Below are 53,238 nucleotides of genomic sequence, written 5' to 3' on the forward strand. Positions count from 1 at the left end.
TCTTTCGCAGCGTATGAAAGATCTCCGAGCCCCAGCGCACGCCGTCGCGCAGCGTCGGCGCGCCGATCGGCAGGATCATGAATTCCTGGAAATCGATCGGGTTGTCGGCATGCGCGCCGCCATTGATGATGTTCATCATAGGCACCGGCAGCACATGGGCCTTGGTGCCGCCGACATAACGATAGAGCGGCAGGTCGGCCGCTTCGGCTGCGGCCTTGGCCACAGCCAGCGACACGCCGAGGATGGCATTGGCGCCGAGCCGGCTCTTGTTGGGCGTACCATCGAGCTCGATCATGGTCTGGTCGATATGGATCTGATTCTCTGCCTCCATGCCGCCGATCGCCTCGAACAGCTCGCCGTTCACCGCCTCGACCGCCGTGAGCACGCCCTTGCCGAGATAGCGGGGGCCGCCATCGCGCAGTTCGACCGCCTCATGCGCGCCGGTCGAGGCGCCGGACGGCACCGCGGCGCGACCCATCGAGCCGTCTTCAAGCACGACGTCGACCTCGACGGTCGGATTTCCGCGGCTGTCCAGGATTTCACGCCCGACAATGTCGATGATGGCCGTCATTGCGATGTCCCCGATTGATCGATTGAAGCGTCGCGCACCTCTTAGCCAAAGCGCCGCAAAACGCAATCGGGGCACTTGCAAATATTGCCCGTGCGCTACGGGATTCACGAAGCACGAAGCGCTGTCATCATTTGTCATACGCGGCATGCCGGTTTCTGATTTATGGCTGTTGTCGCGCGGGGCGAAACAGGAGGAGTTTCGCCATGTCCCAGTTGAGCGGTATTGTGAGTTTGTTCCTGATCGCGGCTGCGTTCCTGACGTCGTGCGACAATCAGCAACCCCCGCAGGGATCGTCGCCTTTGCCGGCCCTGCAGATTGCGCAGTAGCATCCCGCCACATCGAAAGGCCCCCGATTTCCAGGGGGCCTTTTTGATTCCAGGAGACTTAGTCAGTGCCAGTAAGGTCAGTGCCAGTAAGGCTCGACCTTGTAGTAGTTGTATGAGGCGTCACGCGCGGCCTCGCCGTCGGCGCCGGTCAGCTCGTTGATCGAATAGGAAGGAGCGGCCATCAGCTGGTCTTTGGTGAACGGCACGACATAGCCGCCTTTGTTCTCATCGTAGTCAAGGCTCGCCCACGGAATGGCGTGGTATTTCTCGCCGATGCCGAGAAATCCGCCAAAACCGATCACGGCAAACATGATTCCGTTCGACAGTTTGTCGAGCATGACGTCCTCGATGTCGCCGATATGAGTGCCTTCAGTATTGTAGACCGATGTGCCGATAACCCGCGAAGCGGCGATGGCTTCGGTGTGTCCCGTCTGGGTCGTCATGGTGTGCTCCTCGTCGTCGTTGACATTAGATTTTGACAATGAGGGCCGCGGGCTAAGGTTCCAGGCGGGTTCGAAATTCTTCAAAGTTTTCTTGGCCGCGCTGCTGTGGCGCAACTGCTGGTTCAACCCACGCTTTTGGCAATGCGATCGAACGCCATCAGCCGTTCAAGCAATGCGGGAAGATCCTTTAGCGGCACCATGTTGGGACCGTCGGAAGGCGCGTTGTCGGGGTCCTGGTGCGTCTCGATGAAGACGCCGGCGACGCCAACCGCGACGGCCGCGCGCGCCAGCGTCTCGACAAAGCGCCGGTCGCCTCCAGACGAACCGCCCTGCCCACCCGGCTGCTGCACGGAATGGGTGGCATCGAAAATCACCGGCGCGCCGATCTCGGCCATGATCGGCAGCGCCCGCATGTCGGACACCAGGGTGTTGTAACCAAAGGATGCGCCGCGCTCGGTGACCAAGACATTGGCGTTGCCGGAGCCGATGATTTTGGCGACGACGTTCTTCATGTCCCACGGCGCGAGGAATTGCCCCTTCTTCACATTGACCACCTTGCCGGTTCTTGCCGCAGCAATCAGCAAATCGGTCTGGCGGCTGAGGAAGGCAGGAATCTGCAGGATATCGGCATGCAGAGCGACGATCGCGCATTGTTCCTCAGTGTGGACGTCGGTCAGGATCGGCAGCGAAAAGTTCTTGCGCAAGTCGTCGAAGATCGGCATTGCCGCTTCAAGTCCCGCACCGCGCGTGCCGCCGAGCGAGGTGCGATTGGCCTTGTCGTAGCTGGTCTTGTAGACGAGTCCGATGCCGAGCCTTTCAGTCAATTCCTTTAGCGCACCAGCCATGTCGAAAGCGTGCTGCCGCGATTCCAGCTGGCATGGACCGGCGATCAGCGATAGGGGCGCGCTGTTGCCGAAAATGACCTTGCCGATCGCAATGGAAGAATTTGGCATCAGAGGATTGAGCTTGTTCATGCGATCTCCCGGAAAATGAAGGCTGCGCCCTGCCCTGGCGCCGGCGGCACGATGGTATCACCGCCGCGCATGTGGTGTTCGACGGAATTGGCTGCAAGCAGCTTGGCGACGGCATCGCCGTGCCTAATCGAAAAGACGATCCCAGCAAAGCGGAGTTCAGATGGTGCGCCGGCAGGAATGCCGAAGCGTGCCGAATAGGCTGCGGGATCCAGAACGGTCACGACGGCATTCGGCAGCTCATAGACAGTGCCGCCGCCCTGCGCCTCGATTCCGGCTGCGATCGAAATCAAACGGCCTTGTTCGAAAGGTTCGCCAGTGACTGCCACGACTTCGACAATGCCGGTTGCGCCATTAGCGTGGGCCTGCAGCGCAGTGCGGTCGACGTTCGGCGCATTGATCCGCTCGCAGGCGAAGAGAAAAGCGTCCGTTGCCTTGCCTGTAGCCGCGAAGGCCAGTTTGAACGATGCGGTGTCGCTCTTTCCCGTCGCATCGGTGAAGGCGCGCGAAAAGCTTAGCGCGTCTCCCGCCGACAGACCGGCTTCCATGTAGCGCGCGTGGTCCGCGGCGGCGCTTTCGGTGCCCAGCGCCACGGCAGAAAATCCTTCATCGCCGTTTTCTTCGCGATACGTGCGATCACGCACGACAAAGACATTGCGGTTCGCGATCGCCGTCGCCGCGGCCTGCCGGTCAGCGACCGCGAGCGGCTCGAGATAGGTGCCGTCGGTGAGAAAGACACAGCAGTTTTCCGTTCCGAAGGGATGGATACCCGTCGGCGCAACGGTAAAGCCGAGCAAGGTCAAGCGCGCCCGCGCAACATCGAGGCTCGCGGTCGGCAACACCAGGTGATCGAGCGGATGAGGGCTTGCGGAGGTGTTCTCGGTCATGTCCCGCGCGGTGTGCCTCATTCCTTAAAATCGTTCAAGGGCTTGGCCGGCGCCTCAGCGGAAAGACCACATCAGCGCGTAGGAGACGGCGGGTCGTCAACTTGCCACGATATCGGCCGAATAACGCAATTCGCGCAGCGGTTTTACCCGGCTGGTGGTCTCTGCATAGAGCGGATGCGCCTTGTAGGCGGCGAGCGCTGCCTTGTCCTCGAACTCGGCATAGACGACCACATCGATTTCATCCGAGAGTGGGTCGACCTTGGTGTTGAGCATCACCTCGAAATGGCGCGAGTGGGGTATCTCGCCGAGCGCCAGCAGACCCGTACGCACTGCCTCGACGTCCGCTTTACGCCGCGCGCTGAAGAAAACGATATGCCGGATCAACCCAGCCTCCTGGACCGTTGGACCGGCGTTCTTTTGTGTCAGCGGGAGCGTGCCGTCAATCGGCAGGATGTCGCGTCGCGAACCGTGACGAAGAAGAGAAACTACACCATGCTGGTTACATAGTGCACGACGCGGGTCACCTCCCTGATGGTCCTGTCGAGATAGCGGCCTTGGTTGTAAATGCCGTCCCAGATCAGGAAAAAGGTGACGGTCGTGATGATGATGACATAACGCATGGCTAAAACTAGCGTATATGGATGCTTGCAACCATAGTGATTCCGGCCCTGCTGGGACCCTCCCCGAATTTTAACGGCCTTTGGTCTGTCCGCTGCGATGCTTGCTGGCCAGAATGGCGCTACCGCTGCAGGGCGCCTTGGAAAGATAACCCCGCTCGGCTTCGACGACCGCTTCCCGCCTCGATCGACCAACTGCCACACGATTATTCCGGTGGGATTTCGACGGACGCGCTGGATCTGGTCATGCCGCCGTCAAGCGGCGTTTCGCACCACCTGCTTGAAGAGGCCCCCTGTCTCAAACGGATTGGCCGTATCGGGACAGTATCTTAACGCTGAGACAGTTTCGAGCCGACGCTCAAATCCTTGCCTCAAAGCGTGATGCGGTATTTTGCAAAGCCCGCTTCGCCCTCGCCCGCCGGCTCGATCTTCAGCGACTTCACTTGCGCAATAAACTCCTTCGCCTTGGCGCCGGTCTCGAATACGACGCTGGTTCCCGGTAGTGGCGCAAACGACCAGTTGGCGTCCGCCGACGGGTTGATGGTGCCTTTGCTGACGATATAGCGCACGATCACGTCGCGGTTGGTGTCGGGCGCTTCGTAGATGACTTTCGAGGCATTGATCTCCGGGAAATTGCCGCCGCCGCCGGCTCGGTAGTTGTTGGTGGCGACGACGAATTTCCGCATGGGACCAATTGGTTTGCCGTCGAACATCAAGTCAATGATGCGGGTCGAGCCGGTGTTCACCAGCCCGCCCTTCGAATCATATTTCGGTGGCTGCGACAGATCGATCTTGTATGTGACGCCGTCGATCACGTCGAAATTATAGGATGGGAAGTCAGTGTTGATGAGCGCCTGGTCGGCTTTGCCCGGTTCGATCCGGTTGAAGATGCCGGCCGACATTTCCAGCCATTCCTTCACCTCTGCCCCGGTGATTTCGACGGCGCGCACCGTGTTTGGATAGAGGTAGAGGTCGGCGACGTTCTTGATGGCGATATCGCCCACCGGCACGTCGGTGTAATAGTCGGCGCCGTTGCGCCCGCCCGCCTTGAACGGTGCCGCCGCCGACAACAGCGGCATATCCTTCCACTCTGTGTTCTTCAGGATGTCCTTCAAGTACCAGGTCTGCGCCTGGCTGACGATCTGCACCGATGGATCGTCGGCGACCAGCGCAAAATAGGAATAGAGCGGCGCCGAGGTTTTGCCGACCGGCCGGCGCACATAGGCAAGCGTCGCCTCGTGGTCCTGTTTGAGCGCGTCGACGATGCGCTGGTCGTCCGCGACGGTCGGCTTGTTCGTCTTGTCGACCCGCTCAAAGATCGGCCTGGCCTCAGAGGTCGTCGAAACGATTTTCCACGTTGATCCGTCGCGCTCCAGCAACAGATCGATCAGCCCCATGTGCGAGCCCCAGAAGCCGGCCATGACGGCGGGCTTGCCTTGCAACGTGCCTTTCGCCGTATCGACGGCGTCCAGCGACTGAAAGTCCTTCTTGCCGGGGAAGACCAGATGCTGGTGGCCGGTGAACACCGCATCGATACCTTCGACACCGGCAACGAAGAAGGAGGCGTTCTCCTTCATGTCGCTTTGCTTCACGTCGATGCCGGAATGGGAGAGCGCAATGACGATGTCGGCGCCTTCTTCCTTCATTTGCGGCACCCACGCCTTGGCCGCCTCGACGATGTCGCGCGTCTTGACGCTGCCCTCGAGATTTTTCAGGTCCCAGACCATGATCTGCGGCGGCACGAAGCCGATGATGCCGATCCTGATCGGTTGCTCGGCGCCCGACCCGTCTTTGATCTTCCTGTCGAGGATGACGAAAGGCTTGAGATAAAGCTTGTCGTCGCGCGGGTTCGCGGCGAACTCCGTGCCGCGGATCAAATTCGCGCAGACAAACGGGAAATTGGCACCGGCCAGCACCTTGTCCATGAACGACAGGCCATAGTTGAACTCGTGGTTGCCGAGCGTCGAGCATTCGTAGCCGAGCAGGTTCATGCCCTTCATGACCGGATGCAGATCGCCATCCTTCATCCCCCTCTCGTAGGCGATGTAGTCGCCCATCGGGTTGCCTTGCAGAAGGTCGCCATTATCGATCAGCATCGCGTTGGTTGCTTCCTTGCGCACGGCTTCAATCAACGATGCCGTTCGCGACAGCCCCATCGTGTCGTTAGCTTTGTCGGCGTAGTAGTCGTAAGGCAGCACATTCACGTGGATGTCGGTCGTCTCCATAATCCTCAGATGCGCCTGATTGGTTTGAGCCCGGGCGGAGAACGGGTGCAGCATGATCAGCGCTCCGCTGGCGGCAAAGCCGGCGAGGAAATCGCGGCGTGAGACGAGGTGGCGCAATTGGGACATTCGTTTTCTCTTTCTTCCACGACGTGACAAGTCCTGCCCGAAGCAAAGCTTCGCGCCGAAATCCAGCCGAGTCCAGAAGCCGATTCCATCAAGAGGAGGTGACGCGCCGATGAATGTCCGGCAGCGAACAATCAGCCCTTATCGTCGTCGCCCTGCGTGATCAGCCGCGCGCTGCGCTGACCGGTGAAGTAGATCCATAGCCAACTCAGGGAAACCGCAAGCCGGTTACGAAAGCCGATCAGGAAGTAAATATGCGCCAAGCCCCACAGCCACCAGGCAAGCCGGCCGGTAAGCTTGATCCAGCCGAAATCGATGGCCGCCGCGCGCTTGCCTATCGTCGCCAAATCGCCGTCATGCCTGTAGCTGAAAGGACGCGGTGTCGCGTCACCGGCAAGCCTTGCCTTGATCGCCGTGGCGACGTGCCGTCCCTGCTGCTTGGCGGCGGGCGCGACGCCCGGCACCAGCCGGCCATCCGGTCGCAGGACGTGCGCTGCGTCACCGATGACGAAAATCTCCGGGTTTCCCGGCACACTCAAGTCGGGCTCGACAAGCACCCTGCCCGCGCGGTCCGCTGCCGCGCCGAGCCATTCGGCGGCCGGCGAAGCGGCGACGCCCGCCGCCCACAGGATTGTCCTGGCCGGCAAATGCCTGTCGCCGAAGACGACACCCTCGGCATCGCAGCGCGTAACCGCCCGGCCGAGTTCGACGGTCACGCCGAGCCGTTCGAGCGCCTTCATTGCATAATCGGAGAGTTCCGGCGCGAAATTCGCAAGAACGCGGTCGCCGGCCTCAATCAGCACCACACGCGTCTGCCGCGTGTCGATGTTGCGGAACTCGCCGCGCAGCGTGTCATGCGCCAGTTCGGCAATGGTGCCGGCCAATTCCACGCCGGTCGGCCCGCCGCCGACGATCGCCAGCGTCAGCAATGCCTGGCGCTGGGCGGGATCGGTTTCCCGCTCGGCCTGCTCGAAAGCCAAAAGAATACGCCGTCGAATGGTGGTGGCGTCCTCCAGTGTCTTCAGGCCCGGCGCGAACGGCTCCCATTCGTCATGGCCGAAATAGGCGTGCCGCGCACCGGTGGCCAACAGCAACGTGTCGTAGGCGACCGCTCCGCCGTCCTGCAGCAGCACGCGCTTGCCGGTGCGGTCGATGCTAGTCACAGTGGCAAGCAGCGTCGTCACATCCTTGCGTTTGCGCAGGAGATGGCGGATCGGCCAGGCGACTTCGGAGGTTGCCAGCGCCGTCGTCGCCACCTGGTAGAGCAGCGGCTGAAAGAGGTGATGATTGCGCCTATCGATCATGGTGATGCGCACCGGCGCGCTGGTAAGTGCGCGGGTGAATTCGAGGCCGCCGAAACCGGCGCCTACGACGACGACGTGATGGTTGGCTGTATTCATCTCACTCATCCCTCTCGCCAAGGGTGATGTAAGTATCCTTGTGCAGTGCAGCAATGCCTGCGCTGCAACTGCGTGGGAGTCGTCGCTTGATGTCGTGAATACGCATGCTGCAGACTCATTCCCGGATATAGCCTACGTCCCGGATATGGTTTGGTCGGAACAGTATATTGCAGGTGAAGCATGGCTAAGAATGAAGACGAAAGCTCAGCGCAATACGCCTCGCCGCCTTGTTTTATGCACGAGCTCGATCCGGAGTTCCAAGCGCCGCTATCCGACTGGACCGACGTAAGGCGCTGGCGCAAGGCCGAGCGCGAGCGGTTGATCGTATCCCGCCTTGCCGTTTCGGCCGACACGCGCGCAGCCATGTCGCAGCGCATTGCCGAAGGGCTCGACGCGGTGATCGGCGACATCGCCGGCCGCATGGTCAGCCTCTATTGGCCGTTTCGCGGCGAGCCGGACCTGCGCCCGTGGATGGAAACCGTTAACGCGCGGGGCGGGCGCACGGCGTTGCCCGTCGTTGTCGAGAAAGACCGGCCGCTTGTCTTTCGCGCCTATACCCACGGAGACCGGCTGGAGAAGGGCGTCTGGAATATCCCGATACCGGCCGAGGGTGATCCGGTGTTGCCCGACATCGTCATTTCGCCGATTGTCGGCATCGATCCTGGGCAGTTTCGCCTGGGTTATGGCGGCGGCTTCTTCGATCGCACGCTTGCCGCGATGCCCTTCAAACCGCTGGTCATCGGCGTCGGCTACGAACTGCAGCGCATCGTCACCATCTACCCGCAGCCGCACGACATTCCGATGGACCGTGTGGTGACCGAGGCAGTCAACACCTAGGCGAGTTCGGGCCTAGGCGAGTTCAGGCTTCATTCCCACGGCCGTGCGATCGACGATTTCGCGCAAGGCAAAAGACGAATTGATCTTCGTCACATGCGGCATTGCCGACAGCCACTCCTTGTGGATACGTTCGTAGTCGACGAGATCCTTTGCCGCTATGCGCAGGATGTAGTCATATTCGCCCGACATCAAATGGCAGGATAGGACGTTCGGGCAGCGCTTTATCGCTGCCTCGAAATCCGACAACGTCTTCTCGAATTGCCCGGACAGCGATATATGCACGATCGCCGTCATCTGGTGCCCAAGTGCAGCGTTGGACAGCCGTGCGTGATAGCCGCGGATGGTTCCGGATTTCTCCAGATTGTCCAGCCGCCGCGAACAGGCCGACTGCGACAGGCCAACCTTCTCGGCGAGCGCTGCGTTGGGTATCCGCCCGTCTTTCTGCAGCGTCTCGAGAATGGCGATATCAATCCTGTCGAGCGGCATTTTTGCGGGTTCCTGCGATAATTCTAATGTTTTGCGCAACGATTATCGAACAGTGGCCTCTCTGGCAAGCGCATTCGCAAACACTTACCGAACGATTCGTGGTTCACTATCTCTAGACAGGGAACGAGCCCCAAAGGGCCGGATCAGGAGAAAACAATGCGCGTCGGTTGCCCCCGGGAAATCAAGAACCATGAATACCGCGTCGGCCTGACACCGGGTTCGGTCCGTGAATATGTCGCGCATGGCCATGAAGTGCTGATCGAGACCGGCGCCGGCGCCGGCATCGGCGCCGATGACAACGCGTATCGCGCCGCCGGCGCCACGATTGCCAAAACGGCCGCCGACGTTTTTGCCAAGTCTGACATGATCGTGAAGGTCAAGGAGCCGCAGCCCAACGAATGGGTTCAGCTCCGCGACGGCCAGATCCTCTATACCTATCTGCATCTTGCCCCGGATCCGGAGCAGACCAAGGGCCTGCTGGCCTCCGGCGTGACCGCAATAGCCTACGAGACCGTCACCGACGAGCGCGGCGGTCTGCCGCTGCTAGCACCGATGTCGGAAGTCGCCGGCCGCCTGTCGATCCAGGCGGGCGCAACGGCGCTGCAAAAGGCCAATGGTGGCCGCGGCGTGCTACTTGGCGGCGTGCCCGGCGTGCTCCCCGGCAAGGTAACCGTGCTCGGCGGCGGCGTCGTCGGCCTGCATGCTGCACGGATGGCCGCCGGCCTTGGCGCCGACGTCACCATCATTGACCGCTCGATCCCGCGCCTGCGTCAGCTCGACGACATCTTTGGCGGCCGCGTCCACACCCGCTACTCGACCGTAGAGGCGCTGGAGGAAGAATGTTTTTCGGCTGACATCGTCGTCGGCGCCGTGCTGATCCCGGGGGCAGCAGCGCCCAAGCTGGTGACGCGCGAAATGCTGTCGGGCATGAAGAAAGGCGCCGTGCTGGTCGACGTCGCCATCGACCAGGGCGGCTGCTTCGAGACCTCGCACGCCACCACCCATGCCGAGCCGACCTATGAGGTCGACGGCGTCATCCACTATTGCGTCGCCAACATGCCGGGTGCGGTGCCGGTCACCTCGGCCCACGCGCTCAATAATGCGACGCTGCATTATGGCCTGCAGCTCGCCGACAAGGGCATAAAGGCGCTGGTAGACGACCACCATCTGCGCAACGGGCTGAACGTCCACAAGGGCAAGATCACGAATCGCGCAGTGGCCGAAGCGCTCGGTTACGACCTGGTCGAGCCGAAGGCCGTTCTCGCCGCCTGAGCTGTCCGAATCTGCCTCTCCAGTGCCCGTCGGATTCGTCCGACGGGTTTTTTCTTATGTCGAAAAACTGAAAAGTGTCGGGCGCGCGGAATAACCGGACAACAAAAAAGCGGAGCCAAAGCCCCGCTTCCTCGGTTGTCGAAAATTCCCGCCGGTTCATCCGCGGTCGGCAAATCGATCGACAGTGTCTTTCTACCGCTTGTATGCGACGGGAGTACGACAGCCCCAAGCCGGTGCAGCCTGTCCGGTTACGCGCGGTCGATCCGGCACTGATAACAATTGTTGCGCGCCGAGCGGATGTGGACGTAAGCGATGTCGTCGCGTTCGAACAACGTCTCTGCCCGTGCGGCAATGGCGTCGGTCGGAATGACGCCGCCGCTGCCGTAAACGATGCGGTCGTCCTTGCCATAACCGCGCACAATGTAATCGCTGCTTTCGAGCATTTCGGGAAGCATTTTCCCCTCGGCGGCGCGTTCGCATTCTTTCGCATGCAGAAAGATCGGCCCCGTTTCGGCATAAGGCTGCAGCTCCGGAAAAGGTCGATAGGCCAAAACAAGATAGGCCTCTCCCAAAGCAATATTTTTCAAGCAATGACGGCAAGGCACGCCGTCGCCATCCGAAATTTGCCGCTCTGGCTTCAAGCCATAAGCATCCGGCCCGCCGCGCTGAAGTGCCCGGACAGCATTGGTTGGCAAGGCTTTGAATTTTAGCGTCATGGCAAAATCTCCGGTGTCGTCGACCGGAAATTATGCTCGCAAGACAGCGTTTCCCACCCGATTCCTGCCGAAATGGATCAATCCATCAGCGCGTCGAGACCACGAACCAGACCTTTGATCTGCTGTACCCGTCTGATGGCGAGCAGCGTGCCCGCCACGTAAGGCGCCGCGGACGAGCCGGCGTCGTGGCGTATGGTCAGCCGCTCGTCTGGCAGACCGAACAGCGCCTCGCAGGACAGGATGTAGGACGGCAGGCGAAGCGCGTGCACTTGCACCCCCTCGCCTGCGCCGACCGCACCACCGCGTGTGGCCGGCACGCCGGAGACCTCGGAGACCGGCTTTGCCGTTGAGGCCTTGCGGATGTCGGCCAGCGCTTCAGCAAGCTCTCGTGCGGTTCCGGAGGGCGCGTCGGGCTTCTTTGCACTAGCATAATCGATGACCTCGACATCCGGCACGTATTTTGCCGCCATAAGTGCAAACCGCTTCATCAGCGTGGCGGTGATGGAAAAGTTGCCAGCGGCAACAACGCCGACGCCATTGGCGCGCGCCGCGGCGTCGATCTCGGCATAGTCGGCAGCTCCCAGTCCCGACGTGCCGATCACCGTGTCCCGTCCGTTGTCGATGGCGAGCAGCACATGGTCTTTCACGACATGCGGCTTGGTAAAGTCGACCAGCACGTCCGACGGCGCCTCCAGCGCCTCGGCCAGCGAGGCCGAAACGGCAATACCATTAGCCGGCATACCAACCAGCAGACCGGAATCCTGCCCCGCTCCGCTGCGTGATACAGCCCCGGCCAGCGCCATGTCGCCTTGCGCCCCGATCGCCGGAACCAGCGCTTTGCCGACCCAGCCGGTCGCGCCGGCCATTACCACGCGTATTGCCATCGTGCGATCCTCCATCACCCATCGGTTTTTAGACGATAGCGATATGGAAAGAGCCAAGCTCATTCAAGTCGGGCTCGCCTTTGAGTGTTGATCCAGAGACTCTGGGACATTGCAAAGACAAGCTGAAGCGCGGATGAACGGGCCTGAAAATCAGGGCCGCATGACGCTGGCCGCGCGCTCGGCAAAAGACATCGGATGTACGACCTCCTTTTTTTGCGCCACTGGCGTAAAGCCGAGTTTTTGATAGAGCGGCAGTGCTGCTGGGTGATCGAGGGTGCAGGTCTGCACCGTCACCCGCTTTGGCCCGTGCGACCATGCCGCGGCGATTGCCGCACCGAGGAACCAGCGGCCGATGCCTTGCCCGGTCGCGTGCTCCATCATTCCGAAATAAGCGAGTTCCACTTCCTCCGGCAAATGCGGCTTGAGGTCGAAGAAGCCGGCCGGCGCACCATCCAGATAAAGCACCCTGATGTCGCGGTCCTCGCGGTGGATGCCCGCCGCAAGCTCCTCGTCGCTCAGCCTCAACACATTGACCCAGTGCCATTTGCGCCCGACCCGATCCATCAAATAGCGGTAGAAATGCAGGGGAATGTCTTTGGTCTTGAGCAGCGCGATCTGGCGGTTGTACGGCAGCGGCGGCGAATAGGCAGGCGGCACATGCATTTCGAGAAACGTCACGGTGACATCGATGTCTTCCAGCGATCCGTCTTCCATCACCGTCAGTCCTTGCCCGTCACGACGGGCGTGTCGGAAAGCCCGCCCCATTCGGTCCATGAACCGTCATAAAGCCTGTTGTCGGCATGGCCAAGCGTCTCCAAAGCTAGCGTGACGGCTGCCGCGGTGACGCCCGACCCGCAGGAGGTGACGACCGGCTTCGACAGGTCGATGCCGGCTCCTTCGATCGCTTTGCGCAGCCTGTCCTTCGGCAACAATTCGCCGTTTTCCGAAAGCGCCGAAAACGGCACGTTGTGCGCGCCCGGCATATGGCCCGAGCGGATGCCGGGGCGCGGCTCCGGCTCGGTGCCGGCAAAACGGCCAGGCGAGCGCGCGTCGGCGATCTGGCTCTCCCCCGTCTCGACGATCCGGCGCATGTCGGCAAGGCTGGCGACGCGGGCGGCATCGAAGTTGGCATAAAACACGCAAGGCGCGATCTTCGTCGGCTCCGCCGTCACCGGCCGTCCGGCGGCTTTCCAACGATCGAAGCCGCCGTCGAGTATATAGACCTGGAACACGCCCATGACGCGAAACAACCACCAGGCGCGCGGTGCAGAAAAGAACCCTGGCCCGTCATAGACAACAATCGTGTCATCGGCCGAAATACCCATCGCGCCGACATATTGCGCGAAATGCTGCGGCGACGGCAGCGTGTGCGGCAGAGCCGCGTCGGGGTCCGAAACCGCATCCTGGTCGAGGAAGCGGGCGCCTGGAATATGCGCTACGTCGTACTCGGCGCGCGCGTCACGCTTTTGCGCCGGCAGATACCAAGACGCGTCGACAATCGTCAGGCCGGGTTCGCCGAGCCGCTTCTGTAACCAATCGGCATCGATGGTGAAAGGACTGTCGTCGGCCATCTCTTCTCTCCTGTCCCGCCCGTCGCAGTCCTACATCAGGCTGGCGGCATAGGACCAAAGCGAATGCGGAAGCGCCGGTTCTCGCGGCCCTTCTTCTCGATCTTGCCGACATGGATCTCGCCGATTTCGCTGGTGCTCTTTACATGGGTGCCGCCGCAAGGCTGGCTGTCGATCGAAGCGTTCTCGCCGATGCAGACCAATCGGATCCTTCCCGTGCCGGCCGGGGGCCGCACATTCTTGGATTTCACCAGGCCCGGATTGGATGCCAGTTCCTCGTCGGAAATGAGCCGGGTGAAGATCGGGTGGTCGGCTCGCACCAGCTCCATCAGTCTGGCCGTCACGTCTTCCTTGGTAAAGCCGGCGTCCGGGATGTCGAAATCAATACGGCTGTCGTCCTCGGAAACCGCGGCGCCGGTGATCGGGAACGGACAGACGACGGTAAGCAGGTGGCAGGCAGAATGCATGCGCATCAGCAACTGCCGCCGCGGCCAGTCGATGGCGAGCCTCATGCGCTCGCCCACCTTTGGAACTGCCTGCTCCGGCGCCGGCACATGGATGATCTCGTCCTTGGTTTCGCCGGTGATCGTAGCGGCAATCGCTATGCCGGTGCCGTCGGCGCGTTCGAGGCTGCCGGTGTCGCCCGGCTGCCCGCCCGATGTGGCGTAAAACACCGTCCGGTCCAGAATGATGCCGCCGCGATCATTGACTGCGACGACGGTGGCGTCGGCCGTTCCCAGATAGGCGTCGTCACGAAACAGCGCTTCGGTCTTGTGCGCCATCACGTAACCCTTTCGAACGGTACCGAAATCGTGCGCTGTTGCTCCATCCAGCCCGGCACCGGCAGCTTCTTTTCGCGCAGGAATTCAGGATTGAACAGCTTCGACTGGTAGCGCGTGCCGTAGTCGCAAAGCATGGTCACGATGGTGTGGCCGGGGCCTAGCTCGCGCGCCAGGCGAATGGTGCCGGCAATGTTGATGCCCGTCGAACCGCCAACGCAAAGCCCCTCCTCCTGGATCAGGTCGAATACGATCGGCAGCGCGTCCTCGTCGGCGATCTGGAAGGCAAAATCGGGTGTAAAGCCTTGGAGGTTGGCGGTGATCCGCCCCTGCCCGATGCCTTCGGTGATCGAACTGCCCTCGGATTTCAGCTCGCCGCTGGTGTAGAAGGAATAGAGCGCTGCCCCCAGCGGATCGGCCAGTGCGATCTTGACCTGGTTGTTTTTGGCCTTCAGCCCGAAACCGACGCCTGCCAGAGTGCCGCCGGAACCGACCGCCGACACGAAACCATCCACCTTGCCGTCGGTCTGGTTCCAGATTTCTTCGGCCGTGGTGCGGATATGGCCGTCACGGTTGGCGACATTGTCGAACTGGTTGGCCCAGATCGCGCCGTTCGGCTCGCTCTTCGCCATCTGCTCGGCCAGCCGGCCCGACAGCTTCACGTAATTGTTCGGGTTCTTGTAAGGCACGGCGGGCACTTCGATGAGCTCGGCGCCGAGCAGTTTGATTGTATCCTTCTTCTCCTGGCTCTGGGTGTCGGGAATGACGATCACCGTGCGGTAGCCGAGCGCCTTGGCAACCAGTGTCAATCCGATGCCGGTATTTCCGGCCGTCCCCTCGACGATGACGCCGCCGGGCCGCAGCAGCCTGCGCTGCTCCGCATCGCGGATGATAAACAGGCCGGCGCGGTCCTTTACCGACTGCCCGGGATTCATGAATTCGGCCTTGCCCAGGATCTCGCAGCCGGTTGCTTCCGAGGCCTTGTTGAGGCGGATCAGGGGCGTGTTGCCGATCACGTCGATCACAGAACGGGGCATGGAGATTCCTTTGTGGGTGCGGCGAAACCCTAGAAACCCGAAGCTTCGGTTTCAAGGCAAGAATTTGCCTGGTCCAGTCGCATTTCGCACACTGCAATTCCTGCAGCCAGGAGCGCCCGACCGGTATTCATTTCAACCATGTACCGAAAAGCACTCTTTTCATTCGATTTCTTCACCGGTAGAGCACAGGCTAAGAAGAGCCGGCGGGGCGCAACATGACACTCTATCGGGCCAATCCGAAGCATGGCGTCGCCTGGATTACGGGCGGCAGCAGCGGTATCGGCCGTTCGCTGGCCAAGGATCTTGCCGCTCGGGGCTATGTCGTCGCGGTGACTGCGCCAGATGACCATCCGATCGATACGCTCATCGTCGAAACGGCGCAGATGGCGGGCCGTGTCGCAGCCTATCCTTGCGACGTGACCGACGAAAAACGCATGGCGAAGACGGTTGCAGCGATCGAGAAAGATCTCGGTCCGATCGTGTTGGCAGTGTTCAACGCTGGAAGCTATATCGCAACGCCGGGCGAGGATCTTGTGGCGCGCAATTTCCGTCGGTCTTTCGAAGTCAATTATTTTGGCATCATCAATGGCCTGCTGCCGGTCATCGAACGCATGCGCGTGCGCTCGCGCGGCCATGTCGTGCTGATCGGTTCGGTCACCGCCTATTTCGGCTGGCCCACCACCGCCGCCTATGGCGGCACCAAGGCGGCGGTCAATATCCTGGCCGAGTCGCTGAAATACGATTTCGACAAGATGAACGTCCGCATCCAGGTGATTAATCCGGGCTTTGTCGACACGCGGCTGACCGAAAAGAACTTCCTGCCGATGCCGGGCTTGATGCCGGTCAATCTGGCCTCGCGCCGCATCGCGCAAGGCATCGAATACGGCGGCTTCGAAGTCACTTTCCCACGCCGCCTGAGTTGGACGCTGAAGTTGCTCAGGATGCTGCCGGGGCCGTTCTGCCGATGGGTGATCAGCACGGTCACCCGCTGGAATGCGCGGCCATTGAATTTCGACCGCAAGCCGCCAGTCGAGTAGGATCGGTGATGGGCGAGCGATCGTGTTTGCGGGTCGCTGGGGCGCCGCACATGAATTGGTGCCGGTCGACGATACCGGCGACCCGGACAACCACGTCATTGCCGGCGACGCGCTGTCGCATCGACCACGGCTTTCCTCGCGCAGCGGATCGTCGTGTCGATCGAGGCGGTGGTAAGGTGACCCAAAGGCCCCCAAGCAAGAGGGCGACCGAAGCATCGCTCCGGTCGCCCTCTTCAATCGTGTGTGACCAAGCCAGGCTTGGCCGACCGCAACACGGTCAGATTATGCGGCCCGCGCTGCTGGCCGCTTGCCGCCGAAGCGGCGCTTGTTATTGCCCTTGAAGGGCTTGGCGCCTTCCGGCTTGCGCTCGCCCGCAAAGGCCGGCTTGTCGCCGAACCGCTTCTTGCCGAAGCCGTTGTTTGCGCCGCTGGGCCGCCTGCCGTCGCGACGGCCATTGTGGTCGTTGCGATCATTGGCCGGTTCGAAGCTGCGCTCGTTCTTCTCGGCGGGATTGCGCTGCGGATCGGGGCTGCCGAGATGGTCGGCAACGATCGGCAGCTTGGTGCGGATGATGCGCTCGACCTGACGCAGCTTGCTGTTTTCAGACGGGTCGCAGAGTGTGATGGCGATGCCGTCCATGCCGTTGCGGCCGGTGCGGCCGATCCGGTGGACATAGCTCTCCGCCTCGTCCGGCAGGTCGAAATTCACCACATGGCTGATGCCGGGCACGTCGATGCCGCGTGCCGCAATGTCGGTCGCCACGAGAATGCGCACCGAACCCTCACGGAAATCGTTGAGTGCCTTCTGACGGGCATTCTGCGACTTGTTGCCGTGGATGACAGCGGCCTTGAAGCCGTCGCGCTCGAGATCCTTGGTCACCCTGTCGGCGCCATGCTTGGTGCGCGAGAAGATGATGACGGACTTCATCGCCTCACCGGCAAGCATGTTGGCCAGCACCTGGCGCTTCTGCTTGGTGCGGGCAAAGACGACACCCTGCACGATTTCGGCTGCCGCGGTGCTGTGAGGAGCGACTTCGACGCGGATCGGGTTCTTCAGCAGGCCTTTCGCCAGTTCGGCGATCTCGGCCGGCATAGTCGCCGAGAACAGCACCGTCTGACGGTCCGGCGCCGTTGCCTTGGCGATGCGCTTCACGTCGTTGATGAAGCCCATGTCGAGCATGCGGTCGCCTTCGTCGAGCACCAGCCATTTGGTGTCGGCAAGCATCAGGTCGCCTTCACGCACAAGGTCGGTCAGCCGACCGGGCGTTGCGATCAGGATGTCGACGCCGGGCGCAACCTTCTTCACCTGGCTGAAGCGCGAGACGCCGCCCAGCACGAGCGCGGTCGATACATGCGCGCCCTTGGCGAGCAGCTTGATCATCTCCTCGATCTGCACCGCGAGTTCACGTGTCGGCGCCAGGATCAGCGCGCGGGCCGTCTTCGGCCGGCGCTTGGTGCCAAGTGCGATGATCTTCGACAGGATCGGCAGCGCGAACGCCGCCGTCTTGCCCGAGCCGGTCTGGGCGATGCCGAAAATGTCGCGGCCTTCGAGCTGCGGCGGGATCGCCTGGGCCTGGATCGGCTTCGGATCGGTAAAGCCGGCGGCATTGGTGGCCTTGAGCAGTGCGCCGGTAATTCCAAGTGCGGCGAAACCGTTCAGTTCCCCAGTGTCCTTACCGGTCAAAGTGTTTTCATTGGTCAAAATATTCTTCTTTCATGCGGCTCCTGGCCGCAAACATCAATGGGCGGCAGGGCGCAACCTGCCGTCGAAAATTGTCATGAAACGACAAGGCGGGCGGACATTATCGTCCGCACGGCTGCGCTGTCGTGCCCGCAGGCATCATGCCACGGGGCTTTTTCGCCACCTTGCCGATCTGTCGGGAAGAGGGAAAACAGACGCAACCAGTCTCATTCGTCGAGAAGGCCGGATTATCCCGGCCCAAGCGCCTATGCCGCCGCATATGGCCCAGTTCCCATCGAAATGCAAGGGGCCCGATGCTGCAGCGCAGCAAAAGCCATGAGGAAGCGGCGCTTGCGCTCTCTCGCGGGCATGATTACCACAATGCAGCTTTCCGTTTCGGGGACCGGTCATGAAGGACGTGCTGAAGGAACTCGAGCGCCGCCGCGAGATCGCCCGCATGGGCGGCGGCCAGGCCCGCATCGACGCCCAGCACAAGAAGGGCAAGCTGACCGCCCGCGAACGCATAGACGTCTTTCTCGACGAGGGCTCGTTCGAGGAGTTCGACATGTATGTCGAGCACCGCTCGACCGATTTCGGCATGGAGAAAACCAAGATCGCCGGCGACGGCGTCGTTACGGGCTGGGGCACCGTCAACGGTCGCCCGGTCTATCTTTTCGCCAAGGATTTCACCGTGTTCGGCGGCTCGCTGTCCGAGGCGCATGCCGAAAAGGTGGTCAAGGTCCAGGAGATGGCGCTGCGCAATCGCGCGCCGATCATCGGCCTTTACGACGCCGGCGGCGCCCGCATCCAGGAAGGCGTGGCGGCGCTCGGCGGCTATGCCGAGATCTTCCAGCGCAATGTACTGGCCTCTGGCGTCATCCCGCAGATTTCACTGATCATGGGCCCCTGCGCCGGCGGCGATGTCTATTCGCCGGCGATGACTGACTTCATCTTCATGGTTCGCGAAACCTCCTACATGTTCGTCACCGGGCCGGATGTGGTGAAGACCGTCACCAACGAGACGGTCACCGCCGAAAGCCTCGGCGGCGCTTCTATCCACACGACGAAGTCCTCGATCGCCGACGGAGCCTACGACAATGACGTCGAGGCGCTGCTGCAGATGCGCCGGCTGGTCGATCTGCTGCCCGCTTCCAACACGGCGGAAATTCCCGAGATCGAATGCTACCAGTCGGTCACCGATCACGATCTGTCGCTCGACAGGCTGATCCCCGACAATGCCAACAAACCCTACGACATCAAAGAGTTGATCCTTAAAGTTGCCGACGAGGGTGACTTCTTCGAGATCCAGCAGAATTTTGCGAAAAACATCGTCACCGGCTTCGGCCGTATCGAGGGCCGCACCGTCGGCTTCGTCGCCAACCAGCCGATGGTGCTGGCCGGCGTGCTCGATTCGGATGCCAGCCGCAAGGCGGCTCGTTTCGTGCGATTCTGCGACTGCTTCTCGATCCCGATCGTCACCTTCGTCGACGTGCCGGGCTTCTTGTCCGGCACCCCGCAGGAATATGGTGGGTTGATCAAGCACGGCGCCAAGCTTCTGTTCGCCTATGCCGAAGCGACCGTGCCAAAGATCACCGTCATCACCAGAAAGGCCTATGGCGGCGCCTATGACGTCATGGCGTCAAAGCATTTGCGCGGTGACATGAACTATGCCTGGCCAACGGCGCAGATTGCGGTGATGGGCGCCAGGGGCGCAGTCGAGATCATCTATCGCAAGGATATCGGCGACGCGGAGAAAATTGCAGCGCACACAAAAGCTTACGAGGATCGCTTCCTGTCCCCCTTCGTTGCCGCCGAGCGTGGCTATGTCGACGAGGTGATCATGCCGCATTCGACCCGCCGCCGCATCGCCCGCGCGCTCAGGATGCTGCGCAACAAGGATATGCAAAACCCCTGGAAGAAGCACGACAACATTCCGCTGTGAGGGTTGATGTCGCGCCTGGTCCTCTATGTAGGAGCGCGTTTCGGCAGGTTTGCCATCCTGCTCTTCGCCCTGCCGCTGTTTTGCCCAATACTCCTGTGGTTCTGGTTCCTCGATTGCTATCCGCTCGCTGTCATCGCGACTGGCGTTGTTGCGATCCCGGCCGCGATGCTGGCCATCGTTCTGTTGATCGGGACATTGTTCGCTGGTTTTCGACCCAGCAAGGTGGACGGGATTACTCGGGAATCAGCCCCGAAATTGTGGGCTGTCTGGGAGAGTATTGCCGGCAAACACCGCGCCAGCCGCACGAACATCATCCTGAGCGACGATCTCAACGCTAGCATCGGTGAAGAGCGGCCGTTTCTGGGCCTGCTTGGTCGCAGGGCAATTCTCACCGTGGGCCTGCCGCTGCTCGCAGCGACCGACCAAAAGGGGTTTGCGGCGATCTTGGCCCATGAGGACGCCCATCTGAAAAATAAAGATACAAATGGCGGGCTCAACCTGGCCGAACTCGAAATGAGCTTCGATCTAATCTTCGACTTCGCCCCACCGGGAAAAACCGTTTCGGGCAGCCTGTTCTACTGGATGCTTGGCCCGCTGTCGCGCACGCTGGAGCGCGAAGAAATACGGTTGTCGCGGCGGGCGGAAATTGACGCAGATCGTCATGCAGCGATGTCCGGCGATGCATATGAAACGGCGCGCGCCATGCTGCTGATCGGTGCTGCCAGTGCGCTCTTCGATGACCAAGTGTATATTCCGCTTAAACGTGAACTGCTTGGCACCATGGTACCGCCTCGTCCACCACTTGAAAGAGTTCTGGCGGCCGCCAGTCACCTGTCGAGGCTTCCCATCCTGCAAGAATATGCGCAAAAGGCCTGGGACGCGCCAGATAACGAAAGCGCGGATCATCCGCCCTGGTCCGAACGTTTGACTGCTCTTGGATTTAGCTCGGCTCCAGAGATAAAACCAGTTCTGGTTTCCGCCTTGTCGAGCCTGCTGAGCGATGAGATCGTCGCCGAACATGTCCGCCATTTCGACGGCGAATGGACATCGAAGATCGCCGACTATCTCGATCGATAGCTATCCACCTGAAACTATAGCGGCTAATGCCCAGTCGGCGCAGGCTATTCCGCTTCCGCTGCTCCGAACCCGGCTCCCATCGTCGCGCGGACGGCGCCCGACCACGGCGTGGCGTGATTGTCGATGCGCATCTGGAAGATGAAATAGGTCGGCGAGCAGAAGCCGATGCCCTTCACTTTGCCGATACCGGGTGTATCGGGCGGCAGCGACTGACACATGTAATCCTCGCGGCAGAAATGGTCGGCCGAGCAGGCAGGACGATTGCCGCGATTGACGGCGCCGCCCAGGCACTGGTCGAAATTATTGGTCGCCACGCAGGTGTCGAATTTTTTGCCGCCGACCAGCCCGCAAATCTCGTTCGGCATCGGCTTGCCCGTCTTGAAGGCGGCAAAGCTGCGATCCCGGTCGTCGCAGCCGCGATAGGCGATACCCGCCGGCACACCGATCTTCGGCGGTCGGCAGGTGTAGGCGGCGCGCGAAATGCTTGGTGCGAACGCGGCGAACTGACTGGTGATGGTATAGTGGTCATTGAAAGGCTGTGCCGGGTTGCTGGCGATGTATCCCGTTAAACAGGGGTGGCCGGAAAACATGTCTTCGCTGTCCTTGGGCAACAGGCATTGCGCCAGCTTGGTGCGCACGCCGGACGCGGTTGCCAGCGGCGTGCAGACGGTGCCGGCGCCGCATTGCCATGTTGCGCCGAAGCGGGCCGCATCCGCCGGCATCAGGCACGGCATCGCCATTTCGGCCGGCGAATAGGCGATTTCGCCGGCATCGTTCCAGGTCGCCGGCGGCGCGAACGATAACGGGCGAAAGCGGTTCGGTTCCTTGCCGTCGGCAGTCGCGCGCAGCCAGGCGACGCGGCGCGGGATGTCGGCGTGGAGATGCGGGGAGATGCCGACCTCAATGCGGTTGAGCGGCGAGGTCGTCTTGTCGTCCAGGCCGATGAAATGGAAGCCGGCGGTCGAGCCCGCCTGATGGCAGCCCTGGCAGGCGCCGTTGTCCAGCCGCTCGACCAATGCCTCCGGCGCGCGCACCAGCTTCAGCGCGGAGAAATCGACACCAGCGAAATCCGCGGGCTGGAACAGTGGCGTGAACGGGTGGTTGGCCTGCCTTGCACTGCCGAAGGTCGACCACGAAATGACCTTCCTTGCCAAGAATTCATCGGGGATTTGGTAGACGCCGAGATCGACCGCCGCGACATTGGTGCGGACATAGTCGGCAAGTCTTGCTTTCAGCGCAGCATCTTCGGCGAGACGTGCCGTGTCGGGCGTGTTTTCCAGCGGCTTTTCGCTGACAGCCGCTCCGTCGATGCCGAAAATTCGCATGAGATAGGCAGCCTGCCCGCCGAATTCGGTCTCCTGGCCGGAGGGGAAGCGCACCACTTGCGCATTGAGCTCGAGCTGCTTGAAGGTGAGCGCCGTCCTTTCCAGCGGCCCACCGGTCAGCCAGCCGGCATCGACGCTCTCGTCGAGTTGTGGTGCCCAGCGTCCGGCGACGCCGACACAACCGCCGTCGGCATCCGGCGCGGCATCGTAGACGGCACTGAAATTGAACGGCAGGCGCGAGGCCAGAACCTTGCCGTTTTTCTTGAAACTATAGGATAAGCGATAGACGAAGCGCACTTCGCCGCAACTCGTATCGCCTTGCAGCGCGGCGAAGTCGCGCCGGTCGAGCCGGTTGACGATGCCGACGAGGCGGAAGCGCGCGGCATCGGTCCTCAGCCAGCGCATGTCCATGACACGGCCAACATTGCCGTCGGTCACCTCGTAGAGCGGCCGACCACCGGCCTTCATCTCGGCCCGCAATGCCGCGACGTCGCTTGCAATCGTTTCGACGATCGCGTGATAGGCCGGCGCCTTGTCGTAAAGCGTCTTCAAATCGCCCTTGCCATCGACGCCGAAAATGCCGGCGAGGCCAAAGCCCTTGGCATCGAGAGCAGCAAGCACTGCTGGATCATCGACGATGGTCACCGGCTGCTCAGCGGCATTCGCCGACAGTGTCGTCAAAGCGGCCATGACAAGCGTGGTGAGAAGGAGAGCAAGGCGTCTCATAGAAGGTCCGGTTGGCTCTCGACCAATTCGCGCAACAACGGCACCAGAGCCAGCGGCAAATCCTCAGCGATCAACCCTGGACCGAAGCGCCTGCCGGCCTCGGCATGGATCCAGACCGCGGCGCAGGCGGCCTGGAAAGCCCGCATCCCCTGCGCCAGCAGCGCGGCAACGATGCCCGCCAGAACATCGCCTGACCCGGCTGTTGCCAGCCAGGGCGCGCCGTTGGCGTTGATCGCCGCCCGGCCGTCCGGCGCCGCGATCACCGAGTCGGCGCCCTTGTAGACAATGACTGCATTGGCACGCGCTGCGGCGGCGCGGGCCTTGGCGAGCTTTGACTGCTTCTTCGATTTGGCAATGTCGGGAAAAAGCCTGGCGAATTCGCCTTCATGCGGCGTCAGCACCAGACTTGGTGCGAAGGTTCGATGTGCTGCTTCAAAGAGAACATCTGGAGCGTCGCGAAACGAAGTCAGGCCATCGGCATCAAGCACAATGCCTCCAAACAGGCCCATGCGTTTGAAATCATAGACCTCGTCCTGCTCGAGCAACCGCAAGACGAAGTCGCGGGCTTTTTCGCCGACTCCGAATCCGGGGCCGAGAACGAACGCAGTATGCTGCCTTTCGTTGATGAACTCGCCTGCGTCCGCCACCGTATCTACCGCACGCAGCATGATCGAGGTCAGATGCGCGGCGTTCACCTGCATGGCATCGCTAGGCGAAAGCACGGTCACTGCCCCTGCTCCGCTTCTGGCCGCGGCCATCGCTGACAATCTTGCCGCACCAGTCGCATTCGGCCCGCCCGAAAAAACGCCGACTTGGCCGCGTTTGTATTTGTGCGTATCGGCAGACGTTCTCGGAAACTCCCATCGTAGCCAGAGGTCCGGCGTGTTCTCGAACGTCTTGATCTTGAGTTGGTCGACGATCCCATCCGGAATCCCGATATCAGCGACAATGATTTCGCCGCACATACTGCGTCCTGGCATCAGTAGATGGCCTGGCTTTTTCCGCACGAAGGTCACAGTCACCGCAGCGTCGAAATAGGCATTGGTCAATCCGCTCTCGCCCGACACGCCGGATGGCAGGTCGATTGAGACGACTGGCACTTTCTCCGCTGCGCTGCGGCCCGAGACGGCTGACGCATGTAGGGAAATATCCTTCGACAGACCTGCACCGTAGAGCGCGTCCACGACCACTTCACCCGCTTCTGGATAACAATGGGCAATATGGTTCACCGGCAGGTCGCAAGCTTCGGCCGCCAACGCCGCATCGCTCCCCGCTTTCTGCTTGCCTTCGGCCCAAACGGCGACCTTCATCCCGGCCTCTGCCAACAACCGCGCCACGACATAGCCGTCGCCGCCATTGTTGCCGGGGCCGCAAAGCACGTGGACGCGCGTTGCGTTCGGGTAGCGCTTGAGTACTACGGCAGCAACCGCAGCACCGGCATTGCGCATCAGGCCGATGCCGTCGAATGGACCAGCGGCAATCGCCAGCCGGTCGGCCTCGGCCATGTCGGACGGAGACAGAAGCTCATTGCTCATGCGGGCGACATGCACATCATTTCCCCAAGCATTGTCCAGTTTTTGATCCGACGCAAACAACGAAGGTCCCCAAGCAATTTGGCGGCGTACATCATTCGGGACGACGGCGCGCAGCTGCCCATGAAATACCCGATCTGCCCAATTTTTGTGCGGACGGCAGGACCGGCGGTGTGTAGGCTCGCGGCGTTCATGGCGCATCCGACGCAGGGAATGACGCGAATGTACATTCCCGCGTAGCATGGTATCCAAATCATGTGAGCCCACCCGGCACCCCATCAATTGGCACAGTTCGTGCTTGATTGAGGCGCAAGCGGGGCTCACAACCCGTCTTTTTTGGCAGTGGAGGCCACTTTTTACATGAAAAAGATCGAAGCGATCATCAAGCCGTTCAAGCTAGACGAAGTGAAGGAAGCGCTTCAGGAGGCCGGCCTGCAAGGTATCACCGTTACCGAGGCCAAAGGGTTTGGCCGCCAGAAGGGCCATACCGAGCTTTATCGCGGCGCCGAATATGTCGTCGACTTCCTGCCGAAGGTGAAAATCGAAGTCGTGCTCGGCGACGATGCGGTCGAAGCAGCGATCGAAGCCATCCGCAAGGCGGCCCAGACTGGCCGCATCGGCGACGGCAAGATCTTCGTCTCCAATATCGAGGAAGTGGTGCGCATCCGCACCGGCGAAACCGGCATGGACGCCGTCTGAATTTTCCCGTTAAAAGGCCATGTTCAAAACGTCATCACATAGGGAAGCAGGGACATGACGACAGCCAAAGACATCATGAAGCAGATCAAGGACAACGACGTTAAGTTCGTCGATCTGCGCTTCACCGATCCGAAGGGCAAACTGCAGCACGTTACGATGGATGTCGTCGAGGTCGAGGAAGACATGTTTGCCGATGGCGTCATGTTCGACGGTTCCTCGATCGCCGGCTGGAAGGCGATCAACGAGTCCGACATGGTGCTGATGCCGGATTCCGATACGGTGCATATGGACCCGTTCTTCGCGCAGTCGACGATGGTCATCCTGTGCGACATCCTCGATCCGATCTCCGGGGAGTCCTACAATCGCGACCCGCGCGGCACCGCTAAAAAAGCCGAGGCCTACATGAAGGCCGAAGGCATCGGCGACCAGATCTTCGTCGGTCCTGAAGCCGAGTTCTTCGTGTTCGACGACGTCAAGTACAAGGCCGATCCCTACAACACCGGCTTCAGGCTGGATTCGACCGAACTGCCGTCCAATGACGACACCGACTACGAGACCGGCAACCTCGGTCATCGGCCGCGCATCAAGGGCGGCTATTTCCCGGTGCCGCCGGTCGATTCGGCACAGGACATGCGCTCGGAAATGCTCACCGTGCTCGCCGAGATGGGCGTGCGCGTTGAAAAGCACCATCACGAAGTGGCCGCCGCCCAGCACGAGCTCGGCATCAAGTTCGACACGCTGGTCCGCAACGCCGACAAGATGCTGATCTATAAATATGTCGTGCACCAGGTCGCCAACGCCTACGGCAAGACGGCCACTTTCATGCCGAAGCCGGTGTTCGGCGACAATGGCTCGGGCATGCATGTCCACCAGTCGATTTGGAAGGAAGGCAAGCCGACCTTCGCCGGCAACGAATATGCCGGCCTGTCCGAGAGCTGCCTGTTCTACATCGGTGGTATCATCAAGCATGCCAAGGCGATCAACGCCTTTACCAACCCGCTGACCAATTCCTACAAGCGCCTGGTGCCGGGCTATGAAGCGCCGGTGCTGCTCGCCTATTCGGCACGCAACCGCTCGGCCTCGTGCCGCATTCCGTTCGGCTCGTCGCCGAAGGCCAAGCGCGTCGAGGTCCGCTTCCCCGATCCGGGCGCGAACCCCTATCTCGCCTTCGCCGCCATGCTGATGGCCGGCCTTGACGGCATCAAGAACAAGATCCACCCGGGACAGCCGATGGACAAGGATCTCTACGACCTGCCGCCGAAGGAATTGAAGAAAATCCCGACCGTTTGCGGCTCGCTGCGCGAGGCTTTGCAGAGCCTCGACAAGGACCGCGGCTTCCTGAAGGCCGGCGGCGTCTTCGACGACGACCAGATCGACAGCTACATCGAGCTCAAGATGGCCGAGGTGATGCGCTTCGAAATGACCCCGCATCCGGTCGAATACGATATGTATTATTCGGTGTGATCCGGATTGTTGCAGCCAATAGAAAAAACCCCGGCAGAGACGCCGGGGTTTTTTATTGTGATGCGATTGGAGAGAAAGTCACAGCGCAGACCTGAGGTCCACGCCGTGACGAATGCTCAAGCCGCGGCCGAAACCTCGGCGCTGGTCGGGACGGAGGCGATCGTCTTCAATATCTGCGAGGCGATCTGGTAGGGGTCGCCCTGCGAGTTCGGCCGGCGATCCTCGAGATAGCCCTTGTAGCCGTTGTTGATGAAGGAGTGCGGCACGCGAATCGAGGCGCCGCGATCGGCGATGCCGTAGCTGAACCTGTTCCACGGCGCAGTCTCGTGCTTGCCGGTCAAACGCTTGTCGTTGTCCGGCCCGTAGACGGCGATGTGATCCATCAGGTTTTTGTCGAAGGCTGCCATCAGCGCCTCGAAATAGCCCTTGCCGCCGACTTCGCGCATATAAGCGGTCGAGAAGTTGGCATGCATTCCCGAGCCGTTCCAGTCGGTGCCGCCGAGCGGCTTGCAGTGGTATTCGATGTCGATGCCGTACTTCTCGGTCAGGCGCTGCATCAAATAGCGCGCCATCCACATCTGGTCGGCGGCCTTCTTGGAGCCCTTGCCGAAGATCTGGAATTCCCACTGGCCTTTGGCCACCTCCGCGTTGATGCCTTCGTGATTGATGCCGGCGGCAAGGCAAAGGTCGAGATGCTCCTCGACGATCTGCCTGGCGACGGAGCCGACATTGCTGTAGCCGACGCCAGTGTAGTACGGGCCTTGCGGCGCCGGATAGCCACTCTCGGGGAAGCCGAGCGGGCGGCCGTCCTTGTAGAAGAAATATTCCTGCTCGAAGCCGAACCAGGCGCCCTCGTCGTCGAGAATGGTGGCGCGCTTGTTGGACGCATGCGGCGTCACGCCGTCCGGCATCATGACCTCGCACATGACGAGAGCGCCATTGGTGCGGGCGGGATCGGGATAAACGGCGACCGGCTTCAAAACGCAGTCGGAGCTGTGGCCCTCGGCCTGCATGGTCGAAGAACCGTCGAAGCCCCACAGCGGAAGCTGGTCGAGCGTCGGAAACTCGGCATAGTCCTTGACCTGCGTCTTTCCGCGAAGATTGGGAACCGGGGTGTATCCATCGAGCCAAATGTACTCGAGCTTGTATTTCGTCATTCTAGCCTCTCGTTGCTTGATCACCGAACCCTGGATGGCGCCGGGGCGAGCCGGCCTATCCAGCAGCCGACCTGCCGGATTACTAAAATGCAATTCGTGTGCCATTCTCGCCGGCGATGGATGCGGCAAAAGTGAGGTTGTATCCGCCCAAAATCGCTGGTCCGCCGTCATGCTGCGCTCGGATCATCCACAAGCATATTTTGCACAAATAATGTGCAAGTACTGATCTTTTTGTAATCATGTTGCCTATTTTGATTGCTGAACCTATGTTGGGGAAAGGTTGAATCGGCAAGGTTCTGTCGAAGAAAGGAAACCGACAATGGAAATCACTTCCACTCGTCAGTCGGCCAAAATCCTGATGTTCCCGGTGGCAGCGCGCGCTTCTGCCTCAAATTTAAGCGGAAAGGCTAAGTTCGCGGCAGAACTTGCTTCGTTGCGCAACCGCACGGATTTCGGAAGTGCCTGGTATCATGAAGCAGCGATCGAGGAAGCGAACCAGGATCGGAAGAGCTAGGCTTCTCCGTCCGCGTATTTGATAAATTGGCAAAGCCCGGCGCGATCGCTCGCGCCGGGCTTTGCTTGAGCCGGGACAGGTCGGCTACTGCTTAGTGTGCAGGTCTGTTCCGAGGGTATCCCTGACGAAGATCATGCCGATGATCAGCGACATCGCCGCGATCACCACTGGGTACCAGAGTCCGTAGTAGATATCGCCCTTGTAGGCGCTGAGCGCGAACACCGTCGCCGGCAGCAGCCCGCCGAACCAGCCATTGCCGATATGGTAGGGCAGCGACATGCCGGTGTAGCGGATGCGGGTCGGGAACATCTCGACCAGGATCGCGGCAATAGGCCCGTAGACCATCGTGACGAAGATCACGAGGATGAGCAGGATGCCGATCGTCATCGGCCAGTTGACCGCCGCCGGGTCGGCGAACATGGCAAAGGGACCGCCGCCTGGTACGGTGTAGACGGTGACCTCGGGAGCTCCCGCAGCCTCATCGGCAGTCAGCAGCTTGTCCTTGATCGCCTGGTCGGTCGGAACCATGGCCTTCTCGCCGGCGCGGATCGCGGCCGCATCGAGCTTCAGTTCGGGATTGGCCGCGATGAAGGCTTCGAGCTTCTGATTCGGCACCTTCGCCGCTGCCCGTTTCAGCGGATAGCCGCCGTCCTGAAGCGCCGTGTTTACCGCCTTGGCGAAAGCAGCGTCCTTGGCCTTGGCTTGATCGCCGGCTGCGGTGGCGTCATACGACTCAACCGTCTCGTTGCCGATTTTGACCGACGCAGCAGTGCCGGGCGCTGCCGTGGCCACTACGTCATAAGGCACCGAGTTCTTGGTCAGAAACGAGGTGGCGATATCGCAGGACGTGGTGAACTTCGCCGTGCCCACCGGGTTGAACTGGAACTTGCAGTCTCCCGGTGCCGCGGTCACCGTCGCACGGGTGTTCTGCTGCGCTGTGGCGAGCGCCGGGTTGGCTGCCCAGGTCAGCGCCTTGAACAACGGGAAGGTGCAGACGATCGCCAGTGCAAGGCCGGCCATGATAATCGGCTTGCGGCCGATCTTGTCGGAGAGCCAGCCGAACACGACGAAGAAGATCGAGCCAACAGCCAGAGCAATCGCGATCATGATGTTGACCGATTGCGGATCGACCTTGAGCACGTTCTGCAAGAAGAACAGCGCGTAGAACTGGCCATTGTACCAAACTACGGCCTGACCGGCTGTGAGGCCGAGCAGCGCCAGCAGCGCGATCTTGGCGTTCTTCCACTGACCGAAGGCTTCTGACAGCGGCGCCTTGGAGCCTTTGCCTTCGTCCTTCATGCGCTGGAAGGTCGGCGATTCAGAAAGCGACAGCCGGATCCAGATCGAAATGCCGAGGAGGAGGAAGGAAACGATGAACGGAATGCGCCAGCCCCAGGCGGCGTAGGTTTCCTTGGTCATCGACCCCTGGACGATCAGGATGACGATCAGCGACAGGAATAGGCCGAGCGTTGCCGTCGTCTGTATCCACGACGTGTAGTAGCCGCGGCGATCGTCAGGTGCATGCTCGGCGACATAGGTGGCGGCACCGCCATACTCGCCGCCGAGCGCCAGGCCCTGCAACATGCGCAAGATGATCAGGATCACGGGAGCGGCGATGCCCAAAGTCGCATAGCCAGGCAGCAAGCCGACCAGGAAGGTCGACAGGCCCATGATCGTCATGGTGACAAGGAAAGTGTATTTACGGCCGACAAGGTCGCCGATGCGGCCGAACAGCAATGCGCCGAACGGGCGCACGAGGAAGCCAGCGGCAAACGCCAGCAGCGCGAAAATATTGCGCGTCGCTTCCGGAATGGTTGGACTGAAAAAAGTCGAACCAATGAACACTGCCAGCGAGCCGTAGAGATAAAAATCGTACCATTCGAAAACGGTGCCGAGCGAGGAAGCGAAGATGACCTTCTTCTCCTCGCGCGTCATGCCGCGGCTTGTTTTGCCGGCGGTCGATGCCATTGCCATGAGCGTATCCTCCCGTGTGATTCCGTCAGTCCTCGATGCTGCGCGTCATCGTCCGCGTTTCCTCGGAACGCAGACTCAGTGCAGCCACCAGTACAAAAAATGACAGAAAGCGCCGTCCAGAGGCAGACCGTCTTTGGGATTATGACTTTGGTCTAATGTGCAGTGCGAAATAGAAACGACGGTGCGGTCAGCCTTTGAGAGCTTCGAGCAGCGTGACTGCCGCCATCATGTCGCGCTTGCGGGCCGCGCGGTGCGCGACGGCCTCGGCATCATGGCCCCATTGCTCGGCCTGCCAGTCCTCGTCGACATGACCGGCAGCCCAGGCCGCCTCGCCGTCGAGCTCGCCGAAGTCGACGGCCAGCGCCAGCAGCGCCGATCCGGTCAGCGACGTCATGACGTGGATGGCGGCAAGGCGCAGCGGATCGGCACGTTGGGCAAGATGCTGGCCAAGCAGCGCGATACTCTCGCGCGGCTGTTCGACATGGATCACGCCTTCGGCAAGATGGAACCGGGCGCCGAGCGCGCTGCGCACCCAGTCGATGACCGGATCCCAATGCTCGTTCTGCCGGTCGACGAGTCCTTGGGGCGCATCGGCGCGGTAGCAGAGCAGATCGGACGAGGCAAAGCGCAGGATGTCCTCCAGCACGGCCTGGGGATCACTGGCGACGCCATCGATTGCCGTATTGACCAGACGCATCACCGGCATCGTCACCGGGTCGATGGTCTCCTTCTGTGCGGCGAATTCCTCGGCGACGAGAGCAGCCGCCTTTTCGGTCGGCAGCGCCAGCAGCGCCTTGGCCGGCGTGCGGACGGGCTTGCCATCGAGATGGACGGCAAAACCGTCTTCGACCGGTGCTACCGCGACGGTCTTGTAGAAGCGCTTCGGCAGCGGCGTCTTCATCTGGATCTGGGCGCGACGCACCGGGTCCGGATCAGAGAGCTGCTTTCCAGCTTCGAGGTCGTTTAATATATCGCGCATGCTCATCCGGGACTTTGTTTTCGGACCGGCCGGTTGACGATGATGAGTCCGGCGGCGATCAGGGCGAGTGCCAGGAAGATACGAACGGTCAGCGGCTCGTTCAAGAACACGGCGCCGCACAGCACACCAAACACCGGCGACAGGAAAGTGAAGCTCGACAGTCCAGATGCAGGGTAGCGCCGCAGCAGCCAGAACCACAGCACATAGGTGAACGCGACGACGTAGACGGCCTGGAACAACAGAGCCAAGGTTGGCAAGACGGTAAAGTTGCGGACGGGCGGCCCGGCAAAAGGCATCACCAAAATGCCGACGACGGCGGCCCCGGCCAGCTGATAGAGCAGCAGCTTTTCGGCGCTGGCCGTCACCAGCTTCGACCGCTTGATGACAATATTGGTCACGGCCCACAGAATGCCGGCACCGAGACTGAGCAAATCGCCGCCCAATGTTGCGCCGCCATTGGCGCTCAGTTTATCGGAAAACACCGCGATCAGTCCGGCGAAAGCGAGCAGAAGACCAACGAGCTTGCGTGCCGTGATGCTTTCGCCCAGCAGGAAATGACCGCCGACCAGCATCCAGAACGGCATCGTGTTGACCAGCAAAGTGTTGCGCACGACAGTGGTGTGCTCGAGCCCGACATAGAGAAACAGGAACTCGAGACCGAAAAGCGCGCCTGCCAGGATGCCGGCGACGAGGGTCTTGTCGGGCGTGAACAGCGCAATGCCGCGCCAGCGGCACCAGCCGAAAACACACAGGCCGCCGATGACCGAGCGGGCGATGGACAGGAAAACAGGGTCGTAGCCAGCATAGGAGATCTTGGCGGCAACGTAGTTCAGGCCCCACGAAAAGGTCAGCCCGACCATGATGGCGGCGGCCGCCAGATCGACCGCGTCACGGCGGTCGAGCGTATCTGTGGCGACGCCCACCGCCGCTAGTCCTCCGCGCTCGCGTCGTCGAAACCGAGCAGGTTCCAGCTCTGGCGCATATGCGGCGGCATCGGTGCGGTGACGTCGACAAAGCCCTTGTCGGGATGCGGGATGACGATGCGGCGCGCGTGCAGATGCAGCCGGTTCTGCATGCCGCCTGGAAAATCCCAATTGGTGTCGGCCTCGAAATATTTGGGGTCGCCGATGATCGGGCAACCGATATGGGCGGCATGGACACGAAGCTGGTGGGTGCGCCCGGTATAGGGTTCCATTTCCAGCCAGGACAGGGTCTGCGCCGCCTGCTCGACGATGCGGTAATAGGACACGGCGTGATCGGCGCCCTTTTCGCCATGCTTGGCGATGCGCACACGATCGCCGTCGGCCGTCGGTTCCTTGATCAGCCAGGTCGAGATCTTGTCCTCGCGCTTCGGCGGCACGCCCTTAACCAGCGCCCAGTAGGTTTTCTTCGTCTCACGCGCCCGGAACGCTTCGGCGAGCTTCATGGCGGCGAGCCTTGTACGGGCGACAACCAGCACACCCGACGTGTCGCGGTCGAGCCGGTGCACCAGACGCGGCTTCTCGCCCTTCTGGTTGCGCCAGGCTTCCAGCATGTCGTCGACATTACGGGTGACGCCAGAGCCGCCCTGGACCGCCAGGCCGGCCGGCTTGTTGAAGACGAAGACCTTCGGGTCCTCATGGATCAGCATCTTTGCCAAAACGTCGGCGTCGCCCTGGTTGCGGATCGAATGACCGGTGAGCGGGCTTTCACCTTTCTTGTCGACTTCGAGCGGCGGCACTCGGACCGTCTGGCCGGCTTCGACGCGGGTATCGGCCTTCACCCTGCCGCCGTCGACGCGGATCTGGCCGGAACGCAGCAGCTTCTGCAGATGACCGAAACCGAGACCGGGGAAATGGCTCTTGAACCAGCGGTCGAGCCGCATGCCCGCCTCGCCGGCGTCCACTGTGATCTGTTCAACGCCTGCCATGATTCCAATCGCCGTTTTGCAGGCATGCAACGGCGTTCGCCGGTACCCGCAATCTCACTCGGTTATTCGTTGTCGGTTCCATATTGCAGAACCTGAACTTTCTCCAGCGTAATCAAACCACTTGTCATGATTGTTTCAAGCACGGGCAGGAAAGCGGCCAATTTTTCCTCGTCATCGACGATCTCGATGACGAGTGGCAGATCCTCCGACAGGCGGAGGATCTTCGTGGTGTGAAGCCGGCTGGAATGGCCGAACCCCATCGCGCCGCGCAGGACGGTCGCGCCGGCGATCTGCATTTCGCGGGCCCTCAGCACGATAACCTCATACAGCGGACGGCCATCTGCCTTGTCGTTTTCGCCGATAAATATGCGCAGCAATTGTGCCTGGGTTGGTATCTTCATTGCCTGGACCCTCTCAGCCGGTTGAGCCGAACTGCAAAGATGTGGCCAAGCCAGACGGCGGCAAGCCAGGCCACCACGGAGATCGCGATATTGAGTCCCGCCGCCACAAGCCTCCCGCCTTGCGCGAGGGTGAGTGTTTCAAGGCTGAAAGCGGAGAAGGTCGTCAGGCCGCCGCAGAAGCCGGCCATGAAGAATTGACGTTGCAGCGGACCGGCGAAGACGCGACCATCCGGTCCCGTCAATGTCGCGTAGAAGCCGATGAGGAACGAGCCAACAATGTTGACGAGGAGCGTGCCGAAGGGAAATCCAGCGCCCCACAGGGCAGTGCTCGTCGATGAGGCAAGCGCCCGCAACACACCGCCGATCATGCTGCCTGCGGCTACGGTCGCATAGAGCCGAACCGTTTCGTTGGTTCTGCGACGGCCAATGAGGCGCGCCGCATGCCCTGCCGCAGTGTCCGTCCCGTCGTGGCGGAGCTTCCGCAGGCCGCTCACGGCGCCCCGCCGCCAATCAGAAGACTTCCCGCAGCAAAGCCCAGCGTCACGCCGCCGAGGCTCAGAAAAACCGAAAGCAGCACATTTCCGCCGGCGCGCCGCCATTCGCCCTCGCGCGCCAGCGCCAGCGTCTGCAGGCTGAAGGAAGAAACCGTGGTGTAGCAGCCGAGGCCGCCGGTAACGGTAAAGGCCCAGATGGCGGGCATGCCGTCGCGCGCCACCGCATGCGCAACGACACCGATTGCAAACGCTCCCGAGACGTTGACGGCCATAGTGCCCCAGGGAAAGGTCTCGCCGACCCGGCGGGCGACGAAGCCGGACAGGAAGAAGCGGGCCATTGCACCGATCGCGCCACCAAGGCAGACAAGCAACAGATGATACATCGTGCTTCCTCGCGCCGGTCACACCACGGTGTCAGGCGGCTCCGGCCTTCTTCGGCTTGCTGGAGCCGATCATCTTCCAGTTCTTGTAGAACATGGCATTGATGCGCTCGACGCTGACCGAAACGATGGCGAGAAGAGCGGCGATTAGGCCCGGGAATGGCGATGGCCGGATGATGTCCATGAACACGCAGTAGCGGCGCCCATCATATTCGTTGACCGAGCGGTGCAGCAGCGTGTCGTCGAAAATATAGAGCGGATTGTCGTGCCAGTAGTTCCTGGCGTTGTTGCACTCGACGAAAACCTCGGCCTTCACCGGGAGAAGATTGTAGAGAATGCGCAGGCTGAGCCGCAGCGGTCCGAAATGCCAGGAGGTCGATTCCTTGCCTCTGAACACCGACACGGCGATGGTCTTGATATATTTGAAATCCTTGTTGAATTCGGCGACGTTGTCGATCTTGTGCTTGCCGTACCACTGGTAGACATACATGCCGCGCCGGCCGCTGCCGAAATTGGCGTCGATATCGGCGATGATCTCGTCCTTGCGCGCCTTGAAGACGTCCAGAACCTCGTTGACCTCACGCTGATAGTCCGGAGGAAACTGGTCCAGTTTCCAGACACCGCGGTTTCTGTAGCACAGCAGATCGACCAGCAGATTGAAGGGCGAAAGCAGCCAGGTGAAGATGCCGTTGCCGAGAAAATAACCACTGAACAGCGCCCAGTTCTTGTTGTCATTGCGCAACACGTCGACCAGGCCGAGGACAATGAAAATTGTCGTCAGGATGGGAATGAAATAGAAGCCGAGCGCCAGCAGCGGGATCGCCATGGCGAACTTTCGAAGGGTCTTGCGAGTTTTTTTTGTCATTTTTCCACGCGCCAGGCGCGATTCCGTTCTGAATATCGTCGGTACGTTTCTGGCCTGTCCGCCGGCCGGAGGCGCATCTTGATAGGGTTTTTTATCCCGCCAGACAACGGCGATCACACCAGTGTGCGACTGGCAGCTACTTTTCCCGCTCGCTGCGCAGCTTCGCCCAATAATCCAGCCGCTTCCTGATATCGCGCTCGAAGCCGCGCTCGGGCGGGTCGTAGAATGTCTGCCTTCCCATCTTCTCCGGAAAATAGTCCTGGCCGGAAAAAGCGTCGGGTTCGTCGTGGTCGTAGCGGTAGCCGGCGCCGTAATCTTCCTGTTTCATCAGCTTGGTCGGCGCATTGAGAATGTGCTTGGGCGGCAGCAGCGAACCGAATTCCTTCGCTGCCTGTGTGGCGGCCTTGAACGCGGTATAGACTGCATTGGATTTCGGCGCGGTGGCGAGATAGACGGTCGCCTCGGCGAAGGCCAGTTCGCCCTCGGGCGAGCCCAGATAGTCATAGGCGTCCTTGGCGGCGTTAGCGACGACGAGCGCCTGCGGGTCGGCCAGCCCGATATCCTCCATCGCCATGCGCACCAACCGGCGCCCGAGATAAAGCGGATCTTCGCCGGCGTCGAACATGCGGGCGAGATAGTAGAGTGCCGCGTCGGGGTCGGAGCCGCGCACCGATTTGTGCAAGGCGGAGATCAAATTGTAGTGGCCGTCCTGTCCCTTGTCGTAGATCGGCGCGCGGCGCTGGACGATGCGCTGCAGGGCTTCGGCGCCGAACACCTCCTTTGATTTCGCTGCGCGCCAGACCTCTTCGGCGAGCGTCAGCGCCGCGCGGCCGTCGCCATCGCTCATGCGGATGAGCATCGCCCGTGCCTCGTCATCGAGCGGCAGCGCCCTGCCCTCTGCCTCCTCGGCCCGCGCCAGCAGCTTGGCGATGCTGTCCTCGCCGAGCGAGTGGAAGACCAGCACACGCGCGCGCGACAACAGCGCGGCGTTAAGCTCGAAGGACGGATTCTCCGTGGTGGCGCCGACCAGCACGACGGTGCCGTCTTCCATCACGGGCAGAAAACTGTCCTGCTGGGCGCGGTTGAAGCGATGGATCTCGTCGACGAACAGCAGTGTCTGGCGGCCGTTGGAGCGGCGCAGCTTCGCTGCCTCGAACACTTTCTTCAGGTCGGCAACGCCGGAAAACACCGCCGAGATCTGTTCGAAGGCGAGGCTTGTCTCGCCGGCAAGCAGCCGTGCGACCGTGGTCTTGCCGGTGCCGGGCGGGCCCCAGAAAATCATCGAGCCGAGCGAGCCGGAGCCGATCAGCCGCGTCAGCGCGCCGTCGGATCCGGTCAGATGCTCCTGGCCGACGACCTCGCCGAGGTTCTTCGGACGCAGACGGTCCGCCAGCGGCCTGCCGGGCGGCGTCTTTTCCGGTTCATCGACACTGAACAGATCGGCCATGCAACTTCTTCTGCCTAGAGCCCGATCATGCTGACGTTCGGGCTCAGTAACGCAACACCTGGCGCAGTATCTGCCCGCCGCGCTCGACGGTAAAGCGCCACCAGCGCGTATCCTGCTGGGCTACCTGTTCCAAGGTCGCCGCCTTGTCGATCGTCAGGCCATTGACCTCACGCACGATGTCGCCTGGCTGGAAGCCAAAATCGGCAGCAGGCGAATCGCGGTTGATGTCGACCACGGTGACGCCTTTGACATCGGTGCGCAGACCGAGCCGTTGGGCAAGCCGTGGCGACAGTTCAGCAACCTTGGCACCGGAAAACGGGCTGCGGCCGCGCAATGTGAGTTCCGCAGCTTTGGCGCCCTCAGGCGGCCGTTCCAGCGCGATGTCCATCGTCGCCTGCTGACCCTTGCTCAGAACGCCGAAGCTGGCATTCGTACCAATCGACAGCGTCGCCATCCGGTAGTCCAGCGCCCCGACGCTCTCGACCGGCTTGCCATTGAGCGACAGCACTACGTCGCCCGGCTTGAGCCCTGCCTTGGCGGCGGGTCCCGCCTCTTCGACCGAAGAAACCAGCGCGCCGGTCGGTTTGTCGATGCCAAGCGATTCGGCAATCTGCGGCGTCACCGCCTCGAACTCGGCACCGGCATACGGCCGCTCGAAGAAGTCGAGCCCGGCCTTGGCCGCGTCGGCGAAGGCGCGAACCATGTTCGAAGGGATGGCAAAGCCGATGCCGATCGAGCCGCCGCTACGGCTATAGATCGCCGTGTTGATGCCGATCAGCTGCCCTCCCATGTTGACCAGCGCGCCACCGGAATTGCCGGGGTTGATGGCGGCGTCGGTCTGGATGAAGAAGCTGGAATCGGAGACGCCGATATGGCTGCGCGCCACCGCCGAAATGATGCCGCTGGTGGTGGTCTGGCCGACACCGAACGGATTGCCGATCGCCAGCACCAGATCGCCGACCTCGAGCGCGTCGGAATCGCCGATAGCGATCACCGGGAACGGCTTGTCAGAAGAAATCTTGAGCACGGCGAGATCGAGCGTCTCGTCCTTAAGCAGTACCTTGCTGTCGAATTCGCGCCCATCGGCAGTCGCGACCTTGACCTGGTCAGCGTCCTTGACAACGTGGAAATTGGTGACCACGACACCGGTGGGATCGACCAGCACCCCCGAACCGAGCGAAGACTGCGCGCGCGGCTGCGAGCGGCCGAAGAACTCCTCGAAGAACGGATCGCCGTCGAAGGGCGACGTCACCTTGGCGGTCTGCGAGGCGTAGACATTGACCACGGCCGGCGCCGTCTGCTTGACCAGCGGCGCGAAGGACAGTTGCACCTCCTCGCGGCCGAACGGCACGCGCTTGTCGGGGCCGGAAGTGGCGTTTTCGCCTTCGACGCCATGCAATAGATCCGTCAGCACGTCGGACAAACCGGGATCTGGCTTGTTCTCCTCCGCCAGCGCGTGCCTGGCCGCCGGCACGATGGCCAACGCCATCAAGGCGCAGATCAGAACAAGGGACAGCCGTTTAACGCGCATTCCGAATCCTCCAAGTCGGGCGCCATTGTCCTGACGATTGTGCAAAATGAAAGGCTAAGCCGCTGAAATCGGATTATTTTGGGTGGCAAAGCAGTTATAGGTCGAGGCGAAACCGGAAAGCCGTGTCGGCAAATGAAAAAACCGCTCGTTTCATTCCGTGATTTTTTGAAGACCGGCACTTTGGGGCCTGTTATCCCCGGCATGAAAATGATCGAAATTGCCGAAGCGTTCGGCGCGCCGGATGATTGGATCACCAAGTATGCCGAGACGATTCCCGTCTATTGGATATATGGTCAGCTCGAAGCTTCCTTTGATAACGAGCCGCCTCACGATCTGAATTGGTTTCAGATCGAACATGTGCATGCCATCCGCGGCAAGACCGAGCGCATAACCGACCAATTTGCTCTTTCAATGGATGGGTTCGACAGCAGAACAAAGCCATCGGAATTCCTGAACGCGGGCCTGTGGACACCAGAAGAAGCTATGGTCTTCTACATCGCATCGAGGAACGACATCGACCTGAACATCTGCGCGGGTCCGATCCAGATTTATTTCCGCGTTGATACCGACTTCATCGAAGATCGGGACGCCGAAAAATATCTGAACGGCGTGACTGTGTCCCAATTGATAAGCGATATCGATCACCGAACGGAGATCGACAGTGTTTATTCCTATTCGCATCCCGCAATCGAGCAAATAACAAACGCGATTGATTGGAAGTCAATAAGCGGAAGAAACTACCTCAACTTTGCTCGGCAAAAGGTAGCCGCCCCAATGAAAAAGGGGCCGCAGGCCCCTTAAACTCACACAGAAAAACCGAGCCTTATGCGGCTGCGGCTTCCTCTTCGGTGCCTTCGGCCTCGATGCGGGCGCGATCGCCGGCGCCCTTGGCAGAGGTGTCGCGGTCGACGAATTCGATGACGGCCATTGCGGCATTGTCACCGTGGCGGAAGCCCGCCTTCATGATGCGCAGATAGCCGCCGTTGCGGGTGGCGTAGCGCGGCGCGATGGTATCGAACAGGCGCTTTACGACGCCTTCATTGCCGATCTGGGCAATCACCTGGCGGCGAGCGTGTAGGTCGCCGCGCTTGCCGAGCGTCACCAGCTTCTCGACGATCGGACGCAAATCCTTCGCCTTCGGCAGCGTTGTGAGAATCTGCTCGTGCTCGATAAGCGACACGGCAAGGTTGGCAAACATCGACTTGCGATGGCTTATGCTGCGGGCGAACCGGCGGCCTTTAAATCCGTGGCGCATGGCTCTTCTCCTTCATTGCGGGTTCAAGAGGCTCTCTCAAGCCTCAATATTGATCTTCGTAACGCTTGGCGAGGTCTTCGATGTTTTCCGGCGGCCAGTCCGGCACTTCCATGCCGAGATGCAGGCCCATCGCCGCCAGGACTTCCTTGATCTCGTTCAGCGACTTGCGGCCGAAGTTCGGGGTGCGCAGCATCTCGGCTTCGGTCTTCTGGATCAGGTCGCCGATATAGACGATGTTGTCGTTCTTCAGGCAGTTGGCCGAACGCACCGAAAGCTCGAGCTCGTCGACCTTCTTGAGCAGCGCCGGGTTGAAGGCAAGCTCGGTAACCTGTTCGGCGGCGACTTCCTTCTGCGGCTCGTCGAAATTGACGAACAGGCCGAGCTGGTCCTGCAGGATGCGAGCGGCGAAGGCCACCGCGTCCTCGCCCGAAATCGAACCGTCGGTCTCGATGGTCATGGTCAGCTTGTCATAGTCGAGAACCTGGCCCTCGCGGGTGTTCTCGACCTTGTAGGAGACTTTCTTGACCGGCGAATACAGGCTGTCGACGGGGATCAGCCCGATCGGCGCGTCCTCGGCGCGGTTACGGTCGGCCGGGACATAGCCCTTGCCGGTATCGACGGTGAATTCCATGCGGATTTCGGCGCCTTCGTCCAGCGTGCAGATGACGTGGTCGGGATTGAGGATCTCGACGTCGCCGACCGTCTGGATGTCGCCGGCGAGAACCGCGCCCGGTCCCTGCTTGCGGACGACCATGCGCTTGGGGCCGTCGCCTTCCATGCGGATGGCGATTTCCTTGATATTCAAAACGATGTCGGTCACGTCCTCGCGGACGCCGGCGATGGACGAGAATTCATGCAGAACGCCGTCGATCTGCACGGCGGTTACAGCCGCGCCACGCAGCGAAGACAGAAGCACGCGGCGCAGCGCGTTGCCGAGGGTGAGGCCGAAGCCGCGCTCGAGCGGCTCGGCGACCAGCGTGGTCAGCGTCTTCTTCTTCGACGAGAACTCGATCTTGTTCGGCTTGATCAGTTCTTGCCAATTTTTCTGGATCATAGTGCTTTCCTTCCGTTGTCCCGCCACCATCCAATCGTGGCGGGCGACCTGGAATGCCGTGGAGGAGCGCCCTTGAGGCGCTCGCGCGGCGTTCGGTAAATTCTTTAGACGCGGCGCTTCTTGCGCGGGCGGCAGCCATTGTGCGGGATCGGCGTCACATCACGGATCGAGGTGATGGTGAAGCCGGCAGCCTGCAGCGCGCGCAGCGCCGATTCACGACCGGAGCCGGGTCCACAGACCTCGACCTCGAGCATGCGCATGCCGTGTTCCTGGGCCTTCTTGGCAACATCTTCTGCGGCCATCTGGGCAGCGAACGGGGTCGACTTGCGCGATCCCTTGAAGCCCTGGGCTCCGGCCGACGACCAGGCAATCGAGTTACCCTGCGCGTCGGTGATGGTGATCATCGTGTTGTTGAAGGTCGAATTGACGTGGGCAACGCCCGACGAGATGTTCTTGCGTTCGCGACGGCGAACACGGGCGGCTTCCTTGGCCATGATGGTCCTTTCAGTTGATCTCTACACCGCCGTAATGCCAGCGGCTCCACCTGGTGAATGGTGAATGGTAAAATGGTGAATGGCCACAACGTCGGCTCTTGGCCTTCGTCACCATTCACTATTCACCATTGACCATTCACAAATTACTTCTTCTTTCCGGCAATCGACTTGGCCGGGCCCTTACGGGTGCGCGCATTGGTATGCGTGCGCTGACCACGAACCGGCAGTGAGCGGCGGTGACGCAGGCCGCGGTAGCAGCCGAGGTCCATGAGCCGCTTGATGTTCATCGACACTTCGCGGCGCAGGTCGCCCTCGACCTGGTAGTCGCGGTCGATGGTCTCGCGGATCTGCAGCACTTCCGCGTCGGTCAGCTGGTTGACGCGACGCTCGGCCGGGATGCCGACCTTGTCGACGATCTCCTGGGCGAACTTCTTGCCAATGCCGTGAATGTATTGAAGCGCGATGACGACGCGCTTGTTAGTCGGAATATTGACGCCGGCTATACGAGCCATGTTCTTCTCTTCTCCATATAGGCCGGACGAGCCGGCGCTTCAAGTTGCCCCGCGTCCGGTGGAGGCCGGCCCTTGCGGGAGTTTCCAGTTCAAAGCGGCCTGCCTTGCCCTTGCGGACAAGCAAGCCTCATGCCTGATAGGAAGACGGGCCGCCATACCCCAGCGGACCGCTCCAGTCAAGCGCAATCGTTCGATTCTCTAGCCGGCCGCCTGGCCAACTTTCCGGGTCGTCGCCCTGAGCACCGCCTCGATCTGCTGCGTCACCGCATCGATGTCGGCCATGCCATCGACGCCCCTGAGTTTGCCCTTGGCGTAGTAGTAGCCGATCAGCGGCGAGGTTTTCTTGTAATATTCCCTCAAGCGTTCTTCGAACACCGCTGGACTGTCGTCCTTGCGCACCGGCAGGCCTGCGGCCTTGGCGTCTTCGGCGCGCTTGACGATTCGGCCAACCAGCGCCTTGTCATCGACGACAAATTCGATGACCGCATCTAGCTCCAGTCCGCGATCCGACAGCATTTCCTCAACGGCATCCGCTTGCACCAGAGTTCGGGGATACCCGTCAAGGATGAAGCCGTTTGCGCAATCAGCTTGATCGATACGCTCGGCCACGATGGCGTTGACGATAGCGTCGGACACCAGTTCGCCAGCGTCCATCACCGCCTTGGCGCGCTTGCCGACTTCGGTGCCAGCCTGGACAGCAGCACGCAGCATGTCCCCCGTGGAAAGCTGTGGGATGCCGTGTCGTTCTACCAGTCTTAGTGCTTGTGTCCCCTTGCCCGCCCCCGGCGGTCCAAGCAATATCAACCTCATCTGGCCTTTTTCCCCCCGCGCAGCTTCGACTTCTTGATCAGGCCCTCATACTGGTGCGCGATCAGGTGACCCTGAATCTGCGCCACCGTATCGAGCGTTACACTGACCACGATCAGGAGCGAAGTGCCACCAAGGTAGAACGGTACGCCAGTCGCTGAAATCAGGAACTCGGGCAGCAGACACACCAGCACCAGATAAATGGCGCCGACGACGGTGATGCGGGTGAGCACATAGTCAATATAGTCCGCAGTGCGCTCGCCCGGACGATAGCCCGGGATGAAGCCCGAATGCTTCTTGAGCTGGTCGGCGGTGTCCTTCGGATTGAAGACGATCGCCGTATAGAAGAAGGCGAAGAACACGATCATCGCCGCGTAGAAGGCCATATAGAGCGGCTGGCCGTGGCCGAGCGCCGCCAGGATGGTGCTGGCCCATGCAGGCATATTGGTGGTCTGCGAGAAGCCCGCAACCGTTGCCGGAAGCAGCAGCAGCGACGAGGCGAAGATCGGCGGAATGACGCCGGAGGTGTTAAGCTTCAGCGGCAGATGCGAGGTATCGCCCTGGAACATGCGATTGCCGACCTGGCGCTTGGGATACTGGATCAGCAGGCGGCGCTGGGCGCGCTCGAAGAAGACGATCAGCGCGATGACGATGATGGCCAGCACGATGATCGCCAGGATCAGGCCGGTCGACAAGGCGCCGGTGCGGCCAAGCTCCAGCGTGCCGGAGATGGCGCGCGGCAGGCCGGCGACGATGCCGGAGAAGATGATCAGCGAAATGCCGTTGCCGATGCCGCGAGCAGTGATCTGCTCGCCAAGCCACATCAGGAACATGGTGCCGCCGACCAGCGTGACGACGGTAGAGATGCGGAAGAACATGCCGGGATCGTTGACGATGCCGTTGCCGCCCTCAAGCCCGACCGAAATGCCGTACGCCTGAACCAGCGCCAGAAGCACGGTGCCGTAGCGCGTGTACTGGTTGATGATCTTGCGGCCCTGCTCGCCTTCCTTCTTCAGCGCTTCCAGCGACGGAATGACCGAGGTCATCAGCTGCATGATGATGGAGGCCGAGATATAGGGCATGATGCCGAGGGCAAAGATCGCCATGCGCTGCACGGCGCCGCCGGCGAACATGTTGAACATGCCGAGCACGCCCTTGCTCTGCGACGAGAAGGCCTGGGCGAAAGCGTCGGGATTGATGCCGGGCAGCGGAATATAGGTGCCAAGACGGTAGACGAGCAGCGCGCCGATGGTGAACCAGATGCGCTTCTTCAGATCCTCGGCTTTGGCGAAGGCCGAAAAATTCAGATTCGAGGCCAGTTGTTCAGCAGCCGAAGCCATGCCTGATTCTCCGCTTGGTCACGCTCGATGCCCGCAGCTCAGGCGGCGCGTGTCACCGAAGCTCACGAGATAAGCTCCGGACTGCAAACATGCAAGCGGCCGCGTTGATGCGGCCGCCACATCTGTCGGATCAAAGCACGACCGCAGGCAAAACCGAATTCCACCTTTGCCGACCGTGCTTCAAATTGCCGTTACTCGGCGGCTGCCTGCTCAGGCAACTTCACCGAGCCGCCGGCCTTTTCGATCTTCTCGACCGCGGCCTTGGAAGCACCGGCAACGTCGAAGGCAAGCTTGGCCTTGATGTCGCCGTCCGAAAGGATGCGCACGCCGTCCTTGACGCGACGGATGACGCCGGCCGCAACCAGCGCCTCGGCCGTTACAACTGTCTTAGCGTCGAGCTTCTTGGCATCGAGCGCCGCCTGGATGCGGGCCAGCGACACGACGGTGAAGCTCTTGGCGAAGATATTGTTGAAGCCGCGCTTCGGCAGGCGGCGGTAGAGCGGCATCTGGCCACCCTCGAAGCCGTTGACGGCGACGCCGGAGCGCGCCTTCTGGCCCTTGACGCCGCGACCGGCGGTCTTGCCCGAACCGGAACCGATGCCACGGCCGAGACGCTTCTTGGAGTGCGTCGCGCCGTCCTTGTCACGCAGATCATTGAGTTTCATCTGGGTTCTCCTGCGCTCTGGCTCAGCCCTCGTCCACGACGCGGACGAGATGCTGGACGGCAGCGATCATGCCGCGCACCGAGGGCGTATCCTCCAGCGTGCGCTGCTTGTGCATCTTGTTGAGGCCGAGGCCGACCAGCGTTGCCCGCTGCTCCTTCGGCCGGCGGATCGGCGAACCGATCTGCTCGACGGTGATGGTCTTGGTTGCTTTCTTGGCCATGGTCAAATCCCTGGTCAGCGTCGACTATTCTTCAGCCGCAACGGCGGTGCCGCGGCGGGCCTGAAGGGTCGAATACTTGATGCCGCGCGCGGCAGCCACATCCTTCGGATGCATCTGGCTCTTCAGCGCGTCGAAAGTGGCACGAACCATGTTGTAGGGGTTCGAAGAACCCATCGACTTGGCGACCACGTCATGCATGCCGAGCGTCTCGAAAACGGCGCGCATCGGGCCGCCGGCGATTATGCCGGTACCTTGCTTGGCAGCGCGCAGCAGAACACGTCCCGCACCCCAGCGTCCCTCGACGTCGTGGTGCAGCGTACGGCCCGAGCGCAGCGGCACGAAGATCATGTCGCGCTTGGCCGATTCGGTCGCCTTGCGGATCGCCTCCGGCACTTCGCGCGCCTTGCCGTGACCGAAGCCGACGCGGCCCTTCTGGTCGCCGACGACGACAAGTGCCGCAAAGCCGAAGCGCCGGCCGCCCTTGACGACTTTGGCGACACGGTTGATGTGGACGAGCTTGTCGACCATGCCGTCGTCGCGCTCTTCGCGATCACGGCCGCGGCCGCCATCCCTACGTTCCTGTGCCATATCCTGTTCCTTGTTTTTTTCCGGAAGCACGGTTGATGATGATATCCGGCACCTCTGCGGGTCGCCGGGGGCGAAACTCTTTTTTCCTTCGCATGATCTTATCCGAAAAGTCTGCAACTTTTTGCTGCGCTGACCTTCGGTTCGGGATCATGCTCTAGAAGCTCAGACCACCTTCACGGGCAGCCTCGGCCAGCGCCTTGACGCGGCCGTGGTAGATATAGGCGCCGCGGTCGAAGACGACTTCCTTGACGCCGGCCTTCGAGGCGCGTTCGGCGATCAGCTTTCCGATGGCAGCTGCAGCCGCGGTGTCGGCGCCGGTCTTGAGCGAGCCCTTGAGCTCCTTCTCGAGCGTCGAAGCAGCCGCGATGGTGTGGCCCTTGGCGTCGTCGATCACCTGGACATAGATGTTCTTCGACGTGCGATGGACCGACAAGCGCGGACGATCGCCGGCAACCTTCTTGATCTGGCGGCGAACGCGCTGAGCGCGGCGTTGGGTGGATTCTTTCGAGCCCATGATATCAGTTCCTTGCCTTCAAAAAACGGGGGCAACCATATGCGGTAGGACAAGCCTCCCGCGACCGCTCCCCGCGGCGTTAAAATTACTTCTTCTTGCCTTCCTTGCGGACGATCTTCTCGCCAGCATAGCGGACACCCTTGCCCTTGTAGGGCTCGGGGCTACGATACTCGCGGATCTCGGCGGCGACCTGGCCGACCTGCTGCTTGTCGATGCCGGTCACCGTGATTTCCGTCGGCTTCGGCACCGAAATCGTCACGCCCTGCGGCGTCTCGTAGACGACGTCATGGCTGAAGCCGAGCGCCAGCTGCAGGTTCTTGCCTTGCATGGCGGCACGATAGCCGACGCCGGTGATCTCGAGCTTCTTTTCGAAGCCGTCCTTGACGCCCTGCAGGATATTGACGATCTGCGTGCGCGACATGCCCCACTTGGAACGGGCAGTCTTGGTCTGGTCGCGCGGCTGGACAGCGATCTCGCTGCCTTCCATCTTGACCAGCACTTCGTCGTTCACCACGAACTTCAGCTCGCCCTTAGGACCCTTCGCCGTCACGGTCTGGCCGTTGACGGTCGCGGTCACGCCCTGCGGCAGCGAAACGGGTTTCTTTCCAATACGAGACATTTTGTTGTCCTCGTCACTTCTCTTGTTTCAGGTCTCGGCTTTCGGGACTAGATCCCGAAAACCTGTTTCCAACCGGGTCACATACCAGATCAGAAGATCTGGCAGAGGATTTCCCCGCCGACATTCTGTTCACGCGCTTCGTGGTCGGCCATCACGCCCTTCGGCGTCGAAAGGATGGCGATGCCGAGGCCGTTGGCGACGTGCGGTATCGACTTGGCCGAAACGTAGACGCGGCGGCCGGGCTTCGAGACCCGAGCGATTTCGCGCACCACCGGCGCACCATCGAAATACTTCAGCTCGATCTCGATTTCGGACTTGCCGTTGTCGAAGTCGGTCTGGCTGTAGTCGCGGATATAGCCTTCCGCCTTCAGCACGTCGAGGACGCGGGTACGCAGGCGCGAGGCCGGCGTCGAAACGCTCGACTTCTTGCGGCCATACGCGTTGCGGATGCGGGTCAGCATATCGCCGAGAGGATCGCTCAATGACATGTTATGTCCTCCTTACCAGCTCGACTTGACCAGGCCCGGGATCTGGCCGTTATTGCCGAGATCACGAAGCGCGATACGCGATACTTTGAGCTTGCGATAATAGGCACGCGGACGTCCGGTGACTTCGCAGCGGTTGCGAATGCGGGTCTTGGCCGAGTTGCGCGGCAGCGCCGAAAGCTTCAGCTGGGCGCGGAAGCGCTCTTCCATCGGCTTGGACTGATCCATGATGATCGCCTTGAGCACCTTGCGCTTGGCAGCGAACTGGTCCGCAAGCTTGCGGCGCCTGTTGTTCTTCTCGACTGAGCTGGTCTTTGCCATTTCAGATTTTCCTTTTCTCGCTGCCGTTACTGGCGGAAGGGGAAGTTGAAGGCCTTGAGCAATGCCCTGGCTTCGTCGTCCGTCTTCGCAGTCGTACAAACGATGACGTCCATGCCCCAGATCTGATCAACCTTGTCGTAGTTGATCTCCGGAAACACGATGTGTTCCTTGATGCCCATGGCATAGTTGCCACGGCCATCGAAGCTCTTCGGATTAAGTCCGCGAAAGTCGCGGACGCGCGGCAGTGCGATGTTCACGAGGCGGTCGAGGAACTCGTACATGCGTTCCTTGCGTAGCGTGACCTTGGCGCCGATCGGCATCTTTTCGCGGACCTTGAAGCCGGCGATCGAGTTGCGGGCGCGGGTGACAACGGCCTTCTGGCCGGCGATCATCGCAAGGTCTTCCGCCGCGATCGAAGGCTTCTTCGAATCGCCAGTCGCCTCGCCGACGCCCATGTTCAGCACGATCTTGTCGATGCGCGGAACCTGCATCTCGTTCTCGTAGCCGAACTGCTCCTGCAGCGCCTTGCGGATGGTCTCGTTGTAGACCTGCTTGAGGCGCGGCGTGTTCTGGGCAGTTGCCTGCTTGGTTTGAGCCTTAGCCATTGATGACTTCTCCCGAGCGCTTGGCGACGCGCACCTTCTTGCCGTCCTTCTGGAAGATGAAGCCGACGCGGGTCGGCTTGCCATCCTTGGGGTCGGCCAGCGCGATGTTCGACAGCTGGATCGGCGCTTCCTTGGTGATGATCCCGCCCTCTTGGGACTGGGACTGCTTCTGGTGACGACGGATCAGGTTGACGCCGCGCACCAGCGCGGTGTCATCCTTCGGCTGTACCGAAAGGACTTCGCCCGAACGGCCCTTGTCCTTGCCGGCCAGCACGACGACCTTGTCGCCTTTTCTAATCTTTTGCATTGGTCCGGCTCCTTACAGCACTTCAGGCGCGAGCGAGATGATCTTCATGTGGTTCTTGGCGCGGAGTTCGCGCGGAACCGGTCCGAAGATACGCGTGCCGATCGGCTCTTTCTTGTTGTCGACGAGAACGGCTGCGTTCTTGTCGAAACGGATCACGCTGCCGTCCGGGCGGCGGATGTCCTTGGCCGTGCGAACCACGACCGCCTTCATCACATCGCCCTTCTTGACGCGGCCGCGCGGGATGGCTTCCTTGATCGACACCACGATGATGTCGCCCACGGAAGCGTATTTCCGCTTCGAGCCGCCCAGCACCTTGATGCACATGACACGACGGGCGCCGGAATTATCCGCGACGTCGAGGTTTGTTTGCATCTGAATCATGACTGGCCGCCTTCTTCTTTTCTAACGGGACGGGTTTCTCACCCCTCCCCGGTCTGTCCAAAATTCGTTTCGTTAGCCCTGATCAGGCCTGGTCCGAAGACACCACGACCCAGCGCTTGTCCTTGGAAATCGGCTTCGATTCCTGGATGAACACCTGATCGCCGACCTTGTGGGCGTTGTTCTCGTCGTGCGCCTTGTACTTCTTGGTCATGCGCACGGTCTTCTTCATCACGGGATGCGTGAAGCGCCGTTCGACCTTGACGACAACCGTCTTCTCGTTCTTGTCGCTGACGACGGTGCCCTGCAGAATGCGCTTTGGCATGGTTTTCGTCCTTAAGCCTTCTTGGCCGCGGATTTTTCCGCAGCGATGGTCTTGATACGCGCAATGTCCTTGCGGACCTGCCTCACGCGCGCGGTCTTCTCAAGCTGGCCGGTGGCCTTCTGGAAGCGCAGGTTGAACTGCTCCTTCTTCAGGCTGGCCAGGTCGTCGGTCAGCTGGTCCTGGGTCTTGGTCCGGATGTCTTCGGCTTTCATGATCAGCCCGTCCTTATTCTGCGATGCGCTGTACGAAGCGCGTCCTGACCGAGAGCTTGGCCGCGCCGAGACGCAGCGCCTCACGGGCGGTTTCCTCGTTGACGCCGTCGATCTCGAACATGATGCGGCCCGGCTTGACGCGTGCCGCCCAGTAGTCGACCGCGCCCTTGCCCTTACCCATACGGACTTCGGTCGGCTTCGACGTCACCGGCACGTCCGGGAAGATACGGATCCACACGCGGCCGGCACGCTTCATCTCGCGGGTGATCGCGCGGCGGGCCGCCTCGATCTCACGCGCGGTGACGCGGTTCGGCTCAAGCGCCTTCAGCCCGAAACCACCGAAATCCAGGTTGGTGCCGCCCTTGGCGGTACCGTGGATGCGGCCCTTGAACTGCTTGCGGAACTTTGTGCGCTTTGGCTGCAGCATCGTTCTAACTCCAAATTCCTAAATGTCTTACGCGTTTTCGCGACGGCGACCGCGTTCGCGCTCACCACCACCGCCATGCGCATGATCGCCCTCGGTGGCGCGGCGCTCCGAAGCCATCGGGTCGTGCTCGAGGATTTCGCCCTTGAACACCCAGACCTTGACGCCGCAGATGCCGTAGGCCGTATTCGCCTCGGCCGTGCCGTAGTCGACGTCGGCACGCAGCGTATGCAGCGGCACGCGGCCTTCACGATACCATTCCATGCGCGCGATCTCGGCGCCGCCGAGACGGCCGGCGCAGTTGATGCGGATGCCTTCGGCACCGAGGCGCATCGCCGACTGCACGGCACGCTTCATGGCGCGGCGGAACGCGATGCGGCGCTCGAGCTGCTGGGCGATCGACTGGGCGACCAAGGTCGCGTCGATCTCCGGCTTGCGCACTTCGACGATGTTCAGATGCGTCTCGGACTTGGTCATCTCCATCAGCTTCTTGCGAAGCTTCTCGATGTCGGCGCCCTTCTTGCCGATGATCAGGCCCGGACGCGCCGCATGGATGGTGACGCGGCACTTCTTGTGCGGACGCTCGATCACGACCTTCGAGATCGCAGCCTGCTTGAGTTCCTTCTCAAGATATTTGCGGATCTTGATGTCCTCGTGCAGCAGCTTGCCGTACTCGCCGGTGTTCGCGAACCAGCGCGAATCCCAGGTGCGGTTGATGCCGAGACGCAGACCGATCGGATTGACTTTCTGGCCCATTATGCGGCCTCCCCTTTTTCTTCGACTTCACGAACGACGATCGTGAGGTGCGAGAACGGCTTCTCGATACGGCTGGCGCGACCACGGCCACGGGCATGGAACCGCTTCATGACGATCGACTTGCCGACATAGGCTTCCGCCACGATCAGCGCATCGACGTCGAGGTCGTGGTTGTTTTCCGCGTTGGCGATCGCCGATTCCAGCGTCTTCTTGACCGTGCCGGAAATCCGCTTGGCCGAGAATTCGAGGTCGGAAAGCGCTGTCGCGACCTTCTTGCCGCGGATCAACGCGGCAACCAGGTTCAGCTTCTGCGGGCTGATACGGATCGTGCGCAACACGGCGCGCGCTTCGTTGTCAGCAAGCCTGCGCGGAGCTTTGGCCTTGCCCATGATTATTTCCTCTTCGCCTTCTTATCCGCGCCGTGACCGTAATAGGTCCGGGTCGGAGCGAATTCACCGAACTTGTGACCGACCATGTCCTCGTTCACCGAGACGGGAACGTGCTTCTGGCCGTTGTAGACACCGAAGGTGAAGCCGACGAACTGCGGCAGGATGGTGGAGCGGCGGCTCCACATCTTGATCACCTCATTGCGACCACCTTCACGAACCTTGTCCACCTTCTTCAGAAGGTAGCCGTCGATGAAGGGGCCTTTCCAAATCGAACGAGTCACTTGGCGTTACCTCTTCTTAGCTCTTGCGCTGATGGCGCGAGCGCAGGATGAACTTGTCGGTCGCCTTGTTGGACCGCGTCTTCTTGCCCTTGGTCGGCTTGCCCCAGGGCGAAACCGGATGGCGGCCACCCGAGGTGCGGCCTTCGCCGCCGCCATGTGGATGGTCGACCGGGTTCATGGTCACGCCGCGATTGTGCGGACGTTTGCCGCGCCACACGGTGCGGCCTGCCTTGCCGTCATTGATGTTGCCGTGGTCCGGGTTAGACACGGCGCCGACAGTGGCCATGCAGGAGCCGTGGACGACACGCTGCTCGCCCGAATTGAGGCGCAGGATCGCCATGCCCTGGTCGCGGCCGACGAGCTGGCCATAACCGCCGGCCGAACGGGCGACCTGAGCGCCCTTGCCGGGCTTCAGCTCGATATTGTGGACGATCGTGCCGACCGGCATCGAAGCCAGCGGCATCGCGTTGCCCGGCTTCACGTCGACCGATTCACCGGCCACGATTTTGTCGCCGGGAGCCAGACGCTGCGGGGCGATGATGTAGGACAGCTCGCCATCGTCATACTTGATCAGCGCGATGAAGGCGGTGCGGTTCGGATCGTACTCGATACGCTCGACCGTGCCGACGACGTCGAACTTGCGGCGCTTGAAGTCGATGATACGGTAGGTGCGCTTGTGACCGCCGCCGATGAAGCGGGCCGTGATGCGTCCGTAATTGTTGCGGCCGCCCGACTTGGTCAGGCCTTCGGTCAGGCCCTTGACGGGCTTGCCCTTGTAGAGGCCCGAGCGGTCGACGATGACCAGCTGACGGGTGCTCGGCGTTACCGGGTTGAATTTTTTCAGTGCCATTGTTCTGTCCTCGCGACCTTGCTCAGAGACCCGTCGCGACGTCGATCGACTGGCCTTCGGCCAGCGTCACAACCGCCTTCTTGACGTCGCTCTGGCGGCCGATCGTGCCGCGGAAGCGCTTGATCTTGCCCTTGCGGACAAGCGTGTTCACGGCCATCACCTTGACGCCGAACAGCGCTTCGACGGCGGCCTTGATTTCCGGCTTCGACGCCTTCTTGGCGACATTGAAGACGACCTGGTTCTGCTCGGAAGCCATGGTCGACTTTTCGGTGATCGCCGGCGAGACGATCACGTCGTAATGACGAAGGTCGGTCATTTGAAGCGCTCCTCGAGAGCCTCGACGGCGGCCTTGGAAAGGACCAGCGTGCCGCGGCGCAGAATGTCGTAGACGTTGATGCCCTGGATGGGCAGCACGTCGATGTTCGGGATGTTGGTCGCCGCCAGCTTGAAATTCTTGTCAAGCTCGGCGCCGCCGATCACCAGGGCGTTGCTCAGGCCCAGCGTCGCGAAATTCGCGATCAGTGCCTTGGTCTTGGCCTCGGTCAGCTTCAGCTCGTCGATGATGATGATCGACGCGCTCTTGGCCTTGGCCGAAAGCGCATGCTTGAGGCCGAGTGCACGCACCTTCTTCGGCAGATCGTGCTCGTGGCTGCGCACGACCGGGCCGTGGGCCTTGCCGCCGCCGCGGAACTGCGGAGCGCGAGCCGAATGGTGACGGGCGCGGCCTGTACCCTTCTGCTTGTACATCTTGGCGCCGGTGCGGGCGATTTCCGCGCGACCCTTGGCCTTGTGGGTGCCCTGCTGCTTCTTGGCAAGCTGCCAGCGCACGACGCGCTGCAGGATGTCCTCGCGCGGATCAAGGCCAAAAATCTCTTCGGAGAGCTTCAGCTTGCCGGCGTCCTTGCCGCCAAGCGTTGTAATCTTGAGGTCCATTATTCCGCTCCCTCTGTGGCCGGGGCCTCGTTCGTGGCGGCACCGTCACTCGCAACGGCGCGGATCGCGGCGGGCTTCGGCGCATTGGCCGGAAGCGCCACCTTGGCCGCGTCGCGGACCAGGATCCATGCACCCTTCGAACCCGGGACCGCACCGCGGATCAGGATCAGGCCGCGATCGGCGTCGGTCGAGACGACCTCGACATTCTGCGTGGTGACGCGGGTGTCACCCATGTGGCCGGCCATATGCTTGCCCTTGAACACCTTGCCCGGATCCTGGCGCTGGCCGGTCGAGCCATGTGTACGGTGCGACACCGAGTTGCCGTGCGTCGCGCGGCCGCCACCCATGTGGTGCCGCTTGATGACGCCCTGGAAGCCTTTGCCGATCGTGGTCCCCGTCACATCGACCTTCTGGCCGACGACGAAGTGCTCGACGGTGATCTCGGCGCCAACATCGATCATGTTGTCGGCGGAGACGCGGAACTCGGCAACCTTGGCCTTGGGCTCGACGGAAGCGGTTGCGAAATGGCCGCGCATCGCCTTCGACGTGTTCTTCACCTTGGCAAGGCCAACGCCGAGCTGGACGGCGGTATAGCCGTTCTTCTCCTGCGTGCGCTGCGCCACGACCTG

The 53,238-nt window shown here is 61.4% G+C and carries 65 protein-coding genes and 1 pseudogene (2 of these 66 only partly in view); 11 read left to right on the forward strand and 55 right to left on the reverse strand.

The annotated features are described in order from the left end of the window. On the reverse strand, positions 1-571 hold the 5' portion of the coding sequence (eno, locus tag NKH16_RS01645; protein ID WP_352747263.1) for a phosphopyruvate hydratase. 704 nt of this gene lie to the left of the window's left edge; only the first 571 of its 1,275 coding nucleotides appear in the window; it begins with the start codon at positions 569-571; the stop codon falls past the left edge of the window. A 203-nt stretch (positions 572-774) separates the two neighbouring features. On the opposite strand from eno, the gene NKH16_RS01650 reads away from it, so the two are divergent. Continuing rightward, positions 775-897: a hypothetical protein gene (locus tag NKH16_RS01650; RefSeq protein ID WP_084642452.1), complete on the forward strand. Its 123-nt coding sequence runs from the start codon at positions 775-777 to the stop codon at positions 895-897. 77 nt (positions 898-974) lie between these two features. Here NKH16_RS01650 and NKH16_RS01655 read toward each other — a convergent pair whose 3' ends face one another. From NKH16_RS01655 to NKH16_RS01685, 7 genes are all read right to left on the reverse strand, one after another. After that, positions 975-1,340: a PRC-barrel domain-containing protein gene (locus NKH16_RS01655; RefSeq protein WP_023675091.1), complete on the reverse strand. Its 366-nt coding sequence runs from the start codon at positions 1,338-1,340 to the stop codon at positions 975-977. 122 nt (positions 1,341-1,462) lie between these two features. Continuing rightward, positions 1,463-2,314 carry a 3-deoxy-8-phosphooctulonate synthase gene (kdsA, locus tag NKH16_RS01660; protein ID WP_352448946.1) on the reverse strand — a complete coding sequence of 284 codons (852 nt, stop codon included), beginning with the start codon at positions 2,312-2,314 and terminating at the stop codon, positions 1,463-1,465. Then, the gene (locus NKH16_RS01665) at positions 2,311-3,198 is read right to left on the reverse strand and encodes a VOC family protein (protein ID WP_352747266.1); all 888 of its coding nucleotides are present in this window, start codon (positions 3,196-3,198) and stop codon (positions 2,311-2,313) included. The genes kdsA and NKH16_RS01665 overlap by 4 nt, the downstream gene beginning before the upstream one ends. Positions 3,199-3,294: 96 nt before the next feature. Next, a complete protein-coding gene (locus NKH16_RS01670; protein WP_352747268.1) occupies positions 3,295-3,582 on the reverse strand; it encodes a Dabb family protein in 288 nt (95 codons plus the stop codon). Between the two features lie 101 nt (positions 3,583-3,683). Continuing rightward, entirely contained in the window at positions 3,684-3,818 is a 135-nt protein-coding gene (locus tag NKH16_RS01675; RefSeq protein ID WP_023675095.1) for a hypothetical protein, read from the reverse strand. A 368-nt stretch (positions 3,819-4,186) separates the two neighbouring features. Continuing rightward, positions 4,187-6,166 carry a bifunctional 2',3'-cyclic-nucleotide 2'-phosphodiesterase/3'-nucleotidase gene (locus tag NKH16_RS01680; protein ID WP_352898058.1) on the reverse strand — a complete coding sequence of 660 codons (1,980 nt, stop codon included), beginning with the start codon at positions 6,164-6,166 and terminating at the stop codon, positions 4,187-4,189. Positions 6,167-6,297: 131 nt separating this feature from the next. After that, entirely contained in the window at positions 6,298-7,563 is a 1,266-nt protein-coding gene (locus tag NKH16_RS01685; RefSeq protein ID WP_352747271.1) for an NAD(P)/FAD-dependent oxidoreductase, read from the reverse strand. Positions 7,564-7,743: 180 nt separating this feature from the next. Here NKH16_RS01685 and NKH16_RS01690 point away from each other — a divergent pair, with 180 nt between their 5' ends. Then, positions 7,744-8,400 (forward strand): 5-formyltetrahydrofolate cyclo-ligase, encoded by a 657-nt coding sequence (locus NKH16_RS01690; RefSeq protein ID WP_352747274.1) that lies wholly within the window; start codon positions 7,744-7,746, stop codon positions 8,398-8,400. Positions 8,401-8,412: 12 nt separating this feature from the next. Here the strand turns inward: NKH16_RS01690 and NKH16_RS01695 are convergent, their stop codons facing one another. Continuing rightward, complete coding sequence (locus tag NKH16_RS01695) at positions 8,413-8,886, reverse strand: Lrp/AsnC family transcriptional regulator (RefSeq protein ID WP_023675099.1); 474 nt, start codon at positions 8,884-8,886, stop codon at positions 8,413-8,415. A 156-nt stretch (positions 8,887-9,042) separates the two neighbouring features. Between NKH16_RS01695 and ald the strand changes: the two genes are divergently transcribed. Further along, entirely contained in the window at positions 9,043-10,158 is a 1,116-nt protein-coding gene (gene ald, locus NKH16_RS01700; protein WP_352747277.1) for an alanine dehydrogenase, read from the forward strand. Between the two features lie 248 nt (positions 10,159-10,406). Here ald and NKH16_RS01705 read toward each other — a convergent pair whose 3' ends face one another. The 6 genes from NKH16_RS01705 to NKH16_RS01730 all read right to left on the reverse strand — a co-directional run bounded on the left by NKH16_RS01705 (position 10,407) and on the right by NKH16_RS01730 (position 15,142). After that, positions 10,407-10,874, reverse strand: coding sequence for a DUF1203 domain-containing protein (locus NKH16_RS01705; RefSeq protein ID WP_352471826.1), 468 nt, complete (start codon positions 10,872-10,874; stop codon positions 10,407-10,409). 77 nt (positions 10,875-10,951) lie between these two features. Beyond that, positions 10,952-11,758 (reverse strand): 4-hydroxy-tetrahydrodipicolinate reductase, encoded by an 807-nt coding sequence (gene dapB, locus NKH16_RS01710; RefSeq protein ID WP_352747279.1) that lies wholly within the window; start codon positions 11,756-11,758, stop codon positions 10,952-10,954. A gap of 150 nt (positions 11,759-11,908) precedes the next feature. After that, the gene (locus NKH16_RS01715; protein ID WP_352448953.1) at positions 11,909-12,472 is read right to left on the reverse strand and encodes a GNAT family N-acetyltransferase; all 564 of its coding nucleotides are present in this window, start codon (positions 12,470-12,472) and stop codon (positions 11,909-11,911) included. A 5-nt stretch (positions 12,473-12,477) separates the two neighbouring features. Beyond that, entirely contained in the window at positions 12,478-13,329 is an 852-nt protein-coding gene (gene sseA / locus NKH16_RS01720) for a 3-mercaptopyruvate sulfurtransferase (RefSeq protein WP_352747282.1), read from the reverse strand. A 35-nt stretch (positions 13,330-13,364) separates the two neighbouring features. Then, positions 13,365-14,108, reverse strand: coding sequence for an alanyl-tRNA editing protein (locus tag NKH16_RS01725; protein WP_352705485.1), 744 nt, complete (start codon positions 14,106-14,108; stop codon positions 13,365-13,367). Then, positions 14,108-15,142, reverse strand: a complete 1,035-nt coding sequence (locus tag NKH16_RS01730) for a cysteine synthase A (protein WP_352747285.1) — start codon at positions 15,140-15,142, stop codon at positions 14,108-14,110. Before NKH16_RS01730 ends, NKH16_RS01725 begins: the two co-directional genes overlap by 1 nt. 215 nt (positions 15,143-15,357) lie before the next feature. Here NKH16_RS01730 and NKH16_RS01735 point away from each other — a divergent pair, with 215 nt between their 5' ends. Together NKH16_RS01735 and NKH16_RS01740 are read left to right on the forward strand one after the other, a co-directional pair. Then, positions 15,358-16,179: an SDR family NAD(P)-dependent oxidoreductase gene (locus NKH16_RS01735; protein WP_352747288.1), complete on the forward strand. Its 822-nt coding sequence runs from the start codon at positions 15,358-15,360 to the stop codon at positions 16,177-16,179. A gap of 28 nt (positions 16,180-16,207) precedes the next feature. Continuing rightward, positions 16,208-16,359 (forward strand): annotated as a pseudogene (locus tag NKH16_RS01740) (alpha/beta hydrolase); the annotation flags it as partial. A 102-nt stretch (positions 16,360-16,461) separates the two neighbouring features. Here the strand turns inward: NKH16_RS01740 and NKH16_RS01745 are convergent. Beyond that, positions 16,462-17,880 (reverse strand): DEAD/DEAH box helicase, encoded by a 1,419-nt coding sequence (locus NKH16_RS01745; RefSeq protein WP_352705481.1) that lies wholly within the window; start codon positions 17,878-17,880, stop codon positions 16,462-16,464. A 388-nt stretch (positions 17,881-18,268) separates the two neighbouring features. Here NKH16_RS01745 and NKH16_RS01750 point away from each other — a divergent pair, with 388 nt between their 5' ends. Both NKH16_RS01750 and NKH16_RS01755 read left to right on the forward strand, forming a co-directional pair. Beyond that, a complete protein-coding gene (locus tag NKH16_RS01750; protein ID WP_352898063.1) occupies positions 18,269-19,801 on the forward strand; it encodes an acyl-CoA carboxylase subunit beta in 1,533 nt (510 codons plus the stop codon). Between the two features lie 6 nt (positions 19,802-19,807). Then, a complete protein-coding gene (locus NKH16_RS01755; protein ID WP_352748814.1) occupies positions 19,808-20,878 on the forward strand; it encodes a M48 family metallopeptidase in 1,071 nt (356 codons plus the stop codon). A gap of 44 nt (positions 20,879-20,922) precedes the next feature. On the opposite strand, the gene NKH16_RS01760 is transcribed toward NKH16_RS01755, so the two are convergent. Continuing rightward, the gene (locus NKH16_RS01760; protein WP_352748812.1) at positions 20,923-22,929 is read right to left on the reverse strand and encodes a hypothetical protein; all 2,007 of its coding nucleotides are present in this window, start codon (positions 22,927-22,929) and stop codon (positions 20,923-20,925) included. Then, entirely contained in the window at positions 22,926-24,464 is a 1,539-nt protein-coding gene (locus tag NKH16_RS01765; RefSeq protein ID WP_352748810.1) for an NAD(P)H-hydrate dehydratase, read from the reverse strand. Before NKH16_RS01765 ends, NKH16_RS01760 begins: the two co-directional genes overlap by 4 nt. A 357-nt stretch (positions 24,465-24,821) precedes the next feature. Between NKH16_RS01765 and NKH16_RS01770 the strand changes: the two genes are divergently transcribed. Together NKH16_RS01770 and glnA are read left to right on the forward strand one after the other, a co-directional pair. Beyond that, positions 24,822-25,160: a P-II family nitrogen regulator gene (locus NKH16_RS01770; RefSeq protein WP_019857988.1), complete on the forward strand. Its 339-nt coding sequence runs from the start codon at positions 24,822-24,824 to the stop codon at positions 25,158-25,160. A gap of 54 nt (positions 25,161-25,214) precedes the next feature. Next, positions 25,215-26,624, forward strand: coding sequence for a type I glutamate--ammonia ligase (gene glnA, locus NKH16_RS01775; protein ID WP_023675115.1), 1,410 nt, complete (start codon positions 25,215-25,217; stop codon positions 26,622-26,624). Positions 26,625-26,740: 116 nt separating this feature from the next. Here glnA and NKH16_RS01780 read toward each other — a convergent pair whose 3' ends face one another. Next, a complete protein-coding gene (locus tag NKH16_RS01780) occupies positions 26,741-27,781 on the reverse strand; it encodes a glutamine synthetase beta-grasp domain-containing protein (protein ID WP_352748807.1) in 1,041 nt (346 codons plus the stop codon). Between the two features lie 319 nt (positions 27,782-28,100). Here NKH16_RS01780 and NKH16_RS01785 point away from each other — a divergent pair, with 319 nt between their 5' ends. Then, positions 28,101-28,295, forward strand: coding sequence for a DUF2735 domain-containing protein (locus tag NKH16_RS01785; protein WP_352451032.1), 195 nt, complete (start codon positions 28,101-28,103; stop codon positions 28,293-28,295). An 84-nt stretch (positions 28,296-28,379) separates the two neighbouring features. Here NKH16_RS01785 and NKH16_RS01790 read toward each other — a convergent pair whose 3' ends face one another. The 10 genes from NKH16_RS01790 to NKH16_RS01835 form a co-directional block, all read right to left on the reverse strand. Next, positions 28,380-30,269 carry an MFS transporter gene (locus NKH16_RS01790; protein ID WP_352748805.1) on the reverse strand — a complete coding sequence of 630 codons (1,890 nt, stop codon included), beginning with the start codon at positions 30,267-30,269 and terminating at the stop codon, positions 28,380-28,382. A gap of 187 nt (positions 30,270-30,456) precedes the next feature. After that, complete coding sequence (locus NKH16_RS01795; RefSeq protein WP_352748802.1) at positions 30,457-31,248, reverse strand: ATP12 family chaperone protein; 792 nt, start codon at positions 31,246-31,248, stop codon at positions 30,457-30,459. A gap of 2 nt (positions 31,249-31,250) precedes the next feature. Further along, positions 31,251-32,108, reverse strand: a complete 858-nt coding sequence (locus tag NKH16_RS01800; RefSeq protein WP_502895045.1) for a DMT family transporter — start codon at positions 32,106-32,108, stop codon at positions 31,251-31,253. 68 nt (positions 32,109-32,176) lie between these two features. Next, the gene (locus NKH16_RS01805; RefSeq protein ID WP_352823272.1) at positions 32,177-33,157 is read right to left on the reverse strand and encodes an RluA family pseudouridine synthase; all 981 of its coding nucleotides are present in this window, start codon (positions 33,155-33,157) and stop codon (positions 32,177-32,179) included. Between the two features lie 62 nt (positions 33,158-33,219). Next, positions 33,220-33,558 (reverse strand): DUF190 domain-containing protein, encoded by a 339-nt coding sequence (locus NKH16_RS01810; RefSeq protein ID WP_254817158.1) that lies wholly within the window; start codon positions 33,556-33,558, stop codon positions 33,220-33,222. Then, the gene (gene crcB, locus NKH16_RS01815; RefSeq protein ID WP_245274632.1) at positions 33,555-33,926 is read right to left on the reverse strand and encodes a fluoride efflux transporter CrcB; all 372 of its coding nucleotides are present in this window, start codon (positions 33,924-33,926) and stop codon (positions 33,555-33,557) included. The genes NKH16_RS01810 and crcB (NKH16_RS01815) overlap by 4 nt, the downstream gene beginning before the upstream one ends. Positions 33,927-34,048: 122 nt before the next feature. Further along, positions 34,049-34,435 (reverse strand): fluoride efflux transporter CrcB, encoded by a 387-nt coding sequence (gene crcB, locus NKH16_RS01820; RefSeq protein WP_352593858.1) that lies wholly within the window; start codon positions 34,433-34,435, stop codon positions 34,049-34,051. Positions 34,436-34,466: 31 nt separating this feature from the next. Further along, positions 34,467-35,297, reverse strand: coding sequence for an aspartyl/asparaginyl beta-hydroxylase domain-containing protein (locus NKH16_RS01825; protein ID WP_352698804.1), 831 nt, complete (start codon positions 35,295-35,297; stop codon positions 34,467-34,469). Between the two features lie 136 nt (positions 35,298-35,433). Further along, positions 35,434-36,744 carry a replication-associated recombination protein A gene (locus tag NKH16_RS01830; RefSeq protein WP_352698802.1) on the reverse strand — a complete coding sequence of 437 codons (1,311 nt, stop codon included), beginning with the start codon at positions 36,742-36,744 and terminating at the stop codon, positions 35,434-35,436. 43 nt (positions 36,745-36,787) lie between these two features. Then, a complete protein-coding gene (locus NKH16_RS01835; RefSeq protein WP_352748794.1) occupies positions 36,788-38,275 on the reverse strand; it encodes a DegQ family serine endoprotease in 1,488 nt (495 codons plus the stop codon). Between the two features lie 132 nt (positions 38,276-38,407). On the opposite strand from NKH16_RS01835, the gene NKH16_RS01840 reads away from it, so the two are divergent. Beyond that, positions 38,408-39,076, forward strand: coding sequence for a hypothetical protein (locus NKH16_RS01840; protein ID WP_352898070.1), 669 nt, complete (start codon positions 38,408-38,410; stop codon positions 39,074-39,076). A gap of 22 nt (positions 39,077-39,098) precedes the next feature. Here the strand turns inward: NKH16_RS01840 and rplQ are convergent, their stop codons facing one another. From rplQ to rplC, 26 genes are all read right to left on the reverse strand, one after another. Further along, complete coding sequence (rplQ, locus tag NKH16_RS01845; protein WP_023675127.1) at positions 39,099-39,530, reverse strand: 50S ribosomal protein L17; 432 nt, start codon at positions 39,528-39,530, stop codon at positions 39,099-39,101. Positions 39,531-39,573: 43 nt separating this feature from the next. Continuing rightward, positions 39,574-40,584: a DNA-directed RNA polymerase subunit alpha gene (locus NKH16_RS01850; RefSeq protein WP_023675128.1), complete on the reverse strand. Its 1,011-nt coding sequence runs from the start codon at positions 40,582-40,584 to the stop codon at positions 39,574-39,576. A gap of 104 nt (positions 40,585-40,688) precedes the next feature. Continuing rightward, positions 40,689-41,078, reverse strand: a complete 390-nt coding sequence (rpsK, locus tag NKH16_RS01855) for a 30S ribosomal protein S11 (RefSeq protein ID WP_006205444.1) — start codon at positions 41,076-41,078, stop codon at positions 40,689-40,691. A 143-nt stretch (positions 41,079-41,221) separates the two neighbouring features. Continuing rightward, on the reverse strand, positions 41,222-41,590 hold the full coding sequence (gene rpsM, locus NKH16_RS01860) for a 30S ribosomal protein S13 (protein WP_006205445.1): 369 nt from the start codon (positions 41,588-41,590) through the stop codon (positions 41,222-41,224). 198 nt (positions 41,591-41,788) lie between these two features. Next, complete coding sequence (locus NKH16_RS01865; protein WP_352458551.1) at positions 41,789-42,400, reverse strand: adenylate kinase; 612 nt, start codon at positions 42,398-42,400, stop codon at positions 41,789-41,791. After that, complete coding sequence (gene secY, locus NKH16_RS01870; protein ID WP_023675130.1) at positions 42,397-43,737, reverse strand: preprotein translocase subunit SecY; 1,341 nt, start codon at positions 43,735-43,737, stop codon at positions 42,397-42,399. The genes NKH16_RS01865 and secY overlap by 4 nt, the downstream gene beginning before the upstream one ends. Positions 43,738-43,928: 191 nt before the next feature. After that, positions 43,929-44,402, reverse strand: a complete 474-nt coding sequence (gene rplO, locus NKH16_RS01875; RefSeq protein WP_352451045.1) for a 50S ribosomal protein L15 — start codon at positions 44,400-44,402, stop codon at positions 43,929-43,931. Between the two features lie 22 nt (positions 44,403-44,424). Further along, positions 44,425-44,622: a 50S ribosomal protein L30 gene (gene rpmD, locus NKH16_RS01880; RefSeq protein WP_006205449.1), complete on the reverse strand. Its 198-nt coding sequence runs from the start codon at positions 44,620-44,622 to the stop codon at positions 44,425-44,427. Positions 44,623-44,646: 24 nt separating this feature from the next. Next, on the reverse strand, positions 44,647-45,210 hold the full coding sequence (gene rpsE / locus NKH16_RS01885; protein WP_006333394.1) for a 30S ribosomal protein S5: 564 nt from the start codon (positions 45,208-45,210) through the stop codon (positions 44,647-44,649). Between the two features lie 154 nt (positions 45,211-45,364). Beyond that, complete coding sequence (rplR, locus tag NKH16_RS01890; protein WP_023675132.1) at positions 45,365-45,724, reverse strand: 50S ribosomal protein L18; 360 nt, start codon at positions 45,722-45,724, stop codon at positions 45,365-45,367. 85 nt (positions 45,725-45,809) lie between these two features. Continuing rightward, positions 45,810-46,343, reverse strand: a complete 534-nt coding sequence (gene rplF / locus NKH16_RS01895; protein WP_023675133.1) for a 50S ribosomal protein L6 — start codon at positions 46,341-46,343, stop codon at positions 45,810-45,812. 89 nt (positions 46,344-46,432) lie between these two features. Continuing rightward, complete coding sequence (gene rpsH, locus NKH16_RS01900) at positions 46,433-46,831, reverse strand: 30S ribosomal protein S8 (protein WP_006205453.1); 399 nt, start codon at positions 46,829-46,831, stop codon at positions 46,433-46,435. 12 nt (positions 46,832-46,843) lie between these two features. Then, positions 46,844-47,149 carry a 30S ribosomal protein S14 gene (rpsN, locus tag NKH16_RS01905; protein WP_023675134.1) on the reverse strand — a complete coding sequence of 102 codons (306 nt, stop codon included), beginning with the start codon at positions 47,147-47,149 and terminating at the stop codon, positions 46,844-46,846. Positions 47,150-47,175: 26 nt separating this feature from the next. After that, complete coding sequence (gene rplE / locus NKH16_RS01910) at positions 47,176-47,754, reverse strand: 50S ribosomal protein L5 (RefSeq protein WP_008875670.1); 579 nt, start codon at positions 47,752-47,754, stop codon at positions 47,176-47,178. Next, positions 47,747-48,061 (reverse strand): 50S ribosomal protein L24, encoded by a 315-nt coding sequence (gene rplX, locus NKH16_RS01915; protein WP_254817150.1) that lies wholly within the window; start codon positions 48,059-48,061, stop codon positions 47,747-47,749. The genes rplE and rplX overlap by 8 nt, the downstream gene beginning before the upstream one ends. A gap of 12 nt (positions 48,062-48,073) precedes the next feature. Beyond that, positions 48,074-48,442, reverse strand: coding sequence for a 50S ribosomal protein L14 (gene rplN, locus NKH16_RS01920; protein WP_006205457.1), 369 nt, complete (start codon positions 48,440-48,442; stop codon positions 48,074-48,076). An 82-nt stretch (positions 48,443-48,524) separates the two neighbouring features. Further along, positions 48,525-48,764 (reverse strand): 30S ribosomal protein S17, encoded by a 240-nt coding sequence (rpsQ, locus tag NKH16_RS01925; protein ID WP_023675136.1) that lies wholly within the window; start codon positions 48,762-48,764, stop codon positions 48,525-48,527. 11 nt (positions 48,765-48,775) lie between these two features. Further along, positions 48,776-48,976, reverse strand: coding sequence for a 50S ribosomal protein L29 (gene rpmC / locus NKH16_RS01930; protein ID WP_006205459.1), 201 nt, complete (start codon positions 48,974-48,976; stop codon positions 48,776-48,778). 13 nt (positions 48,977-48,989) lie between these two features. Then, positions 48,990-49,403 (reverse strand): 50S ribosomal protein L16, encoded by a 414-nt coding sequence (gene rplP / locus NKH16_RS01935; RefSeq protein WP_006205460.1) that lies wholly within the window; start codon positions 49,401-49,403, stop codon positions 48,990-48,992. 27 nt (positions 49,404-49,430) lie between these two features. Beyond that, complete coding sequence (gene rpsC / locus NKH16_RS01940; protein ID WP_023675137.1) at positions 49,431-50,156, reverse strand: 30S ribosomal protein S3; 726 nt, start codon at positions 50,154-50,156, stop codon at positions 49,431-49,433. Then, entirely contained in the window at positions 50,156-50,545 is a 390-nt protein-coding gene (gene rplV / locus NKH16_RS01945) for a 50S ribosomal protein L22 (RefSeq protein WP_006205462.1), read from the reverse strand. Before rplV ends, rpsC begins: the two co-directional genes overlap by 1 nt. A 2-nt stretch (positions 50,546-50,547) precedes the next feature. Further along, the gene (gene rpsS / locus NKH16_RS01950; RefSeq protein ID WP_006205463.1) at positions 50,548-50,826 is read right to left on the reverse strand and encodes a 30S ribosomal protein S19; all 279 of its coding nucleotides are present in this window, start codon (positions 50,824-50,826) and stop codon (positions 50,548-50,550) included. 16 nt (positions 50,827-50,842) lie between these two features. Next, positions 50,843-51,676, reverse strand: a complete 834-nt coding sequence (rplB, locus tag NKH16_RS01955; RefSeq protein ID WP_023675138.1) for a 50S ribosomal protein L2 — start codon at positions 51,674-51,676, stop codon at positions 50,843-50,845. Positions 51,677-51,698: 22 nt separating this feature from the next. Next, positions 51,699-51,992: a 50S ribosomal protein L23 gene (locus tag NKH16_RS01960; protein ID WP_023675139.1), complete on the reverse strand. Its 294-nt coding sequence runs from the start codon at positions 51,990-51,992 to the stop codon at positions 51,699-51,701. Next, the gene (gene rplD / locus NKH16_RS01965) at positions 51,989-52,609 is read right to left on the reverse strand and encodes a 50S ribosomal protein L4 (RefSeq protein WP_023675140.1); all 621 of its coding nucleotides are present in this window, start codon (positions 52,607-52,609) and stop codon (positions 51,989-51,991) included. Before rplD ends, NKH16_RS01960 begins: the two co-directional genes overlap by 4 nt. Further along, positions 52,609-53,238, reverse strand: the 3' portion of a protein-coding gene (gene rplC / locus NKH16_RS01970) for a 50S ribosomal protein L3 (RefSeq protein ID WP_352748790.1). Its footprint extends 99 nt past the window's final position; only the last 630 of its 729 coding nucleotides appear in the window; the start codon falls outside the window, past its right edge; it ends in the stop codon at positions 52,609-52,611. Before rplC ends, rplD begins: the two co-directional genes overlap by 1 nt.

Origin of the sequence: Mesorhizobium sp. M1307 (genome assembly GCF_040318155.1) — a bacterium.
Classification (GTDB): Bacteria; Pseudomonadota; Alphaproteobacteria; order Rhizobiales; family Rhizobiaceae; genus Mesorhizobium.

Coding starts and splice junctions, on each gene's coding strand:
- glnA (WP_023675115.1), top strand. CDS start 25,215: ATGACGACAGCCAAAGACATCATGAAGCAGATCAAGGACAACGACGTT.
- NKH16_RS01685 (WP_352747271.1), bottom strand. CDS start 7,563: ATGAATACAGCCAACCATCACGTCGTCGTCGTAGGCGCCGGTTTCGGC.
- NKH16_RS01805 (WP_352823272.1), bottom strand. CDS start 33,157: ATGGCAGGCGTTGAACAGATCACAGTGGACGCCGGCGAGGCGGGCATG.
- ald (WP_352747277.1), top strand. CDS start 9,043: ATGCGCGTCGGTTGCCCCCGGGAAATCAAGAACCATGAATACCGCGTC.
- kdsA (WP_352448946.1), bottom strand. CDS start 2,314: ATGAACAAGCTCAATCCTCTGATGCCAAATTCTTCCATTGCGATCGGC.
- rplO (WP_352451045.1), bottom strand. CDS start 44,402: ATGAAACTCAATGATCTGCGTGACAAGGACGGCGCGACGCACTCCAAG.
- crcB (WP_352593858.1), bottom strand. CDS start 34,435: ATGTATCATCTGTTGCTTGTCTGCCTTGGTGGCGCGATCGGTGCAATG.
- rplR (WP_023675132.1), bottom strand. CDS start 45,724: ATGGGCTCGAAAGAATCCACCCAACGCCGCGCTCAGCGCGTTCGCCGC.
- NKH16_RS01655 (WP_023675091.1), bottom strand. CDS start 1,340: ATGACGACCCAGACGGGACACACCGAAGCCATCGCCGCTTCGCGGGTT.
- rplF (WP_023675133.1), bottom strand. CDS start 46,343: ATGTCTCGTATTGGAAAGAAACCCGTTTCGCTGCCGCAGGGCGTGACC.
- rpsN (WP_023675134.1), bottom strand. CDS start 47,149: ATGGCAAAGACCAGCTCAGTCGAGAAGAACAACAGGCGCCGCAAGCTT.
- NKH16_RS01665 (WP_352747266.1), bottom strand. CDS start 3,198: ATGACCGAGAACACCTCCGCAAGCCCTCATCCGCTCGATCACCTGGTG.
- rpsQ (WP_023675136.1), bottom strand. CDS start 48,764: ATGCCAAAGCGCATTCTGCAGGGCACCGTCGTCAGCGACAAGAACGAG.
- NKH16_RS01730 (WP_352747285.1), bottom strand. CDS start 15,142: ATGCCCCGTTCTGTGATCGACGTGATCGGCAACACGCCCCTGATCCGC.
- rpsE (WP_006333394.1), bottom strand. CDS start 45,210: ATGGCACAGGAACGTAGGGATGGCGGCCGCGGCCGTGATCGCGAAGAG.
- NKH16_RS01800 (WP_502895045.1), bottom strand. CDS start 32,108: ATGGTCGGGCTGACCTTTTCGTGGGGCCTGAACTACGTTGCCGCCAAG.
- NKH16_RS01675 (WP_023675095.1), bottom strand. CDS start 3,818: ATGCGTTATGTCATCATCATCACGACCGTCACCTTTTTCCTGATCTGG.
- rpmC (WP_006205459.1), bottom strand. CDS start 48,976: ATGAAAGCCGAAGACATCCGGACCAAGACCCAGGACCAGCTGACCGAC.
- NKH16_RS01810 (WP_254817158.1), bottom strand. CDS start 33,558: ATGAAGATACCAACCCAGGCACAATTGCTGCGCATATTTATCGGCGAA.
- rplP (WP_006205460.1), bottom strand. CDS start 49,403: ATGCTGCAGCCAAAGCGCACAAAGTTCCGCAAGCAGTTCAAGGGCCGC.
- NKH16_RS01750 (WP_352898063.1), top strand. CDS start 18,269: ATGAAGGACGTGCTGAAGGAACTCGAGCGCCGCCGCGAGATCGCCCGC.
- NKH16_RS01850 (WP_023675128.1), bottom strand. CDS start 40,584: ATGATCCAGAAAAATTGGCAAGAACTGATCAAGCCGAACAAGATCGAG.
- NKH16_RS01825 (WP_352698804.1), bottom strand. CDS start 35,297: ATGACAAAAAAAACTCGCAAGACCCTTCGAAAGTTCGCCATGGCGATC.
- NKH16_RS01725 (WP_352705485.1), bottom strand. CDS start 14,108: ATGGCGCACAAGACCGAAGCGCTGTTTCGTGACGACGCCTATCTGGGA.
- crcB (WP_245274632.1), bottom strand. CDS start 33,926: ATGATCGGCGGTGTGTTGCGGGCGCTTGCCTCATCGACGAGCACTGCC.
- NKH16_RS01705 (WP_352471826.1), bottom strand. CDS start 10,874: ATGACGCTAAAATTCAAAGCCTTGCCAACCAATGCTGTCCGGGCACTT.
- secY (WP_023675130.1), bottom strand. CDS start 43,737: ATGGCTTCGGCTGCTGAACAACTGGCCTCGAATCTGAATTTTTCGGCC.
- NKH16_RS01865 (WP_352458551.1), bottom strand. CDS start 42,400: ATGAGGTTGATATTGCTTGGACCGCCGGGGGCGGGCAAGGGGACACAA.
- dapB (WP_352747279.1), bottom strand. CDS start 11,758: ATGGCAATACGCGTGGTAATGGCCGGCGCGACCGGCTGGGTCGGCAAA.
- rplQ (WP_023675127.1), bottom strand. CDS start 39,530: ATGCGCCACGGATTTAAAGGCCGCCGGTTCGCCCGCAGCATAAGCCAT.
- NKH16_RS01650 (WP_084642452.1), top strand. CDS start 775: ATGTCCCAGTTGAGCGGTATTGTGAGTTTGTTCCTGATCGCGGCTGCG.
- rpsH (WP_006205453.1), bottom strand. CDS start 46,831: ATGTCATTGAGCGATCCTCTCGGCGATATGCTGACCCGCATCCGCAAC.
- sseA (WP_352747282.1), bottom strand. CDS start 13,329: ATGGCCGACGACAGTCCTTTCACCATCGATGCCGATTGGTTACAGAAG.
- NKH16_RS01960 (WP_023675139.1), bottom strand. CDS start 51,992: ATGACCGACCTTCGTCATTACGACGTGATCGTCTCGCCGGCGATCACC.
- rpsK (WP_006205444.1), bottom strand. CDS start 41,078: ATGGCCAAGGAAGCCGCCCGTGTTCGCCGTCGCGAACGCAAGAACATC.
- NKH16_RS01780 (WP_352748807.1), bottom strand. CDS start 27,781: ATGACGAAATACAAGCTCGAGTACATTTGGCTCGATGGATACACCCCG.
- rplE (WP_008875670.1), bottom strand. CDS start 47,754: ATGGCTAAGGCTCAAACCAAGCAGGCAACTGCCCAGAACACGCCGCGC.
- NKH16_RS01765 (WP_352748810.1), bottom strand. CDS start 24,464: ATGAGCAATGAGCTTCTGTCTCCGTCCGACATGGCCGAGGCCGACCGG.
- rpsC (WP_023675137.1), bottom strand. CDS start 50,156: ATGGGCCAGAAAGTCAATCCGATCGGTCTGCGTCTCGGCATCAACCGC.
- rpmD (WP_006205449.1), bottom strand. CDS start 44,622: ATGGCCAAGAAAGCAACCAAGACCATCACCGTCGAGCAGATCGGTTCG.
- NKH16_RS01785 (WP_352451032.1), top strand. CDS start 28,101: ATGGAAATCACTTCCACTCGTCAGTCGGCCAAAATCCTGATGTTCCCG.
- rplB (WP_023675138.1), bottom strand. CDS start 51,676: ATGGCACTGAAAAAATTCAACCCGGTAACGCCGAGCACCCGTCAGCTG.
- rplN (WP_006205457.1), bottom strand. CDS start 48,442: ATGATTCAGATGCAAACAAACCTCGACGTCGCGGATAATTCCGGCGCC.
- NKH16_RS01690 (WP_352747274.1), top strand. CDS start 7,744: ATGGCTAAGAATGAAGACGAAAGCTCAGCGCAATACGCCTCGCCGCCT.
- rpsM (WP_006205445.1), bottom strand. CDS start 41,590: ATGGCTCGTATAGCCGGCGTCAATATTCCGACTAACAAGCGCGTCGTC.
- NKH16_RS01715 (WP_352448953.1), bottom strand. CDS start 12,472: ATGGAAGACGGATCGCTGGAAGACATCGATGTCACCGTGACGTTTCTC.
- NKH16_RS01695 (WP_023675099.1), bottom strand. CDS start 8,886: ATGCCGCTCGACAGGATTGATATCGCCATTCTCGAGACGCTGCAGAAA.
- rplV (WP_006205462.1), bottom strand. CDS start 50,545: ATGGGCAAGGCCAAAGCTCCGCGCAGGCTTGCTGACAACGAAGCGCGC.
- rplX (WP_254817150.1), bottom strand. CDS start 48,061: ATGCAAAAGATTAGAAAAGGCGACAAGGTCGTCGTGCTGGCCGGCAAG.
- NKH16_RS01770 (WP_019857988.1), top strand. CDS start 24,822: ATGAAAAAGATCGAAGCGATCATCAAGCCGTTCAAGCTAGACGAAGTG.
- NKH16_RS01755 (WP_352748814.1), top strand. CDS start 19,808: ATGTCGCGCCTGGTCCTCTATGTAGGAGCGCGTTTCGGCAGGTTTGCC.
- NKH16_RS01760 (WP_352748812.1), bottom strand. CDS start 22,929: ATGAGACGCCTTGCTCTCCTTCTCACCACGCTTGTCATGGCCGCTTTG.
- NKH16_RS01830 (WP_352698802.1), bottom strand. CDS start 36,744: ATGGCCGATCTGTTCAGTGTCGATGAACCGGAAAAGACGCCGCCCGGC.
- NKH16_RS01735 (WP_352747288.1), top strand. CDS start 15,358: ATGACACTCTATCGGGCCAATCCGAAGCATGGCGTCGCCTGGATTACG.
- NKH16_RS01835 (WP_352748794.1), bottom strand. CDS start 38,275: ATGCGCGTTAAACGGCTGTCCCTTGTTCTGATCTGCGCCTTGATGGCG.
- NKH16_RS01680 (WP_352898058.1), bottom strand. CDS start 6,166: ATGTCCCAATTGCGCCACCTCGTCTCACGCCGCGATTTCCTCGCCGGC.
- rplD (WP_023675140.1), bottom strand. CDS start 52,609: ATGGACCTCAAGATTACAACGCTTGGCGGCAAGGACGCCGGCAAGCTG.
- NKH16_RS01840 (WP_352898070.1), top strand. CDS start 38,408: ATGAAAAAACCGCTCGTTTCATTCCGTGATTTTTTGAAGACCGGCACT.
- NKH16_RS01790 (WP_352748805.1), bottom strand. CDS start 30,269: ATGGCAATGGCATCGACCGCCGGCAAAACAAGCCGCGGCATGACGCGC.
- NKH16_RS01795 (WP_352748802.1), bottom strand. CDS start 31,248: ATGCGCGATATATTAAACGACCTCGAAGCTGGAAAGCAGCTCTCTGAT.